Raw genomic sequence first — 44,608 nt, 5'->3', positions numbered from 1 at the left:
GGGAGGGTTGGGAGGGGTTAGCGCTTCGCAGGGGACGCAGCCGTGGCCTTGCGTCTGTAGTGCCGAGCCATGCTCGGCTGAGGCTCTACCGGTGAAGCCCTTGCCGAGCATGGCTCGGCACTACATCACTCTTCTTTTTTGCTGCAGGCAGGGAGAGGGCTGGGGAGGGGTTAGCTCTTCGCAGGCGGAAGCAGCCGTGGCCTCGCGTCTGTAGTGCCGAGCCATGCTCGGCTGAAGCTCTACCGGTGAAGCCCTTGCCGAGCATGGCTCGGCACTACACCCCCCTCCCTTTGCCGTAGGCAAGGGGAGGGTTTGGGAGGGATTAGGCTTTGCGCTGTTGGATTTTCAGCTTCGCGGCTTATGCCGCTCCCACAACTGCAGCGTGGCTATCAGCCCAGCAGGGTGCGCACTTTCTTCAACGCGGCCATGAAGGACTCGATCTCTTCATGCGTGTTGTAGAACGCCAGCGAGGCGCGGCAGGTGGCGGCGACGCCGTAGTACTGCAGCAGCGGGTGCGCGCAGTGCTGGCCCGAACGCACGGCCACGCCCTGCAGGTCGAGCAGGGTAGCCAGGTCGTGGGCATGTGCGCCTTCGATCTGGAACGACACCACCGCCGCCTTGTGCGGGGCCGTGCCGAAGATGCGCACGCCTTCGGCATGCTGCAGCTCTTCGGTGAAGTGGGCCAGCAGTTCCTGCTCACGTGCCTCGATGTGCTCGCGGCCCAGCGCTTCCATATAGTCCACGGCCACGCCCAGGCCGATGAAGCCGGCGATGTTCGGGGTGCCGGCTTCAAACTTGTGCGGGGCATCGTTGAACACCGTGCCGTCGAAGCTGACTTCCTTGATCATCTCGCCACCGCCGAGGAAGGGCGGCATGTCCTGCAGGTGTTCGCGACGTGCCCACAGCGCGCCGGTACCGGTGGGGCCGCACATCTTGTGACCGGTCACCGCATAGAAGTCGCAGCCGATGGCGGCGACGTCGATGAGCAGGTGCGGCGCAGCCTGCGAGCCATCAATCACGGTGATGATGCCGCGCTTGCGCGCTTCACGGCAGATCTCGCGGACCGGGTTGATGGTGCCCAGCACGTTGGAGACATGGGTGAGCGCCAGCAGCTTCACTTCCGGCGTCATCGCTGCATGCAACGCGTCCAGGTCCAGGCTGCCGTCCGGGCTGATCTCGGCCACGCGGATGGTCGCGCCGGTGCGCTGGGCGATCAGCTGCCACGGCACGATGTTGGCATGGTGCTCCATGCGCGAAACCAGGATCACGTCGCCGGCCTTCAGTCGCGGCAAGGCCCACGAATACGCCACCAGATTGATCGCGAAGGTGGTGCCACTGCACAGCACCAGCTCATCGGCGCGCACGTTGAGGAAGCGCGCCAGTTTGTTGCGCGCGCCCTCGTAGGCGTCGGTGGCCTCGGTGCCCAGCGCATGCACGGCGCGGCTGACATTGGCGTTGTAGCGGCGGTAGAACTCGTCCACCGCGCCGATCACCGACAGCGGCTTCTGCGCGGTGTTGGCGTTGTCGAAATACACCAGCGGCTTGCCGTTGACTTCGCGCATCAGCAGCGGGAAATCAGCGCGCACGCGCTCCCAGTCGGGGGCGCTGGCCGGGTGCTGGATCGGACGCGGGGAACTGAGGTTCATGCCATGCCTGCCTGTTGCAGTGCCAGGTCCAGATGACGGGCCAGCTTTTCGGTGAGAACGCCTTTCACGGCGGCCAGCGGCTCGTGGCAGAAGGCGGCGCTGAGCATGGCGCGGGCCTGTTCGGCCGGCACGCCGCGCGTGCGCAGGTAGAACAGCGCATTGGCATCAAGCTGACCGACGGTGGCGCCGTGCGCGGCCTTGACCTCGTCGGCATCGATCACCAGCGTCGGCTGGGTATCGATCTCGGCGTCGGCCGACAGCAGCAGGTTCTTGTTGGACAGGTTGGCATCGGTGCCATCCGCGCCTTCGCGGATGTTGATGCCGCCATGGAACACCACGCGGCTGCGGTTGGCCGCCACGCCGCGCCAGACCAGCTCGGCGCTGGTGTCCTTGGCGATGTGCTCGATGCCCAGGCGGGTATCGATATGGCGGCGGCCGGTGCCCAGCAGCACGCCATTGGCGGTGAGCTTGGCGTTGTCGCCTTCCAGGCGCACGTTGAGCTCATGACGGCTCAGCGCAGCGCCCAGTTCCAGATCGATGCGACGGTACTGCGCATCGCGGGCCAGCACCGCATCGGTGCGCAGCAGCGACGTGGCACGCGCGCTGTCGGCCTGCACGCGGGCATGCGACAGCACGGCGTCCTGGGCGATGTGGACGTGCACCAGGGTGTTGTCCAGATGCGCGCTGTCGCCAGCCTGCAGGTGATGTTCGACCAGTCCGAACACAGCGCCGCGGCGCAGCTCGATCAGGTGGCGGTGATGCCAGGCATGGTCGCTGCTGTCTGCCGCACTGACGAAAACCAGATGCAGCGGGGTTTGGCTGAGGATGCCTTCGGCAACCTGCACCAGCACGCCTTCATCGGCGAGTGCGGCGTTGAGCTGGGCGAACACTTCTTCGGCATGTTCGAAGCGACGGCCGAGGAAGCGCAATGCCTCCGGCTCGTCCTTCTGTACGGCCGACAAGGTGCGCACCTGCACGCCGGCATCCAGCGTGGACAGGTCGCTCAGGGCAACGCTGTGGCGGCCATTGACGAAGACCAGACGCGGCGACGGAATGTCGGCCAGCAGTGCTGCATCGATGTCGGGTGCCTGCAGCGGTGCGGCGGTGAAGTTACGGCGTTCGAGCTGGCGCAGCGAGGTGTACTTCCAGGCCTCGTTGCGGGCGGCGGGCAGGCCGGTCTTGAGCGCAGCCTCAAGAATCTCCTCCCGTTCGGCGATTTTCGTTGAATCCCCGCACATGGATGTGCGGGCTGTTGCGAAGGATTCGCGCAACGAATCTAGCAGGGCAGTCATTACTTGGCCGCCTCGCGGACCACGCGGTCCTTCAGGAAGTCATAACCGTGCGCTTCCAGCTCCAGCGCCAGTTCCGGGCCACCGGTCTTGACGATGCGGCCGTCGGCCAGCACATGCACCACGTCCGGCTTGATGTAATCGAGCAGGCGCTGGTAATGGGTGATGACCAGGAACGAACGTTCCGACGAACGCAGGGCGTTGACGCCATCGGCCACGCTCTTGAGCGCATCGATATCCAGGCCGGAGTCGGTTTCGTCCAGGATCGCCAGCTTCGGCTCGAGCACGGCCAGCTGGAAGATCTCGTTGCGCTTCTTCTCGCCACCGGAGAAGCCTTCGTTGACACCACGGTGCAGCAGTTCGTCCTTCAGGTGCAGCACGGCCAGCTTCTGCCGGACCAGCTTGAGGAACTGCATCGAATCCAGTTCTTCCTCACCGCGCGCCTTGCGCTGCGCATTGAGCGCGGCACGCAGGAAGTAGGTGTTGTTGACGCCAGGGATTTCCACCGGGTACTGGAAGGCCAGGAACAGGCCGGCGGCGGCGCGCGCTTCCGGTTCCAGCTCCAGCAGATCGTTGTCTTCAAACAGCACGGTGCCGGCGGTGACGTCATAGCCTTCACGGCCGGACAACACATTGCCCAGGGTGGACTTGCCGGCGCCGTTCGGGCCCATGATGGCGTGCACTTCGCCCGGTTTCACGTCCAGCGACAGGCCCTTGAGGATTTCCTTGTCGCCGATGCTTGCGTGGAGGTTTTCGATCTTCAGCATGAGGGTGCGTTCTTCAATATGTAGGGTGCGGGGCGATCAGAGCTCGCCTTCGGCGCGATCGAGGAAGGTGGCGCGCAGCCATTGCGTGCGCTGCCGGGTCAATGCGGCCTTGTTGCTGGAATACAGCATCGGATACACCGAGCCGTACAGGATGCGCGGATCCTCGTCCTTGCCAACCGGGTAGCGCGCTTCGATATCGGCATCGCGCAGCGGGATCCACAGGCGCTGGGCGGCGCGCAGCTTGTCGATGGCGACGGGCTGGCCCTGCAGCTGCTGCATCACCTGCCGGTATACGGCGTTGAGCTCGGCATCGGCGGCGGTGGCTTCGGCCGCCGCGCACTCGTTGATATCCAACTGGGTGCGGGCGTCATCGCAGGCCTTGCCCGCCGACGCAGCGGAGGCGGCGAACGGCAGCAGCGCCAGCAGGAGTAGCGGTAGGCGGCTCATCCGACCGATCCTTCCAGCGACACTTCCAGCAGTTTCTTGGCTTCCACCGCGAATTCCATCGGCAATTCCTTGAACACCTGCTTGCAGAAGCCGTCAACGATCATCGACACCGCGTTTTCCTGGTCGATGCCGCGCGCACGGCAATAGAACAGCTGGTCGTCGGAGATCTTGGAGGTGGTGGCCTCGTGCTCGACGGTGGCGCTGGGGTTCTTCACCTCGATATAGGGGAAGGTGTGGGCGCCGCACTTCTTGCCGATCAGCAACGAGTCGCACTGGGTGTAGTTGCGCGCGCCCTCGGCGCCGCGGTCCACCCGCACCAGACCGCGATAGGTGTTCTGGCCATGGCCGGCGCTGATGCCCTTGGAGATGATCTTGCTCTTGGTGCGCTTGCCGACATGGATCATCTTGGTGCCGGTATCGGCCTGCTGGCGGTGATGGGTCAGCGCCACCGAGTGGAATTCGCCCACCGAGTCATCGCCGAGCAATACGCAGGACGGGTACTTCCAGGTGATGGCCGAGCCGGTTTCCACCTGGGTCCAGGTCACCTTGGAGCGCGCGCCACGGCATTCGGCACGCTTGGTGACGAAGTTGTAGATGCCGCCGACGCCGTTCTCGTCGCCCGGGTACCAGTTCTGCACGGTTGAATACTTGATCTCGGCATCTTCCAGCGCCACCAGCTCAACCACGGCGGCATGCAGCTGGTTTTCATCGCGCATCGGCGCGGTGCAGCCTTCCAGGTAGGAGACGTAGGCCTTGTCTTCGCAGATGATCAAGGTGCGCTCGAACTGCCCGGTGTTGCTGGCGTTGATGCGGAAATAGGTGCTCAGTTCCATCGGGCTGCGCACGCCGGCCGGCACGAACACGAAGCTGCCGTCGGAGAACACCGCTGAATTGAGCGCGGCGAAATAGTTGTCGCCCACCGGTACCACCGAGCCCAGGTACTTGCGTACCAGCTGCGGGTATTCGCGGATGGCTTCGGAGATGGAGCAGAAGATCACGCCCTTGTCGGCCAGTTCCTTGCGGAAGGTGGTGCCGACCGAAACCGAGTCGAACACCGCATCCACGGCGACGCCGGCCAGCTTGGCGCGCTCGTGCAAGGGCACACCGAGCTTCTCGTAGGTGTCCAGCAGTTCCTTGGGAACTTCGTCCAGCGACTGGTACTTCGGGCCCTTCGGCGCGGAGAAGTAGCTCAAGGCCTGCAGGTCGATCGGGCCGATCTGCAGCTTGGCCCAGTCGGGCTGGCGCATGGTCAGGAAGTGGCGATAGGCATCCAGTCGCCACTGCGTCATCCACTCGGGCTCTTCCTTCTTGGCCGAGAGCGCGCGGATGACGTCTTCGTCCAGGCCGGGCGGGAAGGATTCGGATTCGATCAGCGTGACGAAGCCGGCGTCGTATTTGCGACCCAGTTGTTCGTGGATTTCACGGTTCGGGCTGTCGGCGGTGCCGACGTTTTCGAGGATCTCGGTGGCCATCAGGGCTGCCTACGGTTGTTCAGGAGACGACGTCGGCGCTGATGCGGCGACGGTCGGCAAGCGGTAAGGGGTGCAGCATCTGCGCGAGGGTGACGCCGCGCAGGGCATCGGAAACCACGTCATTGATAAGCCGCCAGTTGGAGCGCACACCGCACTGCCCGGCAAGGCCGCACTGGCTCTGCTCCTGGCTGCATTCGGTGATGGCCAGCGGACCTTCCATCGCTTCCAGGATCTCGATCAAGGTGATCTCGGAGGCGGGACGGGTGAGCCGGTAGCCGCCATGCACACCGCGCAGGCCTTCGACCAGACCGGCCTGGGCCAGCGGCTTGAGCAGCTTGCTGACGGTGGGGGGCTCCAATCCGGCAGCTTCAGCCAGATCGGTCGCGCTCAGCACTTCGGCTGGCCGTGCGGCGAGCACGGTCAGGACGACGGTGGCGTAATCGGTAAGCTTGGTGACGCGGAGCATTGCGGGATTGGGGGGTATCAATGTGGACCAAAATTGTACGCTTTCTCGCGAAAGGGTCCAAGCTCTGTTGTTCAGGTGGCAGAAGGGGCGGTGAAGCGGCTTGCTGTTTCCTCTCCCTTGCGGGAGAGGATGCCGAAGGCAGGAGAGGGGAGCGGCGCAGCCGCTTGCTGTTTCCTCAGGGCGAAGAGATGGGGAGCAAACGCCTCCCCTCTCCCCAGCCCTCTCCCGCAAGGGGAGAGGGGGCAAAAAGCGGCATTGAGTGAACCTGATGCCTTCCTTTCCTTCGCGCGAGATTGCCGAAGACAAGAAAAGTAGCGGCGCAGCCGCCTGCCGTTTCCTCTCCCCTCGCGGGAGAGGATGCCGAAGGCAGGGGAGGGGCGGCGCAGCCGCTTGCCGTTTCCTCTCCCCTTGCGGGAGAGGATGCCGAAGGCAGGAGAGGGGAGTGGCGCAGCCGCTTGCTCTTTCTTCAGGATGAAGAGATGGGGCGTCAAAGGCCTCCCCTCTCCCCAGCCCTCTCCCGCAAGGGGAGAGGGAGTCAGAGCCCACATCCCTTGCCCCGGTGACGTTGATGGCCGTCTTCCCTGCATTGATTGCAGTGCTCCCCTTGGGTTGTCCTGCCCGATGGGGGAGAATCACCGCCTCACTCAAGTCCCGGCCATGTACATGCCCAAGAAGATCCAGGCGCGCAAATCCTCCATCCACGGCAACGGCGTCTTCGCCGTGGCGGATATCAAGAAGGGCGAGCGCGTCATTGAATACAAGGGCAAGCGCCGTACCCATGCCGAGGTGGATGCAGATGACGCGGGCGATGTGGAGACCGGCCACACCTTCCTGTTCACCCTGAACGACGACTACGTTATCGACGCCAACTACAAAGGCAATGACGCACGCTGGATCAACCACAGCTGTGATCCGAATTGCGAGGCGATGATCGAAGAAGCCGAAGGCGACGACCGCACGGCCGACAAGGTGTTCATTGAAGCTATCCGCGACATCAAGGCTGGCGAAGAGCTGACCTACAACTACGGCATTACCCTGGCTGAGCGTCACACCCCGCGCCTGAAGAAGATCTGGGAATGCCGCTGCGGTTCGCCCAAGTGCACCGGCACCATGCTGCAGCCCAAGCGCTGAGTCCCTGGCAGCAGCGCCTGACTTTGTGGGAGCGGCGTAAGCCGCGAAGCTACTGCCAGCTCAGATGTCATCAATTTGCTGTTGTGCGGCCCTCCGGGGAATACGCTGCTTCCAAGCTGACACACCGTCAGCTTCGCGGCTTACGCCGCTCCCACAAGTAAGCAAAATGAAAGAGGCCGCAATCGCGGCCTCTTTGCTTTCCAGTGACAGTGCCGCTCAGTTCCCCAGCAAACCCTGCGGCACGAAGCTGCCCAGGTTCTGGTTGAAGTCCACCGCGATGCGGCCGTTCTGGATGCCGACCGATTTCACCTGCAGTACGCCCATCACCTTGGCGATGGCTGGGTCGATCTTGTAGATCGGCTCGCGGCGGGCGTAGTCGGCCAGCCAGCTGTTCAGCAGGCTGCGGGTACTGGAATCCAGTTCACCGCCGCCGGCAGCGCTGGGGCGGAAGCCATCGACCGTGGGCTGGTCCAGGTGGAAGCCCTGGGTCTGTGCGTCGTAGCGCAGGCCGCTGCTGATCTGGACATCACCCACCGGCATCGACGAGCCGCCGGCGGCCATGGCCAGGTTGAAGCCCAGGTCCAGGCGGCTGCCTTGCGGCAGGGTCAGGTGCGGCTGGCTGACGGTCAGGGCCAGCAGCCCGCCCAGTGCCTTCTGCGTGCGCGGGAAGCTGCCATCCAGGTACTGCTGCACATCGGCTGCACCCACGGTCAATTGCTTGCCATTGATCTGCGGTGCGGCGTGGGCGCTGCCAGCGAGCGCGATCAGGGCAATGCTGGGGAGAAGCAGGGAACGCAGTTTCATCGGGCGCACTCGGTAGTTGCAGCAGGTTGGAATAGCAAGATAACCCTATCGGGTGAACGGCCAATTAGCGCGCTCAACCCAATGGGCAGGCCTCATTCTCGAACAGTACCTGCAGAGGCATGTATCAGCTTCGCCACGACGGTTTCGTGCTTGAAGTTGGCCTCATCCGCGGGCGCTGAGCCTGCGCAGCATCCGGCGCTGCGTTGGCACGAACAACCGGCGAGCAGAGTGGTGGCGATCAACAGTGGGACAGCGCGCATCGGCGGCTCCTGATTGTTGTCGTCAGTCTAAAGGGCCAGCCAACGGCCCTGCCAGCTGCTTATTCGACAGGGGCCTGCAGCACCTGCAGCTTGTGCAGCAGCTGGTCCAGTTCCGGCTGTAGCGCGCTCAACAGACTGCCCGGCTTGCCGGCCGATTCGGCCAGGGTTTCCAGCAGGCCGGTGGCCACCACGATGCCGGCATCCTCATTGCAGGACAGCCGACGTTGGCCTTGGGCAGTTTCCAGCTGGTGCATCCAGTTGTACTGGCTGCGTTGTTCGAACTCGATCGAGCAACGGCCGCTGCACTGCTGGCCGTCGGTCTCGATCGGAGTGACGGAGATACGGTAGCGATGCTTGCTGATGGACATGGTGGACTACGAAGGAGAGCGGGGGAGTGGCCACCATAGGCCGCTGCGGGCACAGGTACGAGGGTTTGAACCATGACGCTGTGTTCCAGTGTTTTCCCCATGCCACTGACGGAACGCTGCGGCCCATGGGAACGTTTTCCGCGCTGCGGCGGCCCAAAAAAAACGGGACGGCTGAGCCGTCCCGTTTCTTCGCCAAGGGGCGCGCTGATTACAGCGCAGCGTCCTTGAGCTTCTTGAGCGGACGCACCTTGAGCTTGGTGGTGGCCGGCTTGGCGGCAAACCACTGCTCTTCCTTGGTGAACGGGTTGATGCCCTTGCGCTTCGGCTTGGCCGGAACGCTCACGGTGGAGATCTTCAGCAGGCCCGGCAGGGTGAAGGAGCCAGCGCCCTTCTTGTTGACCGAGGCAGCGACGGCGCCTTCCAGGGCGGCGAACACAGCGCGCACGTCCTTGGCAGCAACCGAGGTGGCTTCAGCGATGTGGGCAACCAGACCGGACTTGGTCAGTGCTTCCTTGATCGGCTTCGGTGCGGCCGGCTTGGCGGCAGCCTTGGTTGCAGCCTTCGTTGCTACTTTCTTCACTGCCTTCTTCGGGGCAGCCTTTTTAGCGGTCTTTGCCATGATTTCCTGTTCCGTGAACGGTTGGTTGTTGGTCGTGCCGACCCCGTCGGCAAGCGAAATGTAGGGCATGAATTGCGTGACGCCAATAGGTAATCGAAGAAAAAGCCCATAAAAATTGCTTCCGGGCGTATTTGGACAACAAATCGGTGCCGGAAGTGATGCAAAAGCAGGGTTGAGCGGTGATCGCTGTCGCTGTCGCCCCGCGTCGACGGGCACGCCTTCGGCATGGCCGGTGGTGCCGCACAAGCTGCTAACGGGAGGTGGTTTAGGCTGCTTGCGTCATCCACCACGAGGAGTTCGACCATGGGTATTTCGCGTCACGCCACCGCACACTGGGAAGGCGATCTGAAGACCGGGCAGGGCCGTTTGAGCACGCCGCAGAGCGGTTTGATGGAGAACACCCGCTACGCCTTCAACAGCCGCTTCGGCGATGAGAAGGGCACCAACCCGGAGGAGCTGATCGCCGCGGCACATGCCGGCTGCTTCACCATGGCGCTGTCGGCCAAGCTCAGTGAGGCAGGCTTCCCGCCGACCTCGCTGGACACCCGCGCCGATGTCGACCTGTCGATGGAAGGTGGCCCGCAGCTGTCGCAGATCCGGCTCAAGGTAAAGGCGGTGGTGCCAGGCCTGGATGAGACGCGGTTCCGCGCGATTGCCGATGACGCCAAGCAGAACTGCCCGGTGTCCAAGGCCTTGAGTGCGGTGCCGGTCAGCCTGGATACCGAATTTTCGGCCTGATCTGTTCGGCCTGATCTGGTATTGGCCCGGCAGGCGTGCAACGCTGGCCGGGCCGATTCAGGGTCGTTTCACCCGACGCACCTGAGCATCTGTCATCCCAACCCGGTGGTTACTGCCATGTGTCGATCGTTTGCTGTTGCCGCTGTCCTGCTTGCCGGTGGTCTGTGCGCATTCAATGCGTCCGCGCAGCGTTATGACGATGGCCAGTATCGTCCCAACGGCTCTTACGATGACGGCCAGTACCGGCCCGATCGCTACGACGACGGTCAGTACCGCCCGGGCCAGGGCAATGGCAGCGACCCGGTCTATGACTATGCGCGGGTGGTCAGGGTCGATCCGGTCATCGTCGGCGGCGGGCAGGGCAGCAACCAGCGCTGCTACGAGCGCAACGATGGCGGTTATATCAATGGAAACAACGGCTATCAGGCTGGCGGCTATGGCAACAACGGCTATGGCAGCAACACCTACCGCAATGATGGCTACTACGACCGTGGCCAGGACAACGGCCAGTACCGGCAGGGCAATGAGACCGGGCGCCAGTTGGCGACGGTGATCGGTGGGCTTGCCGGCGCGGTGCTGGGCAGCCGCATCGGTGGTGGCGATGGCCGCTACCTGGGCACTGCGGTCGGCACCATCGCCGGTGGCGCCGCTGGCCGCGCGATCTATGAGGCCAGCAACCGGCCCAATTACCAGCGCGGTGACGTGCGCGTCTGCGAGCCCAGTGGCTATGGCAGCGAAAGCGAGCGCGTCGATGGCTACGATGTCACTTACGAGTACGCCGGCCGCCAATACCGCACCCACCGCGACTATCACCCGGGCGAACAGATCCGCGTACGCGTCGACGTAAGCGCCGACTGAGCGCGGCGGGCGTTTCTGCCCGGATGAGGCGCAGAGCACGGTTTGTCAGCGCCGGTGGATGACGGCATAGTCCACGCATTCCGTTCTGGAGGGTGCGTGATGCGTCGTATTGCCTGTGTAGCTCTGTTGCTCCCCTGTCTGCATGCGCTCCCGGCCCTGGCCGAGGTCAAACTGCTGTTGGCCGATACCATCCGCACCGGTGATGCCGCCCAGCCTGTGGCTGGTGCGATGGCCTGGGACAGCGACACTGGCCGCGTGCTGCAGGTGGGCAGTGCCGAGGCACTGCGCAAGGCCTACCCGAAGGCGGCAGCGCTGGAACTGGGCGACGCCACCGTGGTGCCGGGCCTGATCGATGCCCACGCGCACATCATGGGCCTGGGCAATACCTTGATGCAGGCCGACCTGACCGGTGCGCGCAACCGCGGCGAGGTAGTGGAGCGGCTCAAGGCTTTCGAGAAGACGCTGGCGCCCGGTGAGTGGCTGCTGGGCCGCGGCTGGGACCAGAACCGCTGGGACAACACCGATTTCCCCACCGTCGCCGACCTGGATGCGGCCTTCCCGCAGCGTCCGCTGTATCTGGAACGTGTCGATGGCCATGCCGGCTGGGTCAACAGTGCAGCCATTCGCGTTGCCGAAAGGGCCGGCAATTCCCTGTCCGGTGATTGGCAGCCGGAAGGTGGGCGCATTCTGCGCAATGCGGATGGCACGCCCAGTGGCGTGCTGGTGGATGGCGCCGCAGCGCTGGTCTATCAGTACATTCCGGCGCTGGACGATGCATCACGTGAGAAGCGCCTGCAGGCGGCATTGCAGGCGGCGGTCAGCAATGGTCTGACCGGTGTGCATGACATGGGCGTATCGCGAGAGGACCTGGCGCTGATGAAGCGTCTGGCCGACCAGGGCGAGCTGCCGCTGCGCATCGACGCCTATGCCGATGGCAACAATGAAGCGCTGGAAGACCTGTGCAAGGCAGGCCTGTATGCCCATCCGGGCGGGCGGCTGGAGATGCGCGGGGTCAAACTTTACATGGACGGGGCCTTGGGCAGCCGCGGCGCGGCCCTGCTCACCGCCTATAGCGACGACCCGCACAACCACGGCCTGTTGATGACCTCGCCGGAAGAGTTCGAAGTGGCGGTGCGCAAGGCGGACGGTTGCAAGGTGCAGGTCGCCACCCACGCCATCGGCGATCGCGGCAACCGCATCGTGCTGGATACCTACGAGAAAGTCCTGGGTGCGCACAAGGGTGATGACCACCGCTGGCGCATCGAACACTCACAGGTGGTAGCGCTGGACGACATCCCGCGCTTCGCCAAGCTGGGGGTGATCGCCTCGATGCAGCCGACCCATGCAACCTCGGACATGGGCTGGGCTGAGCAGCGGGTTGGGCCCGAGCGCATTCTGGGCGCCTATGCCTGGCAGCGTTTTCTGCACAGCGGCGCACGCTTGGCCTTGGGTTCCGACTTCCCGGTGGAGCAGGTCGACCCGCGGCTTGGCCTGTATGCGGCGGTGACCCGCCAGGACCGTGATGGCCAGCCGCCGGGCGGTTGGCAGCCGGAGCAACGCCTGAGTGCCGCCGAAGCCCTGCGCGGCTTCACCAGTGACGCGGCCTGGGCTGGCCATGACGAAGCGCAGGTCGGCAAATTGCAGCGTGGCCTGCGTGCGGACTTCGTGGTGCTGGATCGAGACCCGCTGAAAGTCGCCGCCGACCAGCTCGATGACCTGAAGGTGCTGTCGACCTGGGTCGATGGTGAGCCGGTTTACAAGGCGGCTACGCCGGAGGGTTGAAGCCTTGCGACCGCGGTAATGCTGTCTACTTGAACATCTGTCACCCGGAAGCCGATGCCAAACTCCTGGCATCGGCTTCTTTTGTAGGAGCGGCGTCAGCCGCGAAGCTCGTGATTCATTCGATTGCGGACATGTTGGCAACTGCATTGCTGCCGGCTTCGCGGCTTACGCCGCTCCTACAACAAAAGCGATTGCCATGTCTGCGCATCAGGTGCGGGTCGGCTCCACCGATGGGTCATACAGGCTGCGCAGTTTCTTCTTGTTGATTTTGCCCACGCTGGTGCGCTCTATCGAATCGACGAAGCTGACGCGGTCCGGGATCGCGTAGCGTGAGATGTCACCGGCGCGGCTGCGCGCGGCTACCAGTTCGATTATCTCGGCTTCGGTAACCGTGCTGCCTGCGTGGCTGACCACCAAGGGCAGTGGCCGTTCACCCCATTTCGCATCGGCGACGCCGATGACGGCAACTTCATTGACCGCCGGGTGCATGGCGATGATGTCTTCCAGTGCGAGCGAGGAGATCCACTCGCCACCGGTCTTGATCACGTCCTTGATGCGGTCGGTGACACGCAGGTAGCCGCCGCTGTCGATGTTGCCGATGTCGCCGGTGTGCAGGTAGCCACCGGCCCACAGGGCGTCTGAAGCGTCGGGGTTGTGCAGATAAGCCTGGGTCAGCCATGGCGCGCGCACCACGACTTCGCCGGTGGCGATACCGTCATGGGTGACCTCGTTCATGTCCTGATCGACGATGCGCAGCTCGACCAGCGGTATCGGAATGCCGGCCTTGGTGCGCAGGGACAGTTCTTCGTCGGTGCCCGCCAACATCTCGGCGTCGATGTGGGCGAGGGTGAGTACCGGGCAGGTCTCGGACATGCCGTAGCCACCGAAGATGTCGATGCCGCGTGCCAATGCCTGCTGGCAAAGCGCGCGTGGCAATGCGGCGCCACCGATGATGACCTTCCAACCGCGCAGATCGGTATCTGCCGAACTGGGATGGGCAAGCAGCATGTGGAGAATGGTCGGCACGCAGTGCGAGAACGTCACCTTCTCGCGCGCGATCAGTTCCAGCAGCTTGCCCGGCAGGTAGCGGCCCGGATAGACCTGCTTGATGCCCATCAGCGTGGCCACGTACGGCACGCCCCAGGCGTGCACGTGGAACATCGGCGTGATCGGCATATACACGTCGTCGCGATGCAGGCGGCCCTGGGCGGGCGCGCTGCCCAGTGCCGCCATCGCCGCCAGCGAATGCAGCACCAGTTGCCGGTGGCTGAAATACACGCCCTTGGGCAGACCGGTGGTGCCGGTCGTATAGAACAGGGTGGCGCGGCTGTTCTCGTCGAAGTCGGGAAAGTTGCTGACCGGCTCGGCCTGCGTCAGGCCCGCCTCGTACTCCGCGGCGAAGCCATCGGGCAGTGGACCGCCTTCGTCATCCAGCAGAACCCGCGTGCGCAGATCCGGCAACTGTTCGTTGATGCTTTCCAGCACCTGCAGGAACTCGCGGTTGGCCAGGATCACCCGCGCGCCGCTGTGGTTCAGGGTGTAGGCGATCTGTTCCGGGGCCAGGCGTATGTTCACCATCATCAGCACGGCACCGATCATCGGCACGGCGAAATAGCTTTCCAGGTAGCGGTTGCTGTCCCAGTCCATCACCGCCACGGTGTCGCCGGGCTTTACGCCCAGCGAGGTCAGCAGCCCGGCCAGCTGGCCGATGCGCGCCTGCAATGTGCGGTAGCTGAAGCGGACCCTGTCGCCGTAGACGATCTGCTGATCGGGACTGACCGCCAGTGGTGTGTGCAGCAGCTGCTTGATCAGCAGGGGATAGGCGTAGGCGCTGGAATCGGTCTGGTTCGAGTCTGTTGCGAATGGCATCGGGATGTCCTGGGGCAGCGCTCAGCGACTGGAAACGGCGGGAATGGACAGCTGCGAACGCTGCAGCGGCGCATCCGCACGCGGCGTTGGCTGGATCAGCGCATCCTGCGGCAGGGCGCTTGTTGGGTCTTCAAGGTGATCCCAGACCTGATCCATCGCCGCGAACATGTACGGCAGCAACGGCACATAGCGCTTGCGGTAGTCCGGGAAGGCCAGCAGCGAATCGAAGTGCTGGCCATTGCTTACCCGCCAATAGGCGATCTGCGCGCCAGCCTTGCGAGCCAGCGGCAGGTAGCGGTCACTGGTCATGCTGATCGGTACCAGCCCATCGTCGGTGCCGTGGATGACCACGATCGGCAGGCCGCGACGCGGTGCCTTGGCGGCGGCGTCAGCGATACCGGCGCGTACCCGCTTGGCATCGGCGCTGTCACCCATGCCGAGAGTACGCAGGCAGCTCAGGCCGCGTAGCGGGTCTTCCGTCGACTGGGCAGCATTGCCGTCCACCAGCACCACGCCACTGCCGGGCGGGATGCCGCTGGCTTCGCTCCACCAGCTTGCGCGCAGCTCGGCCGCTGCCGGGCCGGGTTTGCCGTCGGCGCCCACGGCGGAGTAGCTGTAAGCGCAGGGATGTTCGCCAACGCCGTAGCGGCCATAGGCCGATGCATAGGTCGCCGCGATCGCACGCCACAGGTCGAACCCGGTCGAGAAGGCACCAGCACGCAGGGCGCCCTCGTTCAGGCCTGCGTCGGTGAGCTGCTGGCGTGCCGACTGTGCCTGTGCGGCGGTGTCATCGCCTTGTACCAGCCCGGCCGATTTCAGGACGGTACAGCGCTGTGTCCATGCCGGTGCCGCCTGTGCCTGCATCGGCGGTTGCGGCAGGTCATCAAGCGCAAGCAGGGCGCAGGGCATCAGCAACGCGGACTGGGTGACGAAGTCGTATAGCGGCGGTGCGCCGGCCACCGAGACGTTCGGCTCACCGGCCACCATCGCATCGAACCAGTCGCCTTCGATCTCCGCCGCACGCAGCACCGCGCCGCCGCCGTTGGAGACGCCCGCGCCCAGCGTGCGCGTATTGGCCGGGGTGAAGGGTGCCGATTGCGGATAGGCGCGGTCGAGCGCCTGCAAACCGAACTGCAGTGCCTGCAGCAGGTGCCGGCCCCAGTCCGATTCCGGGTTGTCGCCGGAGTGGGCGTGCTTGAAAGCAATGCCGTGCGCGGTTTTCGGATTGCCGGGAAGGAATGCAAGCACGCCTTGGGAGGCGGGCGTGCCATCGGATTGGAAGCCCGTCTTGGTGTCCAGATCGTAGTAGTCGCTGCCGGTGCCCTTGTCTGTGTAGGCGACGGCGCAGCCGTGCGCCAGCCCCCAGCTGCCGGCGACCGAGATCGCGCCATAGATGCCGCGCGAGCCGGACGAAGCGGTGGCCACCAGACAGCGTCGCGCCGGATCGAAGTTATCCGGAATCTGCACCAGCACGCGGTGTGGTTGCTGGGCGTCGGGGATGCGCGCATAGGCCGAGAATTCACGGCCCGGTGCCGCCTGCAGGTTGCCGTAGACATCGCCGAAACCGCCGCCAGGGGTGAGGTCGGCGATGCCGCGCCAGCTGCTCCAGATCGCACGACGCCGTGCTTCCTCGGCGGTTGGCAGGGCCGCGCTGGCGAAGGCCGGGGCGGTGGTGGCGCGCAGGCCATCGAGCCCCAACCCGGCCGTCAGCAGATCATCGCTGCCGCGGTGCTCGGTTTCGCGCCATTGCTCGAACACAGGCGCAGCAGCGCTTGGGCAGGACTTGGCGGCGTTGGCGACGGAAACGCCGCCCGACAACAGCGGCAGCGCAGCGCAAAGCAAGGTGACGGGGCGGGGAATGTTCATCGCCCCACACTAGCAAGCCAAGGTGGAGATGCCAGCGTACCTAGGTACCCGTGCCCGGTTGTCCGTGAATTTGCTAACCTCGCTTGGACATGCCGACCCTGCTCATTGCCGATGACCACCCCTTGTTCCGCGCCGCACTGCACCGCGCGGCCGAAGAGGCGGTTGATGATCTGCAGATCAGTGAGGCCGATTCGCTGGACAGCGTGCTGGAGGCGATCGAGGCCCAGCAGATCGACCTGATGCTGCTGGACCTGCATATGCCGGGCAACCACGGCCTGGCCGGTTTGGCGACGATCCGCGCTTTGCAGCCGGGGCTGGCGATCATCATCGTCTCGGCCAATGAAGAGCCGCATGTGATTCGCCGCGCCATCGACCTTGGGGCGGCCGGCTATCTGCCCAAAAGCTCGGGCCTGGTGGACCTGCAACAGGCCTTGCAGACCGTGCTGGATGGCGAGCGTTGGATACCGGCGATGCTGCGTGAAACCGTCGCCCGGGTTGCGCCCTTCAGCAAGGACGCCGATCTGGCTGCGCGTTTGGCCAGCCTGTCCGCGCACCAGTACAAGGTGCTGAGCCTGGTCGCCGAGGGACTGCTCAACAAGCAGATCGCTGATCGCCTTGGCGTGCAGTTGCGTACGGTCAAGGCGCATATGACCCGCATCATGGGCCGGCTTGGCGTGCGCAACCGCGCGCAGGCGATTCGTGTGCTGCACGAAATGGGTCTGGCCGATCCGTCGCGGCAGATCGAAGAGGCGCAGGACGCCTGAGCTGCGGCGCGGCCATCGGCCGGCCGGTTCAACGCAGTCTGCGGTATCAGCCCTCGACCGTGCTGCGTGTAGCCAGCAGATGATTGATTGCCCAGCGCAGTGCCAGCGGCTTGAAAGGTTTGTTCAATAACGACAGGCCGACTTCGCGTACCGCCTCGCGGGTGTCGCTGCCGGTATCAGCGCTGAGGATCACCGTCGGCCGCTGTCCATGCATGGCGACAAGCCGCTTCCATAGCTGGACGCCGGTATCGTCATCGTCAAGGTGGTAGTCGAACAACCACAGGGCAGCTTCGGGCGCTGAAGCATCAACCGCCCTGGAGTCGCCGGCGGCGATGACATCGCAGCCCCAGGCGAGCAGCATCTGTCGCATCGCTTCCAATGCATCGGGATCGTTGTCGACCACCAGCACGCGTGTGCCCTTGATGGTGCTGTTGCTGCCGGCGGGTGTCTCGCTGCGTGAGGCAGGCGGCGGTGTTGCCTTCGACACCGTAATGGAGAACGCCGAACCGCGCTTGATCACACTGTGCAGGGCCAGTGGCGCATGCAACAGGTCGGCGATCCTGTGTGCAATCGCCAGCCCAAGGCCGAGCCCCTGGCCGTTGCTGCGGTCGCCGCGATGGAACTCCTCGAACACCACGCTCTGCTGCTCCGGGGTAATACCCGGACCGCTGTCATGCACGCCGATGGTCAGCGTTTCGCCATTGCGGCGCACGCCGAGCAGCACGCCGCCGCTGCGGGTGTAGCGGATGGCGTTGGCGAGGAAGTTCTGCAGCACGCGGCGCAGCAGCAGCGGATCGCTGTGTACCCACACGCGGCTGCGCACATAGCGGAACTGCAGGCCGCGTGCTGCGGCCAGCACGGCAAACTCCTGCGCCAGCGGATCAAGCACGCTCGACAAGGCGAACGGGCGCGGATCAGCCACCAGTCCACCGGCTTCCAGACGCGAGATATCGAGCAGGCCCGACAGCAGGTCGTCGGTGGAATCCAGGGCGCCGCGGATCTGGCGCAGGAAGCTATCCAGGAACTCGGATTCGATGTGTTGCGACATCGCGTCGGTGAGCAGCTGCGCGGCGTGCAGGGGTTGGATCAGGTCGTGGCCGACGGCGGTGAGGAAGCGGGTCTTGGCCACGTTCGCGCGTTCGGCCTCATGCACCGCCTGCTCCAGGCGCGCGGTGCGGTCCTGCACGCGCAGCTCCAGGGTCTCGTTACTGCGCTTGAGCGCATCCTCGGCCATGCGGAACGCGGTGACGTCGGTGAAGGTGGCGACGTAGCCGCCACCTGGCATCGGGTTGCCACGGATTTCGACGATGGTGTTGTCAGGGAAGATGCGTTCGGACAGATGCGGTGTGCCGCGGCGCATGTGCGCGATGCGCCGGTTCAGCGCCTTGCCAACGTTATCACCCGGGGCCTCGCCGATCTTCAGCTCACCCAGCGCCCATGCGGTGAGGTTGGCGACCGGCTGCCCGACCTGCAGCAATTCGGGCGGGAATTTGAACAGCGCGGCATAACGGCTGTTCCAGGCCACCAATTGCAGCTGGGCATCGACCACGCTGATGCCCTGGCTCATGTTTTCCAATGCGGCTTCCAGCAGGCGCTGGTTGAAGCGCAATGCCTGCGTAGCTTCGCCGACGGCGCGGGTGACCGCATCCAGTGGCGCTGCGCCACCATCGCGCGCGGCTTCGACCAGCAGCCGTGCCATGCCGGCGCCGACCACGGCGGTCAGCTCGCGCTCGATGGCGGTGACCCGTTCGTCATCCAGCATCTGCCCAGCGTGGCCATCCATCAGCTGCCGCGCGCGTTCCTGGCCAAGGAAACGCCCGGCAGTCTTGCGCATTGACGCTGCAGCCACGGCATCCTTCTGCAGCGGCAGCGATGGACGTATCGCGCGCGATACCAGCGCGACGGTGATCAGGTTGACCGCCAGGCTGGCGCCCATGCTGATCGCGATATGGCCGGGCTGCATGCGCAGCGAGAACAGTGCGAGCCAATGCAGACCTTCGGTGCCCGCCGCCGGGTCCGGTGCGGGTATCACCATCGGCAACAACACCAGCCACAGCCAGACCAGGGAGCCCAGCACGATGCCGGCCATGATCGCTGGCGACGGCGTGCGCGGCCGATACACCGCCAGCAGCACCGCCGGTGCCAGCTGCGACAAGGCAGTGAATGACATCAGGCCGAAATCGCTGAGCGCCTCGGTGCCGCTCATCGCGCGGCTGTACAACCACGACATCAGGAATACGGCGAGGATGCCGGCGCGGCGGAATGCCAGTACGCGCGGGCGCAGGTCGGCACCGGCGTCGTTGCCGGCGCCATTTACCCCAGCCAGCAGATGCGAGCCAAAGCCATGGTTGCCGAGCATGATCGACAGGGTCAGCCCGGACAGGATCATCATGCCGGTGGCGGCGCTGAGGCTGCCCAGGTAGGCGAGCAGCGCCAGCAGATGGTGGCCACGTTCCTGCGGCAAGGCCAGTACATACAGATCAGGCGATACCGAGGACCCGAGCTGGGCGGCACCGGACAAGGCCATCGGCACCGATGGCAGGCCGATCAACAGCAGGTAGAGCGGGAACAACCAGCGAGCGGTCTTCAGGTCGGAGGGCTGGCGCAGCTCGACCACCCCCACATGGAACTGATGGGGCAGGGTGAATGCCGCCATCGCGCCCAAGGCGACCATGGTGATGAAGTCGGGGATTACCGTCGGTGGCGGCAGATGCGCCATCTTTTCCAGCAGCGGCGTGCCCGCGCGATGCACCGACAACGCCGCATACAGGCCAATAGCGAGCAGTGCCGCAAGCTTGAGTAATGACTCCAGCCCCAGCGCCACCACGATGCCGCGGTTGTGCTCGGTGGCCGAGGCCTTGCGCGCGCCGAACAGCATGGTGAACGCGGCCATCGTCAGCGCGAACCAGAACGACATGTCCAGCTGCCAGCCGCTGGCGGCGAACTGGCCGCCCAGTAGCCTGCTCAGGCCTTGGCTTACCGCTTTGAGCTGCAGCGCGATGTAGGGAATGATGCCGAGCAGGGCGACTAGGGTGATGGTTGCGCCCAGCCCTTGATCGGTGCGCAGTCGCGCGACCACCAGATCGGCGATGGTGGCACTGTTGTGTTGCTTGGCCAGCCGGCCCAGCCGTGCCAGGAATGGCAGGCCCAAGGCGAAGATCAGCGCCATGCCGATCAAGGTCGGCGGGATCGGGAAGCCCCATTGCATGCCCTGCGAGGCGGCCCCGTAATAGGTCCAGGCGGTGCAGTGCACGCCCAGAGACAGCGCGTAGACGGCCGGCCATACCTTGCCGAGACGGTGACCCTGTCGCTCACCCCACAGGGCGACACCGAACAGCAGCACGGTCCACGCGATGCAGGCGAACAGGACGATGGAAGGGGTCAACATCGCTCCAGTGTAGAGAGAACCGTGGTCGGCGTGCTGGCGGCAGTGCGGGCGTGGGCTAGGGCGCGACTACGATCAGCGACAACTGCTCGGCGGCCAGTGCCAGCTCGCCACCGGGCTGCAGTTCGACGCTCTTGTGCTGGGTCAGCAGCCATTGCCCTGGCTGGCGCGGTTCCAGCGAAACCAGGCGCGAGCGCACCCGGATGTCGGAGCCACTGGGCACCGGTGCGAGAAAGCGGACCTTGTTCAAACCGTAGTTCAGCACATGGGCGATGCCGGCGAAGCCGATCAGGGCGGCCACGTCTTCTTCGACGGTGAGCGCGAGCAGCAGGAAGCCATGAGCGATGGTTCGCCCACCCGGTAAGTCGCTCTGCGCGCGGGCCGGATCGACGTGGATCCAGTTGTGGTCACCAGTGGCCTCGGCGAAGGCGTCGATGCGCGACTGCGGGATGTGCGTGAGCTTGCCCAGGCGTTCGCTTGCGGCCCATCGCTGCAGGGCAAGCAAGGCCGCCGGCATCTGCTGCGGCGTGTTGGTGGCGCTCATCGCACACGCTCCAGCAGGGCCAGGATCGCGTCACGTGCCTCAGGTTCCGACAGGGTCGGCGCATGGCCGACATCCGGCACTTCGACCAGGCTGGCGCTCGGCGAAGTGGCCGCCATCTGCTGGGCGACATCAGCCGGGAGGATGTCCGACAGCGCGCCACGCACGACCAGCACCGGCACCCGCGAGGTCAATCCACGCACCGCGCGCCACAGCACAGGCCGCAGCAGCCACAGCACCCAGGGGCGGGTGGTGCGGATGACGGCGGGGTCATAGTCCAGTTCCAACAGGCCATCGTCGCGCTGGCGGAAGCTGCGCGAAGCCATCGCCCGCCAATCCTCGGTGGTGAAGCGCGGGAAGGACGCTTTGCCGATCGATTCGGCGTAGGCAGTGGCTTGGTCCAAGTCCATCGGCGGCAAGGGTTTTCCTGCGTACTTGCCGATCCGCGCCAAGGCTTCACGTGGCACCTTGGGGCCTGCATCGTTGAGCACCGCCGCTGCGATCAGCTCCGCTGTGCGCGAGGCCAGGGTGATGGTGACCAGTACGCCCAGCGAGGTGCCGATGAACACCGCTTTTGCGATGTTCTGCGAACGCAGTAACGCAACCATGTCGTCGGCGTAGGCACGCGGGTTGTAGCTGGTTGGGTCGGGCGCGCGCGCCGAACCCGCACGCCCACGCAGGTCGACCGCGAGTACCCGCCAGCCGGCTGCTGTCAGCGTTTCGGCAAGGGCGTCGAAGTCGGCTGCATTGCGGGTCAGGCCGGGAATGCAGACCACCGTGCCGCGGGGCGATTGCCCCGCAGCTGGTGCATGGTCGCGCGCGTGCAGGCGCAGGCCATCGTTGCTGTTCCAGTACAGATCATCGTAAGACTGCGTCATGCAGGTGTTTCCTAGAAATCGTAACGGACGCTGAGACTGTACTGGCGCGGCGGGCCGTAGAAACCGATCAGGGTGCCGACCGCCGGGATGTTGTAGCCGGTGGTGCGGTATTCCTTGTCGGCCAGGTTGGTTCCCTGCAGGGAGAAAGTCCAGGCGTCATTGAGTTTCCAGATCACGCCGGCATTGACCAGACCGTAGCCATCCTGGCGGATCACCGGGCTCAGGTCGGTGGTCGGCCACACTTCGCTCTGGTAGCTGTAACCCACGCGCGCGGACAGGTTGCTGCCGTTGGCCAGTTCGGTGCGGTATTCCACGTTCAGCGCACCCGAGAAATCCGGTGCATTGGTGAACTTCATCTGCTTGGCGACGTTGACGCCGCGGTCCATGTACTCGTCGTACTTGGTGTCCAGCCAGGCCAGGTTGCCGGAAATCAGCCAGTGGGCTGTCGGCAGGTACTGGTATTCGATTTCCAGACCGTTGACGGTGCCCTTGCCGGCATTGGTGAAGTCGCCGAAGAAGGCATCGTTGACGCCGTCGCCGTTGGTGTCGATGCCAGTGAACACCGACAGCTGGATGTCCTTGTACTTGTTGTGGAAGGCCGACAGGTTGAGGAACAGGCGCGAGTCGAGGAAGCCCATCTTGCTGCCGATCTCGAAGCTGTCGACGGTCTCGTCATCGAACGGCTCGGCCGAGCGCGGCACCGCCACGGCGTTGGCGCGGATGTTGTAACCACCGGACTTGAAGCCGCGCGTTGCCAGCCCGTAGACCATGATGTCCGGGGTGATCTGGTAATCCAGCGACACCTTCGGCGAGACGTTCTTGAAGTTGGTGGTCTTGTCGAAGACCGCAGCAACTGCGATCGGCCGGGTGAAGGTGGCGTCGGAGTAGAAACGGTTCAACACGACGGCACGCTTGTCCTCGTCGGTGTAGCGGGCGCCGACATCGAGCTTGAGCTTGTTGGTCAGGTCGAAGGTCCAGTCCGCGTACAGCGCGATGCTGTCGGTCAGTACCTTGCCGCGGGTATCGCCGAACTGCAGGTTGAAGAAGTTGTTGCGGATCTGCCCGCCGGCTTCACCGCTGAACTGGTAAAGGCCAACCACGCCGCGCACCCGTCCACCGGCGTCGTAGTTGAACTGCACCTCGTTGCTGACCTGGCTGTCCTCGTAGAAGCCACCGACGTCGGCAAGCTTGACCGGCGTGGTGTCGAAGTCGATGTTGGAGTGGCTGTCCGACTCACGCTTGGCGACCACGTACTTCAAGGCGATGTCTTCGTTCGGGCGCCAGTTGACCGTAGCCGAGGCGCCCTTGGTCTCGACGCTGTTGAGGTTGCGCATGCCCGAGCGGATGTCGTAGCGGTCATCCATCGGCGGATACGCCGGGGTGAACGGATTGGGTGCCAGCATCTTGGAGCCGCGCATGCCGGATTGGTCATCAATCCAGTCCAACGCGAACTGCACGTCAAAGTCGTCGCCTGCGTAGGCGCCCAGGTTCAAGCGCGCCGCATTGATCTGCTTGTCGCTGATCGGCTGGCCGTTGAAGGTGTTTTCACCGAAACCATCGCGGTTCATGCTGGCCACCGCAATGCGACCGCGCAGGCCGCTGTCGGCGCCGCCCAATGGGCCGCCGATGGCTGCCTTGGCATCGAGCTGGTTGTAGTTGCCGGCGGTGACCTGGGCATAGCCCTCGACCTGCGTGGGCAGGCCGCGCGAGATGTATTTGATCGCGCCGCCAATGGTGTTCTTGCCGTACAGCGTGCCCTGCGGGCCACGCAGTACTTCGATGCGCGAGACGTCGAACACATCCAGCAAAGCGCCCTGCGGGCGGGCGATATAGACGTCATCCAGATAGATGCCTACGCCCGGGTCCGCGCCCCAGGTAGGATCGGATTGGCCGACGCCGCGGATATAGGCGGTGACCGTGCTGCTGGCGCCACGCGCCGCATAGATGGTCAGGTTGGGAACCTGCGCGTCGAGGTCGGCGATGTCCTGCACGTTCAACTTGTCCAGCGCTTCGGAGGTGAAGGCGGTGACCGCGACCGGCACTTCCTGCAGGGTTTCCTCGCGCTTGCGCGCGGTGACGGTGATGCTGTCCAGGTTGGTGGCCGACGCGGCCTTGCCCGTTGTCAGGGCAGCGGGTTGTGCTTCCTGTGCCAATACCGGCCCGGAGGCCAACAGCGCGCCGATCATCAGGCTCAAATAATTCCGCTTCATTCGGTCCTCCCCAGGCAAGTACGTTGTAGATGGCCGTATGCCACCCTCGGAGCCAAGGCTAGCGACGCGGGCGGGTAGCAGCGAGTGGACCTAGGTCCAGTCGGCAGCGGCCATCAGATCAGGATACTGAGCGCCTCCCCATCCGGAAGCGCCGTATGTCGTTACTGATCGTACTTGCAGCGTTGGGCTTCCTTATGCTGGTTGCCTACCGCGGTTACAGCGTGATCCTGTTCGCGCCCATCGCCGCACTCGGCGCGGTACTGCTGACCGACCCTTCGTTGGTGGCGCCGATGTTCACCGGCTTGTTCATGGACAAGATGGTCGGCTTCCTGAAGCTGTATTTCCCGGTGTTCCTGCTGGGCGCGGTGTTCGGCAAGCTGATCGAGCTGTCTGGTTTTTCCAAATCCATTGTCGGTGCGGCGATACGCTTGTTCGGCCCGCAGCGGGCGATGCTGTCGATCGTGCTGGTGTCGGGCCTGCTCACCTACGGCGGCGTGTCGCTGTTCGTGGTGGTGTTCGCGGTCTATCCGTTTGCCGCCGAGATGTTTCGCCAGAGCAATATTCCCAAGCGGCTGATCCCAGCGACGCTGGCGGTGGGCGGTTTCAGCTTCACCATGGATGCGCTGCCGGGCACGCCGCAGATACAGAACATCATCCCGACCACGTTCTTCGGCACCGACACCTGGGCCGCACCGGTGCTCGGCACCCTCGGCAGCATCTTTGTGCTGGCGGTGGGCATGGCTTACCTGGAGTGGCGGCGCCGTGTTGCCGTGCGCAACGGCGAGGGCTATGGCGATCCGGCAACCTTGGTCAACGAGCCGGTGCCGTTCATCGGCACCAATCTGGCACATGCCGGCATCGCGGTGTTGCCATTGCTGCTGGTGTTCGTGTCGAACAAGCTGTTCACCCTGGGCATCCCGCACTGGTATGGCGCCGAGCACAGCTTCGTGCCGTCCATCCTTGGCAAGGCCGCGCCGGTGGTGCAGGAAGTGCCGAAGATCGCTGCGATCTGGGCGGTGGAGGGCGCATTGCTGGTCGGCATCCTGGCAGTGATGCTGCTGGCCTGGCGACCGGTCGTCGCCCAGTTTGCCGACGGCACCAAGACCGCAATCAGTGGCGCCTTGTTGGCGGCGATGAACACTGCCTCCGAGTATGGCTTTGGCGCGGTGATCGCCGCATTGCCGGGTTTCATGGTGGTGGCCAATGCCTTGGGTTCGATCAAGGACCCGCTGCTGCATGAGGCCGTTACCGTGACTGGCCTGGCCGGTGTCACCGGCTCGGCCTCCGGCGGCATGAGCATCGCCCTGGCTGCGATGTCGGAGACCTTCATCGCCAACGCACAGGCGGCCGGCATACCGATGGAAGTGCTGCACCGGGTTGCCTCGATGGCGTCCGGCGGGATGGACAGCCTGCCGCACAACGGCGCCGTGATCACCTTGCTGATGGTGACCGGGTTGACCCATCGCCAGGCCTACAAGGACATCTTTGCGGTAACCATCATCAAGACCCTCGCGGTGTTTGTGGTGATCGGCATCTATTACGCCACCGGCTGGGTTTGACAGCGGCGTCGCAACACCCTCCTGGAGGGCTGGTCCACGAGGATTCCCGGTACGACTTCATCCACGACTCACGCATGAGGATCTGGTTATGAAATCTGGAATCGTTTCAATCAAGGCGGTCCTGCTACTGCTCTGCGCCTGGTTGGCGGCAGGCAACGCGTTTGCGCAGAGTTCCACAGGCCATTGGGATTTCGGTCTGTACGGCAACCTCTTCGGCAGCCGCGAATACCAGGTGTGGGTACCTGCCGGCTATGAGCAAAGCAAGCCACTGCCGGTGCTGCTGGTGCTGCACGGCTGCGTCAACGGGCCCAACCTGATGGGTGAAGCTTCGGGGTTCAATGATGTCGCCGATGTCGAAGGTTTCATCGTGGTCTATCCACGCCAGAACGTCACCGCCAACCCGACGCGCTGCTGGAACTGGCAGCTGCCGATCAACCAGGCGCGCGGCAGCGGTGAGGCTTCCATCCTTGCGGGAATCGTTGATGCGGTGAAGACCGGATACGCCGTCGACCCGCGGCGGGTCTATGTGACCGGTATCTCCGCGGGCGGCGCGATGACCTCGATCATGCTGGCCTGCTATTCGGACGTGTTCGCTGCTGGCGCCATCCACTCCGGCGGTATGTACAAGGGCGCGACCACCGTATCCGGCAGCGCCTACGCGCTGCTGGCCGGCAGCATCTATTCGCCGGAAAGCAATGGCAAGCTTGCCTGGCAGTGCTCGGGTTCACCATCGCCGCGTCTGTTGCCGGTGCTGGTGTTCCATGGCAGCGCCGATGCCACGGTCAACCCGGTCAACGGCCAGCAGGCGGTGCGCCAATTCCTGCAGACCAATGATCTGGCCGATGACGGCCTGGACAATGATTCGGTCAAGTACGTGCCGACCAGCACTGTTGCCGGCCAGGTGCCGGGTGGTCGCTCCTATACGGTCAAGAACTACAGCTATGGTGGCAGGACCCTGGTCCAGGACTATCTCGTGCATGGGATGGGCCATGCCTGGAGCGGCAGCACCTCCGGCTTGCCGTTCACCGATCCGCAGGGGCCGGATGCGACCTTGATCACCTGGTTGTTCCTGAAAGACCAGCTGCGTTGAGCGGATGCAGTAGCCAGCCGCTGATCGCCTGGAACGCTGGGAACTAAAAGAAGCAATGTGGTCGCCAGCGTGGGAGCGGCTTGCTCCTGCGCTGGCGTTCGGCTTTACGGGCTTGTCCGCTGGCAGTGCCATCGAATTGCAACCTTGTGCGACGATGATCTGCGCGCCTCATGCCGCGTCATTGGCCCTGTCCGGGCTGGGCGCAATCATCAACTGCCAACCAAGGCCATTCCATGCAGCGTCACCGCACCACCTCTGCAGTTACCCGGGTTACCCATGAATTCCCACGTCGCTCGCTGTTGGCCCAGGCCTGCGCGCTGTTGATCCTGCCGCTGGCCGCGCAGACCGCGCTGGCCCAGGATGCCGCGACGGCACTGGATACCATCACCGTCACCGCCGAGCGCCGCGAGCAGAACCTGCAGGACGTGCCGATCTCGGTAGGTGTGGTGCAGGGCGAAGCCTTGCGGGCCTATACCGAAGGCGCGGATGACACTTTGCTGGCGCTGTCCGGCCGTGTCCCCAGCTTCTACGCCGAGACCACCACCGGGCGCATCTTCCCGCGCTTCTATATCCGCGGCCTGGGCAATATCGATTTCTACCTGGGGGCGTCGCAGCCGGTGTCCATCATCCAGGACGACGTGGTATTGGAGCATGTGGTGCTCAAGTCCAACCCGGTCTATGACGTGGACCAGGTGGAAGTGCTGCGCGGCCCGCAGGGCTCGCTGTTCGGCCGCAACACCACCGCCGGCATCGTCAAGTTCGATACCGCCAAGCCCAGCCAGGACCCGAGTGGCCGGGTCAATGTGAGCTACGGCAGCTACAACACCGTATCCATCGATGGCGGCATGGGCGGGGCGATCAACGACGTGCTGTCCTACCGCGTTTCCACCCTGTACCAGCACCGCGATGACTGGGTGGACAACACCTACCGTGGCCCGAGTGCCGACGGCACGGTCTCGCCGAAGAACGACACGATGGGCGGCTACAACGACCGCAACCTGCGCCTGCAACTGCTGTACAAGCCCAATGAGCAGTTCTCGTTGCTGGCCTCGGCCCATACCCGTGATTACGAAGGCACCTCCACCCTGTTCCTGCGCAACGCACTGGTGAAGGGCAGCAACCGCGTCGATGTGGCGCGCGACAAGGTGGCGTTCGACGAAGCCGATAACAACCCGCAGGCCTACAAGACCCACGGCGGCTCGCTGAAGGCCACCTATGACTTCGGCAATACCACGCTGACCTCGATCAGCGCCTACGAGACCACCTCCGGCTACAGCCGCGGTGATACCGATGGTGGCGCGGCGGCCGACTACCCGGTCAACGGCCTGCCCAATGGTTATGGCCAGTCGATGGGCCAGGTGCAGGATCTGGACCAGTTCACCCAGGAGCTGCGGCTGGCCTCCAACGCCACCGACCCGTGGTCGTGGCAGGTGGGTGCGTTCTACTTTGACGGGCGCGACACCACTGATTTCTACCAGCGCGCCTGGTTCCTGGATACCGCGGCGCACAATCCCAACAACTGGGTGCGCCTGCGCAACATCAATACCTCCTGGGCGGGCTTTGGCCAGGTGAGCTGGAAGGCAACCGATGCGTTGACCCTGACCGCAGGCGTGCGCGCCACCAAGGACGAGAAGCACACCCGTCTGCTGAAGACCGCAGACACCGCCGCCGGGCTGGTGACCTACAAGGGCCGCCATGACGTGCAGATGTCCGATACCCAGCCCAGCTGGGATCTGAGTGCGATGTACGAGATCAGCCCGGAGCTGAGCCTGTACGCACGTGTGGCGCGCGGCTTCCGTGGCCCGACGATCCAGGGCCGCTCGGCGGTGTTCAATGCCGATTTCACCACCGCCGACTCGGAGACCATCCTGTCCTGGGAAGCCGGCATCAAGAGCAGCCTGCTGGACAACCGTCTGCGCCTGAACGTCAGCGGCTTTACCTATACCGTCAATGACATCCAGCTCAACGGCAACGATTCCAACGGCAATGGCGTGCTGTTCAATGCCGACAAGGCGCGTGCCTACGGCCTGGAAGCAGACCTGGATTGGCGGCCGATCCCCAACCTGTCGCTGACGGCTGGCTTGAGCCTGCTGCATAGCGAAATCCAGGACAAGCGCGTCTATGCGCAGGTCTGTGCGCTCAACGGCGTGGTGGTGTGCACGGTCAACGACCCGACCATCAAGATCGGCAGCAACGTCTACGCACAGATCGACGGCAACCCGTTGCCGAACGCACCCAAGTACAACCTCAACCTGGCCGCACGCTACGACATCCCGGTGGGCGATGACGGTGCGGTGTTCTTCGCCACCGATTGGAACAAGCAGGGCGAAACCCAGTTCGTGCTGTATGACAGCAAGGAGTTCTACTCCAAGGGCAACTTCGAAGGCGGCCTGCGCGTTGGCTATACCGGCGGCTACGGCGCCTGGGAAGTGGCGGCATTCGCCCGCAACATCACCAACGAGAAGAACCTCAAGGGTGTGATCGAGAACTACATGGCGGCGGTCTACAACGACCCGCGCATCATCGGCGTGTCGTTCAACTACAACTGGCGCTGAGCCTGCATCGGTAGTGCCGAGCCATGCTCGGCAGGGGGCTTTGCCGCAAAGCCCAAAGCCCCTGATCCGCCCCTTTGGGCACCTTCCCCCCAAAAGGGGGAAGGTGAGGCAACGCCAAGCATCATCTGTAGAGCCGAGCCATGCTCGGCAGGAGCTTTACCGCAAAACCCAAAGCTCCCCCTCATCCGCCCCTTCGGGGCACCTTCTCCCGTGAACGGGAGAAGGGACGAAGCCAAGCATTGCCTTTGTAGTGCCGAGCCATGCTCGGCAGGGGGCTCTACCGCAAAACCCAAAGCTCCCCTCATCCGCCCCTTCGGGGCACCTTCTCCCGTGAACGGGAGAAGGGAAAAAGCCAAGCATTGCCTTTGTAGTGCCGAGCCATGCTCGGCAGGGGGCTCTACCGCAAAACCCAAAGCTCCCCCTCATCCGCCCCTTCGGGGCCCCTTCTCCCGTGAACGGGAGAAGGGGCGAAGCCAAGCATTGCCTTTGTAGTGCTGAGCCATGCTCGGCAGGGGGCTCTACCGCAAAACCCAAAGCTCGCTCATCCGCCCTTCGGGGCACCTTTCCCCAAAAAGGGGGCTGCAGTCCCGCAAACGGGGGAAGCTGATCACGCTACTCCAGGCGCACCCAACCAGGCTCCACCTGGCTCATACTCCGCCCATCACCGAGCTGAGGGGGGGCAACGATGCGAGGTTTCCTGAAAGGACTGCTGGCCGTAGTGCTTGGCTTTATTGCAGGCAGCGCGGTGAACATGGGCTTGATACTGCTAGGTACCCAGCTGGTACCACCGCCGGCCGGGGTAGATACCAGTACCGCTGAAGGACTGAAGGCGGCGATGCCGCTGCTCCAGGCCCGCCATTTCCTGTTTCCCTTCCTGGCCCATGCCTTGGGAACCTTCGCCGGTGCCTTGGTTGCAACCTGGGCAATGGGACGCGTGAACAGACTCCCCGCGCTGCTGATTGGCCTGTTGTTCCTGATGGGCGGCATCGCCAGCTGTTTCATGTTGCCCGCACCGCGCTGGTTCGAAGTGCTGGACGTATTGCTGGCTTACCTGCCATTTGCCTGGCTGGGTTACCTGCTGACAAGAAAGCCAAGTCGTGTGGGAGCGGCGTAAGCCGCGAAGCTGAAGATCCAGTCGCCGTCGTGGTCGCGGGTGGGCCGGTGTTCCTGCGAACTACACCGCTTCCGCAGCACTCATCGGCTGCGGCAATGCCTGCCCGAAGCACAGCACATTGCCGGCCGGATCAGTCACGCTGAAATCGCGCATGCCATAGGGCCGGTCAGCAATGGCTACGGTGATGCCCACGCCGGCTGACTGCAGCTGCGCGTGATAGCTGTCGATTCCGTCAATGTGCAGATATAGCCGGCTGATGCCGCCGGGCTTGGCATCGGCGCGGCTGGCGAGGGTCAACTCCACCTCATCGCGGCATACCGCAGCCAACTCGGTGGGCTCACCCCACTCCCATGCCAATGCGAAGCCCAGCTTGTCGAGATAGAACGCCAGGGTGGTGGGCAGGTCCTCTGTAGCCAGGAAGGGGGAAACGGAGTGAAACTGAATGTGCGCCATTACGTTGCTCCGAAGACAGGGCTTCAGCGATAGTCGCATGCACGGCAGAGGATAAGCTCCCCGCGCCGACACGGTGATATGGAAGTACAACGACCAAGGAGATGCGTCGATGTCTTTGCCCGTGATTCTTGCAAGATCGTGCCTGTTTCTGTGCCTGGTTCTGCTCTGCGCCTGTGCTTCGATCCCGCTGTCCACCGCGTTGCGGCTTTCTTCATTGGATGAGCGTGCGCTGGTGCAACTGGAACCCGCAGATATCAGGATCAAGGTAGCGCTTCCGCGCGGAAACACGCTGAACCCGGAGGAAACCCGGCTGGTATTGCGGCTGCAGCCCGATGGCGAGGCTGCGCAGGTTGCGACGATGCCGCTGAGATTGGTGGGCTCCAGCCAAGGTGAACGCAGCTCCGGATTTTTCAGCCCGGCTGTTGCCGTTACAACCTACGATCTGGCGCTAAGCACGGAAGGTGCCGCTCAATTGCGCGGGCTGCAACGCAACGTGATGCGCTTGCGCAGTGAGTCTGGCAAAGTGGATATCAGCGTGAACGTGTCGTTCTCAGAAATAGCTGAAGGGACGAAGGAGATGCGCTTTTGGGTGGACATCAAGCTTCGCGCGAATGATGCCTATATGACCTTGTTTGATGGCGCCGAAATTAAATTCAAAATGGCCGAGGGCTGAGCCGGGCACTGTCGCGTCGGTCGCTGCTTTTCCAGGTGGAGTCCCGTCATGGGGATTACTCGCGTTCGCTCAAGTCTTGGGCGGAATCAGGGTCTTGGCGTAGCTGTCGCGGTCGATATCCACAATCTGCACGCTGATCTGCAGCTCCAGTTCGTCGGCAACGATGACAGCTTCAAGTGCGGCCAGGAGTTTGTTGGCAATATCGCGCTTGGTATCCGCATCGCGGCCACTGAGTAGTTCCAATCGCGCAGCCACAAAACCGCGTGGGCTTTCATTGATTCCGACCGCAAAGCAATCAAATGCGATGGCCCGTGACTTGATGTCGATTTCCTGGAATTGTCCGGTGCCGAGCAGCGCCTGATTGGCTGTTCGCAACAACGCCGGGGTAATGGTGGTACCGAGATTGCTGCTGTATTCAAGAGTCAGGTGGGGCATGGGGAGCTCGTTGTCAGGGCGGCGTGGTTCGCAGTATCGCGTTGATGCGTTGGACCATCGCATCCGGGTAGTTGATATGGGTGGGTGTATCGGCAAGCGGTGCGGCGGCATTGGCATCGCGCAAGGTCGCATCGAGCCCGCTTTTAGGTAGATAGATCGGTGCCGCCACTGAGAAGCCGTGCTCGGGCAGCCGGCCGTGGATGACGCGAAAAAGCTGGATGGCGTCAAGCAGGGTCAGCGCCGGGCCGGGATGCATGCCGTCCGCGTCGTACCAGGGTAGGTCGGGCGCAGCGGCCGAGGCGGTACGCAGGGCTTCGGAGATTGCCACATAGGGAATGCCGGCCTGTTCGGCAGCAGCAGCTTCCTTGGCAATCAGACGGGCCGATGCCGCCGCCTGTGATTGATAGCTGCCGAGCAGCAGTACGCGGGCACCGGCGTCGCTACCTGTCTTCGCCAATGCCGCTATCGCTGCCTGCGATTTTGTACAGGATGATGCGTCCGGCAAGCACAGCAGCGCGCCGCCTTGTTCCTGCAGGATCAGTAGCTCGGGGCGATGTTCGCTCAGTGCGCGTTGTACTGAGCCATCGGCAACCCGTTGATGGAGGTGGGCACCGCCTTTGACGATCATCTGGCTGTGAACCGGATGTCCGTTGGCGCTGCTCAGTGCTGCGTAGGTGGCCGGCAGATTACCTACGTAGATCAGGCTGTTGCCGACGAACAAGGCCCTTGCCGGTTGACGGGAAAGCTCACCGGCGTAGGCATTGAATGTGAAAAACAGCGCGAAAATAAAGATCCATCTACGCATTTCCGTCTCCGTGGGTCTCTGCGCTATTGGTCAGCGTCTGACCCGGTTACCAATCAATGGTTCCGCGGATCACGGTCTGCACCTGACCGCCCGACCAGACGTCGCCGTGCGCGTCGATGCGCAGCTCCAGCAACGCATCGTGGCCGACTTCGCGGCCCTGGCTGGCGGTGTAGCGCTTGTTGCTGCCGGGCAGGGCATCGCGCTCGTCCAGCCATGCGGCCAGCACGGCATTGGCCGCACCGGAGGCGGCGTCTTCAAAGCGGCGACCATTGCCGACGAAAGCTCGCACCACCAATTGGTAGCCGTCGCCTGCGGCGCGGGCGTAGGCGAACACGCCCATCGCGCCGGTGGATTCTGCGAGGGTGGCGATGGCGTCCCAGTCGGGGTTGAGCGCGCGCAGCGCGGCTTCGTCAGCGACTTCCACCACCCACCAGCGGCGGCCGCCATCCATCAGTGCGGGTGGCAGGCTGCCCAGCGGCCAGCCGACGATGGCTGGCTGCAGGCGCGGATCGCTGGCGGTGACGATCTCAGCCACCGAGGCGCGAGGCGTACGGATGGCGATGGTGCGGATGCCATCGTGCTCGCTGATCTGCAGCGGCAGCTGGCCGGCAATGCCGTCCTGTACCAGCTGGCCATCGATGGCCGCGGCCACGCTGCTTTCCAGTACGGCATGGGCGCTGCCGACGCTGGGGTGGCCGGCAAACGGCACCTCCTTCTGCGGGGCGAACATGCGGATGCCGTAGCTGGTACCCGGTTTGGTCGGGGCGAAGATGAAAGTGGTTTCAGGCAGACGAGTCCAGCGGGCGATGGCCTGCATGGCGGCATCGTCCAGGCCATCGGCGTCCAGCACCACGGCCAGCGGATTGCCGGTACCGGGCCGGGGGGCGAAGACATCAAGTTGCAGGAAGCGGCGGGTGGTCATGGGTGGGTCCGGATGCTGTGAGGTTGTTGCTGTTGTTGTTGTTGTTGTTGTTGTTGTTGTTGTTGTTGCTGTTGCTGTGGCGGTGGCTGTCGCTGTCGCTGTCGCTGTTGCTGTTGCTGTTGCTGCTGCTGTGGGCGTTGCTATGGCCCTGGCTCTCGCTGTGGTTGTCGCTTTGGCTGTGGCTTAAGCCCCTCTCCCGCCTGCGGGAGAGGGGTTGGGGTGAGGGGAGGCGGACGAAGTCCGCTTGCTCTGTTTTTTGCAGGGCTACAAAGGCAAGAGCATGCGTGCTTCCGCACGCTTCCCCTCATCCGCCCTTTGGGCACCTTCCCCCAAGAAGGGGGCTGCAGTCCCGTAAACGGGAGAGGGGAGACATTCACGCATGGCTTGCGCTCTCACCACTCAATCTGTCCCGCAATCACCTGCTGCACCTCACCGCCAATCCAGATGTTGGACTCCGCATCCACTTCCACCCGCACTTCGCCGTTGCGGCCGAGCTCGCGGCCCTGGCTGGCGAGGTATTGCTGGAACGGCTTGATCCGCCCCTGTTGCAGCAGCTGCGCGGCGACCAGCGCATTGGCGCTGCCGGTAACCGGGTCTTCGTTGATGCCAACGCCCGGGGCGAAGGCGCGCACCACGTATTGGTAGCCAACGTCGGGGCGGTCGGCGGCGGCATAGATCGCCAGCTTGCCGCGGCCGGGCAGGGCCGCGATGGCGGCGAGCTCGGGCTTGTAGCGGCGCAGGGCGGCTTCGCTGCCGGCTTCCAGCAGCCACCAGTCCGGGCCGTTGTTCCACAGTTCCGGGCTGTGGCCGGGCTTGGCCAGGGCCGCCAGGCCGTCGGGCAGCTTGTCGATGACGGTATCGCGGCGTTCGGCCTGCGGGCTGCGCACGTGGATCTGGCGGAACCAACGGCCGCCCTGTACCCGCACCGGCAGCAACCCGGCCGCGCATTGCTGGACCAATTGGCCGTTGTCATCGGGCGTGGCCAGCCCCAGCTCCACCGCGGCCCAGGCGGCACCCACGCTGGGGTGCCCGGCAAAGGGCAGTTCACCCTTTGGGGTGAAAATGCGGATGCGATAGCTGGCGCCTTCATCCGGCGGCAGGAAGAAAATGGTCTCGGACAGATTCAGCCAGGCGGCAATGGCCTGCAGGGCGATGTCATCCAGCCCTTCACTGTCGACGATGACGCCCAGCGGATTGCCGGTGCCTGGGCGGGCGGCGAATACATCCAACTGCAGATAGCGGCGAGCGGACATTACGAACAGGTTCCAGACGACGGCCCGGCAGCTTACCAGTGCACCTGTGCATCGATAACCGGCTGGACCTGGCCGCCAATCCAGACCGTGCCCTGCGCATCGATTGCTACCTGCACGCGGCCATCGCGTCCGACCTCGCGGCCTTGGCTGGCGACATAGCTGCCATCACTGCCCGGTAGTTGCCTGCGTTGCTGCAACCACGCCGCGATCAGCGCATTGGCACTGCCGGTGACCGGATCCTCGGGCACGCTCGCCGAGTCGGCCGGGCAGAAGACGCGCACCACCAGGGCGTGATCTGTGCCGGCTTCGGCTGCGAAAACGGCCACACCGGTTGCATCCGTGGCATGGCTCCAGTCGCGTATGGCGGCCATGTCCGGCACCAGAGTGCGCACGCTTGCCGCATCGCGCGCCGGTAGCAACCACCAACGTGGGCCGTTGTCCCAGAGTTCGGGAACATGGCCGGGGGAGATCAAGGCCTGCAACTGTTCCGGTACAGCGCCCGGCATCGTCTGCTGCTGTTGCGCAGAGGGGCTGGCCAACAGGATGGTTGGGGCGCCGGCTGGCCCGCTTACCTGTACCGGCAGCAGGCCCGCTGCGCACTGCTGTATCAACCTGCCTTCATCTGCCTGTGCCAGCCCGCAGGTGACCGCCGCCCAGGCCGCGCCGACGCTGGGGTGGCCGGCGAACGGCAGCTCGCTGCTGGGGGTGAAAATGCGGATGCGGTAGCTGGCGCCTTCGTCCGGTGGCAGGAAGAAGATGGTCTCGGACAGGTTCAGCCAGGCGGCGAGGGCCTGCATGGCGTTGCTGTCCAGGCCGTCGCTGTCGAGGATGACGCCCAGCGGATTGCCGTAACCGGCGCGGGCAGCGAAGACATCCAATTGCAGGTAGCGGCGCGGGGACATGGTTCTTTGTAGTGGGGCAGGGACGTGGCAGCTTAGGCGCGTTGCGGGAAAGTGCCAGCGGGAGGCGGCTTTCAAGCCAATCCTGTAAACCCTGCATCGGCGTGGCCGCGCGGGCGTGAGGCACCTGCGCTGCGTGTTTCCTGCCTGCGGACCAAAGCTTACGGCGAATGCTCTGGCCCGATCTGGCTGGGCCGAGAACCTGCCCTGTGCGCGGATGACGGCCTTGAAAACAGGGTCCAAGGCCAGGCTCGGGCCGGCCCCCAGCAGCACCCATTCATCCAAAGATGACCCGGATCGTTGCAAATGCTACTTTCTTGACCCCGGGAGGGGAGGCCGGGCGGCGATGGTATCGCTGGTAACTCAGCCGTCCTGCCTCAACGGCCTTGGCATAGAATCGGGAGTTCCGCCCGCGTTGCCGGGTCTTTCTCCCACCTGTGAACCCTCAAAGCCAATGTCTGCTTCCCCAATTGCTGATCGCTGGATCGTCCTCAAGTTCGGTGGCACCTCGGTGTCGCGTCGTCATCGCTGGAACACGATCGGTCAGTTGGCGAAAAAACGGGCAGACGAGACCGGCGGCAGGGTGCTGGTGGTGGTGTCGGCCTTGTCCGGCGTCACCAATGAATTGACCGCCATTGCTGACGGCGCCGCCGACAGTCGCGCACGAGTGGAGGCGCTGGTCGCCCGCCACAACGAGTTCCTGGCCGAGCTGGAGCTGGGCACCGAGGTACTGGCTGAACGTCTGGCCGCCCTGCAGGCGCTGCTGGATGACCCGCGTGCGGCCAGCCGTCCGTTGGACTGGCAGGCCGACGTGCTGGGCCAGGGCGAACTGCTGTCCTCCAGCGTCGGTGCCGCCTATCTGCGCAGCACCGGCCTGGATTTCGGCTGGATGGACGCGCGCGAATGGCTCAATGCACTTCCGGCCGCGCCGAACCAGACCGAATGGTCGCAACGCCTGTCGGTGAATTGCCAGTGGCAGGGCGGCGGCGACTTCAAGCAGCGTTTTTCGGCCCAGCCGACGCGCATGCTGATCACCCAGGGCTTCATCGCCCGCCACGGTGACGGCGGCACCGCCATCCTTGGCCGCGGTGGTTCGGATACCTCGGCGGCGTACTTCGGTGCACTGCTCGGCGCCAGCCGCGTGGAGATCTGGACCGACGTGCCGGGCATGTTCAGCGCCAACCCCAAGGACGTACCGGACGCGCGCCTGCTGACCCGCCTGGATTATTACGAAGCACAGGAAATCGCCACCACCGGCGCCAAGGTATTGCACCCGCGCTCGATCAAGCCCTGCCGCGATGCCGGCGTACCGATGGCCATCCTCGATACCGAGCGCCCGCACATGCCGGGCACCAGCATCGACGGCGCGGCCGAGCCGGTGCCGGGGGTGAAGGCGATCAGCCGCCGCAACGGCATCGTGCTGATCTCGATGGAAGGCATCGGCATGTGGCAGCAGGTCGGCTTCCTGTCCGACGTGTTCAACCTGTTCAAGAAGCACGGCCTGTCGGTGGACCTGATCGGTTCGGCCGAGACCAACGTCACCGTGTCGCTGGACCCGTCTGAAAACCTGGTCAACACCGATGTGCTGGCCGCGTTGTCGGCCGACCTGTCGCAGATCTGCAAGGTCAAGGTGATCGTGCCGTGCGCGGCCATCACCCTGGTTGGCCGCGGCATGCGCTCGCTGCTGTACAAGCTCTCGGACGTGTGGGCCACGTTCGGCAAGGAGCGCGTGCACATGATTTCGCAGTCCTCCAACGACTTGAACCTGACCTTCGTCATCGACGAAGCCGACGCCGACGGCCTGTTGCCGATCCTGCACGCAGAGCTGATCGACAGCGGCGCCATGCCGGTTTACGAAGAACACGTGTTCGGCCCGCGCTGGCGCGAAATCATCGGCAGCATCCGCCCGCGGCAGACGCCGTGGTGGCAGGCACCGGCGCGCCAGCAGCGGCTGCTGGAACTGGCTGCGCAGGGTACGCCGGCCTACGTCTACGATCTGGACAAGGTGCGCGAACGCGCCCGCCAGTTGAATGCGATCAGCGCCATCGATCGCCGCTTCTACGCGATCAAGGCCAACTCGCATCCGCAGATCCTGCGCACGCTGGCCGCTGAAGGTTTCGGCCTGGAATGTGTATCGCAGGGCGAGGTGGAACTGGTGTTCGCCTCGGTGCCGGATATCAGCCCCGAGCGCGTGCTGTTCACGCCGAGCTTTGCGCCGATCACCGAGTACCAGGCCGTGCTGGCGCGTGGCGTCAACGTCACCGTCGACAATGTCGAGCTGCTGCAGAACTGGCCGGAGGTTTTCCGTGGCCGCAAGCTGTGGCTGCGTATCGATCTGGGCCACGGCGACGGCCACCACAAGAAGGTGAACACCGGCGGCAAGGAGTCCAAGTTCGGCCTGTCCGCGCTGCGCGTGGATGAGTTCATTGCCGCCGCCCGCGCGCTGGATATCCGCATCACCGGCGTGCATGCGCACCTGGGCAGCGGCATCGAGAACAGCGGTCACTGGAAGCAGATGGTCGATGAAATGGCCGGCTTCGCCCGCCGTATCGGCAGCGTCGAGATCCTCGATATCGGCGGCGGCCTGCCGGTGCCTTACAGCGACGACGACGAGCCATTTGATCTGGAAGCCTGGGCTGCTGGCCTGGCCGATATCAAAGCCGTGCACCCGGCCTTCCAGCTGGCGATCGAGCCGGGCCGCTTCATGGTCGCCGAATGCGGAGTGCTGCTGACCCACGCCACGCAGGTGGTGGAAAAGGACGGCGTGCGCCGTGTTGGCCTGGATGCCGGCATGAACGCCTTGCTGCGCCCGGCGCTGTACGACGCCTGGCACGACATCGCCAACCTCAGCCGCCTGGGCGATGCCCGCGACGTTGATTTCAGCGTGGTCGGCCCGATCTGTGAGTCCAGCGACGTGTTCGCGCAGCGGGTGAAGCTGCCGGCGGCCACCGCACACGGCGATGTGATGCTGATCGCCGATGCCGGCGCCTATGGCTTCAGCATGGCCAGTACCTATAACCAGCGCGCCTTGCCGCGCGAGGACATCATCGATGCATGATGCTGTTCGTTCCCTGCACACCTCTTTGTCGTCCCGCCGCGCCACCGCGCGAAAACGGTTCGTTTGATTCGGATACGCCATGACAGCTTTTGATAAAGACCAGGTTTCCCGCTTCCGCTTCGTCCGCTGCGATTTCGCCGCGGACACCGGCGTTGCGCAGCTGGTATACGCCTTCGACGACGGCCCGGAGATGACCGAGACCGTCACCGTGCCGGGTGCACCGTTCCAGCTGGACGGCGACCGCGCCGCAGCGGTGCAACGCGCGCTGCAGCTGCTGCACCTGATTGCCGGTGTGAGTTACTACAAGGCAGCGGTACCGGCGCAGGTAAGCATCGACAGCTACGCCATCGACGCGGCCACCGCCGCGCTGGTGGAAACGGTGTACTTCAACGGCCTGGGTGAATTCGCCTACCGCAACGGCCTGAACCTGCGCGACAGGTTCAAGCTGCCGGTGACTGAGCCCCTCTCCCCCCGGGAGAGGGGTTGGGGTGAGGGTGCTTCTGCGCCCAATCTCAACCTGACCCACCACGCCCTGGTAGCCATCGGCGGCGGCAAGGACTCGCTGGTCAGCATCGAAGCCCTGCGCAATGCCGGCGTGGCCGAAACCGTCACCTGGATCGGCGGCTCGCAGCTGATCCGTGCCTGTGCCGAGCGCACAGGCCTGCCCACGCTCAACATCGGCCGCACGTTGGCGCCGGAACTGTTCGAGCTCAACCGCCAAGGCGCCTGGAACGGCCATATCCCGGTCACCGCGGTGAACTCGGCGATCATGGTGCTGGCAGCGGTGGTGCAGGGTATGGACCAGGTGGTGTTCTCCAACGAACGCTCGGCCAGCTATGGCAGCCAGATCGCCGGCACCGGCGAAGTGAACCACCAGTGGTCCAAGGGCTGGGCCTTCGAGAAGGCGTTTGGCGAATACGTGCAGCAGTACATCGCCGCCGACCTGAACTACTACTCGCTGCTGCGCCCCTTGTCGGAGCTGGCGGTGGCCCGCCAGTTCGCCAAGACCGATTTCTACGACGCGCATTTCTCCAGCTGCAACCGCAATTTCCACATTCTCGGCGAGCGCCCGGTGAACCGTTGGTGCGGCGTCTGCCCGAAGTGCCACTTCGTGTTCCTGGCGCTGGCACCGTTCATGCCGAAGATGCGTCTGGTGCGCATCTTTGGCCGCAATCTGCTGGATGACAGCGAGCAGGCCGGCGGCTACGACGCGTTGCTGGAGTTCCAGGACCACAAGCCGTTCGAGTGCGTGGGCGAGGGCAAGGAATCGCGTGCGGCGATGGCCACCCTGGCATCGCGACCGGAATGGAAGGAAGACGTGCTGGTCAAGCGCTTCGCCAACCTGATCCAGCCGACCCTGTCGGCCGATGAACTGCAGATCGAACCGCTGCTGGTCATCGACGGTGAACACCGCATCCCGGCAGAACTGTGGGAGCGTCTGCGTGCGAATTTCGCAGCTTGAAGGCAAGCGTGTCGCGCTGTGGGGCTGGGGCCGTGAGGGCCGTGCCGCGTTCCAGGTATTGCAGGCGCGGCTGCCAACACTCGCGCTGACCCTGTTCTGTCCGGCTGCCGAAGCGGACGCAGCACGCGCCGAAACCGCAGGCGCCCTGCAGGTGGAAACCGATGTAAGCGGCGAGGCGCTGGCGCGCTTCGAGGTGGTGATCAAGTCGCCCGGCATCAGTCCTTACAAGGCCGAGGCGCAGTACGCCCTGGTCCAGGGCACGCAGTTCATCGGCGGTACCTCGCTGTGGTTCAGCGAACACGCCGATGCGAACGGTGCGCTGCCCAATACGGTCTGCGTGACCGGCACCAAGGGCAAGAGCACCACCACCTCGCTGCTGGCGCACCTGCTGCGTGCTGCCGGCCATCGCACCGGCCTGATCGGCAATATCGGCCTGCCGCTGCTTGAGGCGCTGGACCCGCAACCGGCACCGGAATACTGGGCGGTTGAACTGTCCAGCTACCAGACCGGCGAAGTGGCGCGCAGTGGCGTGCGTCCGGACGTGGCCATCGTCCTGAACATCTTCCCGGAACATCTGGACTGGCACGGCAGCGAGCAGCGCTACATCGACGACAAGCTGTCGTTGGTGACCGGCGGGCATCCGCGTGTTGCCGTGCTCAATGCGGCCGACGAGCACCTGCGCGTACTGCAGCTGCCGCACAGCGAAATTGTCTGGTTCAACCAGCCCGAAGGCTGGCATATGGTTGGCGAAGTCGTGCATCGCGGCACGCAGCCGGTATTCGATACCTCGAACACGCCGCTGCCGGGCCGGCATAACCGCGGCAACCTGTGCGCTGTACTGGCCGCGCTGGAAGCGCTGGGGCTGGATGCGGTTGCATTGGCACCTGCAGTGCAGAGCTTCCGGCCATTGCCGAATCGCTTGCAGCTTTTGGGTGAACGCGACGGCCTGCAATGGGTCAATGACTCGATCAGCACCACGCCGCATGCGTCGCTTGCTGCCTTGGATTGTTTTGCCGGCCAGCGCATCGCGCTGCTGGTGGGCGGCCATGACCGTGGCCTGGATTGGCACGATTTTGCCGAGCACATGCGCGTTGGCGCGCCGGTCGAGATCGTGACCATGGGCGCGAACGGGCCACGCATCAATGCGCTGCTGGCGCCGCTGGCTGAGGCCGGTGGATTTGGTCTGCATGCTGCGGGCGACTTGCCGCACGCAGTGGAGTTGGCGCGTGCAGCGTTGGGCGAGCAGGGCGGGGTAGTGCTGCTGTCGCCGGGCGCGCCGAGCTTTGGTGCTTACAAGGACTATGTTGCGCGCGGGCGGCACTTCGCCGAGCTGGCTGGGTTTGATCCGGACAGCATCAGTGCGATTCCTGGGTTGGGGATTGGTTGAGCTTGATGTGCGGGCTGATGGCTCGCGCGATCAGCTTGCCCTCACCCCAACCCCTCTCCCGCAGGAGAGGGGCTCGGTTTCCGTCAGCGGCTAGTGCACTAGCCCCTCTCCCGTACACGGGAGAGGGGTTGGGGTGAGGGCAAGCTTTTGCTCTAAGAACACCCAGCGCCTAGACTCGCCACACACCCCAGACCGGAGCAGTCCCATGCGCGCAGCACGGAAAATGCAGTTGGCGGTATTGGCCTTGTGTGTCACCGCATCCATCCCCGCCTTCGCGAAGATGCAGCACCGCCCGGTCGAATGGCAGCTGCAGGGGACGACCTACAGCGGCGTGCTGGTCTATGACGATGAAGGCGATGCCCGCCGTCCCGGCGTGGTGATGGTGCCCAATTGGCGCGGGGTCAATGACTCGGCGGTGGCCAAGGCCGAGCAGATCGCCGGCGATGACTATGTTGTGCTGGTAGCCGATGTCTACGGCAAGAACGTGCGGCCGCAGGACAACGATGCCGCGGCGGCAGCCTCCAAACCGTTGCGCGAGGATCGCGCTCTGCTGCGCAGCCGCGCGGCGGCGGCACTGGATGCCTTGAAGGCACAGGCAGGCAAGGCCCCCTTGGATGCAAACCATATTGCAGCCGTAGGCTTCTGCTTCGGCGGCACCACCGTGCTGGAAATGGCCCGTGCCGGCATGCCGCTGGCCGGGGTAGTGAGCCTGCATGGCGGGCTGTCCACGCCTGCGCCGGCCGCGGCAGGTAGCGGCAAGGTGCCGATGCTGGTTCTCAATGGCGCGGCGGATCGTGGCGTCAGCGCCGAGGACATTGCCAACTTCGGTACGGAAATGGATGCGGCCAAGGCCGATTGGCAGTTCGTCAATTTCAGCGGCGCCGTGCATTGCTTCGCCGAAGCCGACGCCAACAGCCCGCCGGGCTGCCTCTACGACCCGCGCGCAGCAAAACGCGCCTGGAAGATGATGGACAACTTCCTGGAAGAACGCCTGGGCGACTAAGGCTTAGGTAGTGCCGAGCCATGCTCGGCAGGGGCGTCACCAGCAATCCAACAGATTGTGGGAGCGGCGTGAGCCGCGAAGCTCAAGCCAGATCAGAAGCGATAAAGCTTACCCCTCCCCAACCCTCCCCTTCGCTACGCGAAAGGGAGGGAGCGTAGTGCCGAGCCATGCTCGGCTGGGGCTTCACCAGCAATCCATACGCTGTAGGAGCGGCGTAAGCCGCGAAGCTGACTATCTGTCAGATCGCGGCAAATGCTCTCCACGCGGGATGCGGTCATGGTGGTTCGTGCCAAGCGGCGCCGGGAACAGCTGTGGCTTCGCGGTTTACGACGCTCCTACAAAGGCGTCCGGCTCTGCGCCGCGGCTATCGCCCCACTGATCGCCGCCCTTGCCTGCGGGCTGTTGCGCCAGCAGCTGCTGCCCAGCATCGCCGATGCCTGGCTGACGACATCGCCGGTGTCGGCTTCGGCCAGCTGTGCCAGCGAATGAAATCCCAGCTGCTCCAAGCGTGAAACCACGGTGGCGCCGACGCCTTTGACCGCCAACAACACGGCGCGCTCGTCATCCGGGAACTGCTGCAGGCCAGCCATTGCGATCAGTGACTCCGTTCGATGGCGTAACGGGCCAGGCCACGCAGGGCAGCAATCGCCTCGGTTTCCGGCAGGCCATCCAAGGCCTGCTCGGCGGCGTTGGCATATTCCACGGCGCGCTTGCGGCTGTATTCCAGGCCGCCGGTGGCGTGGATGGCGGCCAGCACTTCCGGCATTGCGCTGGCATCGCCGTCCTGCACGATCTCGCGCAGGCGTTGGCGAACCGCTTCATCCGAATGCGCCATGGCATGGATCAGCGGCAAGGTGGCCTTGCCTTCGGCCAGGTCGTCGCCCAAGTTCTTGCCCAATTCGTCGGCATTGGCCGAATAGTCCAGCACGTCGTCGGCGATCTGGAAGGCGTAACCCAGGTGCATGCCGTAGTCGTAGAGCTTCTGCTGCACGGCTTCATCGGCACCGGTGGCCAGCGCGCCCAGGCGGGTACCGGCGGCGAACAGCACCGCGGTCTTGCGCTCGATCACGCGCAGGTAGGCGTCCTCGTCGGTGTCCGGGTTATGCACGTGCAGCAACTGCAGTACCTCGCCTTCGGCGATGCGGTTGGTGGTGTCGGCCAGGATCTGCATCACCGGCATACGCTCCAGTTCCACCATCAGCTGGAAACTGCGCGAGTACAGGAAGTCACCGACCAGCACGCTGGGGGCATTGCCCCACAGGGCGTTGGCGGTGCTGCGGCCACGGCGCAGGTCCGATTCGTCCACCACATCGTCGTGCAGCAGGGTGGAGGTGTGGATGAACTCGATGATCGCCGCCAGCTGGTGGTGTTCCGGGCCGGCGCCGCCGACCGCATGGCCGGCCAGCATCACCAGCATCGGCCGCAGGCGTTTGCCGCCGGCCGAGACGATGTGGTCGGCGATCTGGTTGATCAGCACCACGTCCGAGGACAGGCGGCGACGGATCAGGGCATCTACGGCAGCCATGTCCGCTGCGGCGAGGGTCTGGATGGCAGGCAGGCCCAGCGCGGGGCGGATATGTTCAGCGATGCTCATAGGAAGACTTCGGGGGGTACCGGGGGATTATAGGCGGTGTGGGCCGATGCGGCCCGTCGGGGCCAAAAACCGAACAGAACCGGGCCTTTGCGCAGTGAATACGTATGCAAGCAACACCGCCGGCAAAGCACCAACGCTAAGCTGGCCGGCATACATTTCGCGGCCCCTTTGCAGGGGCAATGCAGC

The 44,608-nt window shown here is 64.5% G+C and carries 38 protein-coding genes; 15 read left to right on the top strand and 23 right to left on the bottom strand.

Features of this window, described 5'->3' with window-relative positions; genetic code table 11:
* Positions 1–389 precede the first annotated feature (389 nt).
* The 6 genes from ABB27_RS05710 to ABB27_RS05685 are packed head-to-tail and all read right to left on the bottom strand — an operon-like array spanning position 390 to position 6,087.
* Entirely contained in the window at positions 390–1,646 is a 1,257-nt protein-coding gene (locus ABB27_RS05710) for a cysteine desulfurase (RefSeq protein ID WP_057627268.1), read from the bottom strand.
* Complete coding sequence (sufD, locus tag ABB27_RS05705; protein ID WP_057627267.1) at positions 1,643–2,938, bottom strand: Fe-S cluster assembly protein SufD; 1,296 nt, start codon at positions 2,936–2,938, stop codon at positions 1,643–1,645. The genes ABB27_RS05710 and sufD overlap by 4 nt, the downstream gene beginning before the upstream one ends.
* A complete protein-coding gene (sufC, locus tag ABB27_RS05700; RefSeq protein WP_057627266.1) occupies positions 2,938–3,702 on the bottom strand; it encodes a Fe-S cluster assembly ATPase SufC in 765 nt (254 codons plus the stop codon). The genes sufD and sufC overlap by 1 nt, the downstream gene beginning before the upstream one ends.
* 36 nt (positions 3,703–3,738) lie before the next feature.
* On the bottom strand, positions 3,739–4,149 hold the full coding sequence (locus ABB27_RS05695) for a lysozyme inhibitor LprI family protein (protein ID WP_057627265.1): 411 nt from the start codon (positions 4,147–4,149) through the stop codon (positions 3,739–3,741).
* A complete protein-coding gene (sufB, locus tag ABB27_RS05690) occupies positions 4,146–5,621 on the bottom strand; it encodes a Fe-S cluster assembly protein SufB (protein WP_057627264.1) in 1,476 nt (491 codons plus the stop codon). The genes ABB27_RS05695 and sufB overlap by 4 nt, the downstream gene beginning before the upstream one ends.
* A 19-nt stretch (positions 5,622–5,640) precedes the next feature.
* Complete coding sequence (locus ABB27_RS05685; RefSeq protein WP_057627263.1) at positions 5,641–6,087, bottom strand: SUF system Fe-S cluster assembly regulator; 447 nt, start codon at positions 6,085–6,087, stop codon at positions 5,641–5,643.
* 663 nt (positions 6,088–6,750) lie between these two features.
* Here ABB27_RS05685 and ABB27_RS05680 point away from each other — a divergent pair.
* Complete coding sequence (locus ABB27_RS05680) at positions 6,751–7,218, top strand: SET domain-containing protein (protein ID WP_057627276.1); 468 nt, start codon at positions 6,751–6,753, stop codon at positions 7,216–7,218.
* Positions 7,219–7,434: 216 nt separating this feature from the next.
* Here ABB27_RS05680 and ABB27_RS05675 read toward each other — a convergent pair whose 3' ends face one another.
* The 3 genes from ABB27_RS05675 to ABB27_RS05665 all read right to left on the bottom strand — a co-directional run bounded on the left by ABB27_RS05675 (position 7,435) and on the right by ABB27_RS05665 (position 9,269).
* On the bottom strand, positions 7,435–8,022 hold the full coding sequence (locus ABB27_RS05675) for a YceB family lipoprotein (RefSeq protein WP_057627262.1): 588 nt from the start codon (positions 8,020–8,022) through the stop codon (positions 7,435–7,437).
* Positions 8,023–8,341: 319 nt separating this feature from the next.
* On the bottom strand, positions 8,342–8,650 hold the full coding sequence (locus ABB27_RS05670) for a DUF3861 family protein (protein ID WP_057627261.1): 309 nt from the start codon (positions 8,648–8,650) through the stop codon (positions 8,342–8,344).
* Between the two features lie 208 nt (positions 8,651–8,858).
* Positions 8,859–9,269, bottom strand: a complete 411-nt coding sequence (locus tag ABB27_RS05665) for an HU family DNA-binding protein (RefSeq protein WP_057627275.1) — start codon at positions 9,267–9,269, stop codon at positions 8,859–8,861.
* 303 nt (positions 9,270–9,572) lie between these two features.
* Between ABB27_RS05665 and ABB27_RS05660 the strand changes: the two genes are divergently transcribed.
* The 3 genes from ABB27_RS05660 to ABB27_RS05650 all read left to right on the top strand — a co-directional run bounded on the left by ABB27_RS05660 (position 9,573) and on the right by ABB27_RS05650 (position 12,647).
* Positions 9,573–10,007, top strand: coding sequence for an OsmC family protein (locus ABB27_RS05660; protein ID WP_057627260.1), 435 nt, complete (start codon positions 9,573–9,575; stop codon positions 10,005–10,007).
* Between the two features lie 117 nt (positions 10,008–10,124).
* Positions 10,125–10,865: a glycine zipper 2TM domain-containing protein gene (locus tag ABB27_RS05655; RefSeq protein WP_057627259.1), complete on the top strand. Its 741-nt coding sequence runs from the start codon at positions 10,125–10,127 to the stop codon at positions 10,863–10,865.
* Positions 10,866–10,964: 99 nt separating this feature from the next.
* Positions 10,965–12,647: an amidohydrolase gene (locus ABB27_RS05650; protein ID WP_057627258.1), complete on the top strand. Its 1,683-nt coding sequence runs from the start codon at positions 10,965–10,967 to the stop codon at positions 12,645–12,647.
* Between the two features lie 207 nt (positions 12,648–12,854).
* Here ABB27_RS05650 and ABB27_RS05645 read toward each other — a convergent pair whose 3' ends face one another.
* Both ABB27_RS05645 and ABB27_RS05640 read right to left on the bottom strand, forming a co-directional pair.
* Positions 12,855–14,516 (bottom strand): fatty acid--CoA ligase, encoded by a 1,662-nt coding sequence (locus ABB27_RS05645; RefSeq protein WP_057627257.1) that lies wholly within the window; start codon positions 14,514–14,516, stop codon positions 12,855–12,857.
* Between the two features lie 21 nt (positions 14,517–14,537).
* Complete coding sequence (locus ABB27_RS05640; protein ID WP_083491161.1) at positions 14,538–16,382, bottom strand: 3-hydroxybutyrate oligomer hydrolase family protein; 1,845 nt, start codon at positions 16,380–16,382, stop codon at positions 14,538–14,540.
* Positions 16,383–16,471: 89 nt separating this feature from the next.
* Here ABB27_RS05640 and ABB27_RS05635 point away from each other — a divergent pair, with 89 nt between their 5' ends.
* Positions 16,472–17,146, top strand: coding sequence for a response regulator transcription factor (locus tag ABB27_RS05635; protein ID WP_057627256.1), 675 nt, complete (start codon positions 16,472–16,474; stop codon positions 17,144–17,146).
* Positions 17,147–17,192: 46 nt separating this feature from the next.
* Here ABB27_RS05635 and ABB27_RS05630 read toward each other — a convergent pair whose 3' ends face one another.
* The 4 genes from ABB27_RS05630 to ABB27_RS05615 are packed head-to-tail and all read right to left on the bottom strand — an operon-like array spanning position 17,193 to position 24,160.
* Positions 17,193–20,534: a hybrid sensor histidine kinase/response regulator gene (locus ABB27_RS05630; protein WP_057627255.1), complete on the bottom strand. Its 3,342-nt coding sequence runs from the start codon at positions 20,532–20,534 to the stop codon at positions 17,193–17,195.
* A 55-nt stretch (positions 20,535–20,589) separates the two neighbouring features.
* The gene (locus tag ABB27_RS05625) at positions 20,590–21,075 is read right to left on the bottom strand and encodes a MaoC family dehydratase (protein WP_057627254.1); all 486 of its coding nucleotides are present in this window, start codon (positions 21,073–21,075) and stop codon (positions 20,590–20,592) included.
* On the bottom strand, positions 21,072–21,950 hold the full coding sequence (locus tag ABB27_RS05620) for an alpha/beta fold hydrolase (RefSeq protein ID WP_057627253.1): 879 nt from the start codon (positions 21,948–21,950) through the stop codon (positions 21,072–21,074). The genes ABB27_RS05625 and ABB27_RS05620 overlap by 4 nt, the downstream gene beginning before the upstream one ends.
* A gap of 11 nt (positions 21,951–21,961) precedes the next feature.
* Positions 21,962–24,160 carry a TonB-dependent receptor gene (locus ABB27_RS05615; RefSeq protein ID WP_244479149.1) on the bottom strand — a complete coding sequence of 733 codons (2,199 nt, stop codon included), beginning with the start codon at positions 24,158–24,160 and terminating at the stop codon, positions 21,962–21,964.
* A gap of 155 nt (positions 24,161–24,315) precedes the next feature.
* Between ABB27_RS05615 and ABB27_RS05610 the strand changes: the two genes are divergently transcribed.
* From ABB27_RS05610 to ABB27_RS05595, 4 genes are all read left to right on the top strand, one after another.
* The gene (locus ABB27_RS05610; protein ID WP_057627251.1) at positions 24,316–25,719 is read left to right on the top strand and encodes a GntP family permease; all 1,404 of its coding nucleotides are present in this window, start codon (positions 24,316–24,318) and stop codon (positions 25,717–25,719) included.
* 88 nt (positions 25,720–25,807) lie between these two features.
* Positions 25,808–26,809 carry an extracellular catalytic domain type 1 short-chain-length polyhydroxyalkanoate depolymerase gene (locus ABB27_RS05605; RefSeq protein ID WP_057627250.1) on the top strand — a complete coding sequence of 334 codons (1,002 nt, stop codon included), beginning with the start codon at positions 25,808–25,810 and terminating at the stop codon, positions 26,807–26,809.
* A 233-nt stretch (positions 26,810–27,042) separates the two neighbouring features.
* Complete coding sequence (locus ABB27_RS05600; RefSeq protein WP_057627249.1) at positions 27,043–29,364, top strand: TonB-dependent receptor; 2,322 nt, start codon at positions 27,043–27,045, stop codon at positions 29,362–29,364.
* A 685-nt stretch (positions 29,365–30,049) separates the two neighbouring features.
* Positions 30,050–30,478, top strand: coding sequence for a hypothetical protein (locus ABB27_RS05595; RefSeq protein ID WP_057627248.1), 429 nt, complete (start codon positions 30,050–30,052; stop codon positions 30,476–30,478).
* A gap of 60 nt (positions 30,479–30,538) precedes the next feature.
* Here the strand turns inward: ABB27_RS05595 and ABB27_RS05590 are convergent, their stop codons facing one another.
* Positions 30,539–30,931 carry a bleomycin resistance protein gene (locus ABB27_RS05590; protein WP_057627247.1) on the bottom strand — a complete coding sequence of 131 codons (393 nt, stop codon included), beginning with the start codon at positions 30,929–30,931 and terminating at the stop codon, positions 30,539–30,541.
* A gap of 109 nt (positions 30,932–31,040) precedes the next feature.
* On the opposite strand from ABB27_RS05590, the gene ABB27_RS05585 reads away from it, so the two are divergent.
* Positions 31,041–31,604 carry a hypothetical protein gene (locus tag ABB27_RS05585; protein ID WP_152984452.1) on the top strand — a complete coding sequence of 188 codons (564 nt, stop codon included), beginning with the start codon at positions 31,041–31,043 and terminating at the stop codon, positions 31,602–31,604.
* A gap of 69 nt (positions 31,605–31,673) precedes the next feature.
* On the opposite strand, the gene ABB27_RS05580 is transcribed toward ABB27_RS05585, so the two are convergent.
* The 3 genes from ABB27_RS05580 to ABB27_RS05570 are packed head-to-tail and all read right to left on the bottom strand — an operon-like array spanning position 31,674 to position 33,766.
* Positions 31,674–32,039, bottom strand: coding sequence for a 5-carboxymethyl-2-hydroxymuconate Delta-isomerase (locus ABB27_RS05580; protein ID WP_057627245.1), 366 nt, complete (start codon positions 32,037–32,039; stop codon positions 31,674–31,676).
* Between the two features lie 13 nt (positions 32,040–32,052).
* Complete coding sequence (locus ABB27_RS05575) at positions 32,053–32,844, bottom strand: hypothetical protein (RefSeq protein ID WP_152984451.1); 792 nt, start codon at positions 32,842–32,844, stop codon at positions 32,053–32,055.
* Between the two features lie 46 nt (positions 32,845–32,890).
* Positions 32,891–33,766: a PhzF family phenazine biosynthesis protein gene (locus ABB27_RS05570; protein ID WP_057627243.1), complete on the bottom strand. Its 876-nt coding sequence runs from the start codon at positions 33,764–33,766 to the stop codon at positions 32,891–32,893.
* Between ABB27_RS05570 and ABB27_RS20030 the strand changes: the two genes are divergently transcribed.
* Positions 33,765–33,953 carry a hypothetical protein gene (locus ABB27_RS20030; RefSeq protein WP_083491159.1) on the top strand — a complete coding sequence of 63 codons (189 nt, stop codon included), beginning with the start codon at positions 33,765–33,767 and terminating at the stop codon, positions 33,951–33,953. The two genes, ABB27_RS05570 and ABB27_RS20030, sit on opposite strands and share 2 nt — an antisense overlap.
* Positions 33,954–34,158: 205 nt before the next feature.
* Here the strand turns inward: ABB27_RS20030 and ABB27_RS05565 are convergent, their stop codons facing one another.
* Positions 34,159–35,019 carry a PhzF family phenazine biosynthesis protein gene (locus tag ABB27_RS05565; protein ID WP_057627242.1) on the bottom strand — a complete coding sequence of 287 codons (861 nt, stop codon included), beginning with the start codon at positions 35,017–35,019 and terminating at the stop codon, positions 34,159–34,161.
* A gap of 32 nt (positions 35,020–35,051) precedes the next feature.
* Positions 35,052–35,921 carry a PhzF family phenazine biosynthesis protein gene (locus ABB27_RS05560; RefSeq protein WP_057627241.1) on the bottom strand — a complete coding sequence of 290 codons (870 nt, stop codon included), beginning with the start codon at positions 35,919–35,921 and terminating at the stop codon, positions 35,052–35,054.
* Positions 35,922–36,372: 451 nt separating this feature from the next.
* Here ABB27_RS05560 and ABB27_RS05555 point away from each other — a divergent pair, with 451 nt between their 5' ends.
* The 4 genes from ABB27_RS05555 to ABB27_RS05540 all read left to right on the top strand — a co-directional run bounded on the left by ABB27_RS05555 (position 36,373) and on the right by ABB27_RS05540 (position 42,828).
* Positions 36,373–38,976 (top strand): bifunctional aspartate kinase/diaminopimelate decarboxylase, encoded by a 2,604-nt coding sequence (locus ABB27_RS05555; RefSeq protein WP_057627240.1) that lies wholly within the window; start codon positions 36,373–36,375, stop codon positions 38,974–38,976.
* Positions 38,977–39,055: 79 nt separating this feature from the next.
* On the top strand, positions 39,056–40,438 hold the full coding sequence (gene murL, locus ABB27_RS05550) for a UDP-N-acetyl-alpha-D-muramoyl-L-alanyl-L-glutamate epimerase (protein ID WP_057627239.1): 1,383 nt from the start codon (positions 39,056–39,058) through the stop codon (positions 40,436–40,438).
* Positions 40,419–41,825: a UDP-N-acetylmuramoyl-L-alanine--D-glutamate ligase gene (gene murD, locus ABB27_RS05545; RefSeq protein WP_057627238.1), complete on the top strand. Its 1,407-nt coding sequence runs from the start codon at positions 40,419–40,421 to the stop codon at positions 41,823–41,825. Before murL ends, murD begins: the two co-directional genes overlap by 20 nt.
* Positions 41,826–42,030: 205 nt before the next feature.
* Complete coding sequence (locus ABB27_RS05540; protein WP_057627237.1) at positions 42,031–42,828, top strand: dienelactone hydrolase family protein; 798 nt, start codon at positions 42,031–42,033, stop codon at positions 42,826–42,828.
* A gap of 335 nt (positions 42,829–43,163) precedes the next feature.
* Here the strand turns inward: ABB27_RS05540 and ABB27_RS05535 are convergent, their stop codons facing one another.
* Together ABB27_RS05535 and ABB27_RS05530 are read right to left on the bottom strand one after the other, a co-directional pair.
* Entirely contained in the window at positions 43,164–43,418 is a 255-nt protein-coding gene (locus tag ABB27_RS05535; RefSeq protein ID WP_057627236.1) for a hypothetical protein, read from the bottom strand.
* Positions 43,419–43,423: 5 nt separating this feature from the next.
* Positions 43,424–44,422: a polyprenyl synthetase family protein gene (locus ABB27_RS05530; RefSeq protein WP_057627235.1), complete on the bottom strand. Its 999-nt coding sequence runs from the start codon at positions 44,420–44,422 to the stop codon at positions 43,424–43,426.
* Between the last annotated feature and the right edge of the window lie 186 nt (positions 44,423–44,608).

The sequence above is a fragment of the Stenotrophomonas terrae genome (genome assembly GCF_001431465.1).
Lineage (GTDB): Bacteria > Pseudomonadota > Gammaproteobacteria > Xanthomonadales > Xanthomonadaceae > Stenotrophomonas > Stenotrophomonas terrae.
Note: the sequence above shows the minus strand (reverse complement) of the source record. Positions and strands in the feature narration are given on the sequence as shown.

What these genes read in the sequence shown, in the direction of transcription:
- ABB27_RS05710 (WP_057627268.1), bottom strand. Translation starts at nt 1,646, where the DNA reads ATGAACCTCAGTTCCCCGCGTCCGATCCAGCACCCGGCCAGCGCCCCC.
- sufD (WP_057627267.1), bottom strand. Translation starts at nt 2,938, where the DNA reads ATGACTGCCCTGCTAGATTCGTTGCGCGAATCCTTCGCAACAGCCCGC.
- sufC (WP_057627266.1), bottom strand. Translation starts at nt 3,702, where the DNA reads ATGCTGAAGATCGAAAACCTCCACGCAAGCATCGGCGACAAGGAAATC.
- ABB27_RS05695 (WP_057627265.1), bottom strand. Translation starts at nt 4,149, where the DNA reads ATGAGCCGCCTACCGCTACTCCTGCTGGCGCTGCTGCCGTTCGCCGCC.
- sufB (WP_057627264.1), bottom strand. Translation starts at nt 5,621, where the DNA reads ATGGCCACCGAGATCCTCGAAAACGTCGGCACCGCCGACAGCCCGAAC.
- ABB27_RS05685 (WP_057627263.1), bottom strand. Translation starts at nt 6,087, where the DNA reads ATGCTCCGCGTCACCAAGCTTACCGATTACGCCACCGTCGTCCTGACC.
- ABB27_RS05680 (WP_057627276.1), top strand. Translation starts at nt 6,751, where the DNA reads ATGCCCAAGAAGATCCAGGCGCGCAAATCCTCCATCCACGGCAACGGC.
- ABB27_RS05675 (WP_057627262.1), bottom strand. Translation starts at nt 8,022, where the DNA reads ATGAAACTGCGTTCCCTGCTTCTCCCCAGCATTGCCCTGATCGCGCTC.
- ABB27_RS05670 (WP_057627261.1), bottom strand. Translation starts at nt 8,650, where the DNA reads ATGTCCATCAGCAAGCATCGCTACCGTATCTCCGTCACTCCGATCGAG.
- ABB27_RS05665 (WP_057627275.1), bottom strand. Translation starts at nt 9,269, where the DNA reads ATGGCAAAGACCGCTAAAAAGGCTGCCCCGAAGAAGGCAGTGAAGAAA.
- ABB27_RS05660 (WP_057627260.1), top strand. Translation starts at nt 9,573, where the DNA reads ATGGGTATTTCGCGTCACGCCACCGCACACTGGGAAGGCGATCTGAAG.
- ABB27_RS05655 (WP_057627259.1), top strand. Translation starts at nt 10,125, where the DNA reads ATGTGTCGATCGTTTGCTGTTGCCGCTGTCCTGCTTGCCGGTGGTCTG.
- ABB27_RS05650 (WP_057627258.1), top strand. Translation starts at nt 10,965, where the DNA reads ATGCGTCGTATTGCCTGTGTAGCTCTGTTGCTCCCCTGTCTGCATGCG.
- ABB27_RS05645 (WP_057627257.1), bottom strand. Translation starts at nt 14,516, where the DNA reads ATGCCATTCGCAACAGACTCGAACCAGACCGATTCCAGCGCCTACGCC.
- ABB27_RS05640 (WP_083491161.1), bottom strand. Translation starts at nt 16,382, where the DNA reads ATGAACATTCCCCGCCCCGTCACCTTGCTTTGCGCTGCGCTGCCGCTG.
- ABB27_RS05635 (WP_057627256.1), top strand. Translation starts at nt 16,472, where the DNA reads ATGCCGACCCTGCTCATTGCCGATGACCACCCCTTGTTCCGCGCCGCA.
- ABB27_RS05630 (WP_057627255.1), bottom strand. Translation starts at nt 20,534, where the DNA reads ATGTTGACCCCTTCCATCGTCCTGTTCGCCTGCATCGCGTGGACCGTG.
- ABB27_RS05625 (WP_057627254.1), bottom strand. Translation starts at nt 21,075, where the DNA reads ATGAGCGCCACCAACACGCCGCAGCAGATGCCGGCGGCCTTGCTTGCC.
- ABB27_RS05620 (WP_057627253.1), bottom strand. Translation starts at nt 21,950, where the DNA reads ATGACGCAGTCTTACGATGATCTGTACTGGAACAGCAACGATGGCCTG.
- ABB27_RS05615 (WP_244479149.1), bottom strand. Translation starts at nt 24,160, where the DNA reads ATGAAGCGGAATTATTTGAGCCTGATGATCGGCGCGCTGTTGGCCTCC.
- ABB27_RS05610 (WP_057627251.1), top strand. Translation starts at nt 24,316, where the DNA reads ATGTCGTTACTGATCGTACTTGCAGCGTTGGGCTTCCTTATGCTGGTT.
- ABB27_RS05605 (WP_057627250.1), top strand. Translation starts at nt 25,808, where the DNA reads ATGAAATCTGGAATCGTTTCAATCAAGGCGGTCCTGCTACTGCTCTGC.
- ABB27_RS05600 (WP_057627249.1), top strand. Translation starts at nt 27,043, where the DNA reads ATGCAGCGTCACCGCACCACCTCTGCAGTTACCCGGGTTACCCATGAA.
- ABB27_RS05595 (WP_057627248.1), top strand. Translation starts at nt 30,050, where the DNA reads ATGCGAGGTTTCCTGAAAGGACTGCTGGCCGTAGTGCTTGGCTTTATT.
- ABB27_RS05590 (WP_057627247.1), bottom strand. Translation starts at nt 30,931, where the DNA reads ATGGCGCACATTCAGTTTCACTCCGTTTCCCCCTTCCTGGCTACAGAG.
- ABB27_RS05585 (WP_152984452.1), top strand. Translation starts at nt 31,041, where the DNA reads ATGTCTTTGCCCGTGATTCTTGCAAGATCGTGCCTGTTTCTGTGCCTG.
- ABB27_RS05580 (WP_057627245.1), bottom strand. Translation starts at nt 32,039, where the DNA reads ATGCCCCACCTGACTCTTGAATACAGCAGCAATCTCGGTACCACCATT.
- ABB27_RS05575 (WP_152984451.1), bottom strand. Translation starts at nt 32,844, where the DNA reads ATGCGTAGATGGATCTTTATTTTCGCGCTGTTTTTCACATTCAATGCC.
- ABB27_RS20030 (WP_083491159.1), top strand. Translation starts at nt 33,765, where the DNA reads ATGGGTGGGTCCGGATGCTGTGAGGTTGTTGCTGTTGTTGTTGTTGTT.
- ABB27_RS05570 (WP_057627243.1), bottom strand. Translation starts at nt 33,766, where the DNA reads ATGACCACCCGCCGCTTCCTGCAACTTGATGTCTTCGCCCCCCGGCCC.
- ABB27_RS05565 (WP_057627242.1), bottom strand. Translation starts at nt 35,019, where the DNA reads ATGTCCGCTCGCCGCTATCTGCAGTTGGATGTATTCGCCGCCCGCCCA.
- ABB27_RS05560 (WP_057627241.1), bottom strand. Translation starts at nt 35,921, where the DNA reads ATGTCCCCGCGCCGCTACCTGCAATTGGATGTCTTCGCTGCCCGCGCC.
- ABB27_RS05555 (WP_057627240.1), top strand. Translation starts at nt 36,373, where the DNA reads ATGTCTGCTTCCCCAATTGCTGATCGCTGGATCGTCCTCAAGTTCGGT.
- murL (WP_057627239.1), top strand. Translation starts at nt 39,056, where the DNA reads ATGACAGCTTTTGATAAAGACCAGGTTTCCCGCTTCCGCTTCGTCCGC.
- ABB27_RS05540 (WP_057627237.1), top strand. Translation starts at nt 42,031, where the DNA reads ATGCGCGCAGCACGGAAAATGCAGTTGGCGGTATTGGCCTTGTGTGTC.
- ABB27_RS05535 (WP_057627236.1), bottom strand. Translation starts at nt 43,418, where the DNA reads ATGGCTGGCCTGCAGCAGTTCCCGGATGACGAGCGCGCCGTGTTGTTG.
- ABB27_RS05530 (WP_057627235.1), bottom strand. Translation starts at nt 44,422, where the DNA reads ATGAGCATCGCTGAACATATCCGCCCCGCGCTGGGCCTGCCTGCCATC.